We start from the raw sequence: 57,671 nt of genomic DNA on the forward strand, positions 1-57,671 counted from the left end.
ACCCCCTTGTATAACGCACACAATTATCTGTTTACCTATAACAATTCAACAATACTCTTCAACTAACCTGCCCCGTTAGTTTAAGTACATTTCTTCACAATCTTTATAGTGATTGATAATGATGTCCAATATTTCCGCAAGTTCTTAATATTATTCCAAGCGATTGTATTCCTTGAGATGCAATAAATGCTTTCAGACTATACAAAAAAAATTCAATTAAAACTTCATAAAAAAAAAGAGCCTAATTTTCTTAGAGTAGAAAATTAGGCTCTTTTTATGTCGAAATTTACTTAGCGTATATTTTCGTTAAAATGTGTGTGGCACCCCATGCCCATCAACCTAAGGTTTTGTTGTCCCACACAACGATTAAAATACACTTGGTTACCATAAAAAACATCACGTTCTCATTCTGAAAGCATTATAGAAGTTTAACCTAATGACTATATAGCAGGTACTGATTATTAAAGAAAAAATGCAATCGGATAAATCATTATAGTTCATCTTCTTCAACTTTTTTACTGTTATACTTAATATATCCATATATACATAAGCCGAAAAATACTCCGCCCATACTATTTACAGTAAGATCTCTCATGGTAATTGCTTCTCCAGAAGGTAAATATGTTAATAAAGTAAATAAAACAAAGAAAATAAATCCTGAAAATATCGAATTACGACCTAACATTTTATTATTTGATGTATAACGTATATATATTTTTTTGATCCGCATCATCATAACGATATAAAATGATGTTGTTAATAAAATAATTAAGGCTAGAATGCCAAGTGATGTAATTTCTTTGTTTAAAATCAAATCATATAACATAGCTCCAAAACAGATGAAAAGAGCTATCACCCCAGCGTTTGCCATTATTTCGAAGGCTGTGTTTTGTTCTCGTTCATCAACAGAAGTACCTCTACCAAATGGTATTACCAGGTTTCGTGGCATTGCTTAGTTGGAACTATGGCGTGAAAATTTTATCATCCGTAAATGGAATTTTATTTATTAACTTCGTCCCAATCACTACATTAGTCATTATGATGATCCAAGGATATAAAATAACAATCTTTGATGTTGCAGGAACACTGCTAGTTATTATAGCTCTCATACGAAATAACGTATGTCAACGTAAGGAAGAAAACGAGCATCAGAAGAATTTACTAAAGGAACAGATGAGTAAGGCTGTTTGATTTCAATATGATTGGAGGTTTATATATGTTTGGAAGTTTATTGTTCTTCTTTACTGCAGCAATTGGATGCGAGCTTGCAGCAATTAATCGAAATGGTCGCAAGAAGATATAACAACAAGCTGAAATGATACAACTGTTAAGAGAGTTACTTAAACAATAATTAAAATTAGAATAAAAAAGAATTATAAAAAAATTGGAGCTTCGAAATATAATCCTCTTCTTTTTGAAGTTTGATACCCCAATCTCCTGAATAATCATCTAATTATTTTATGGCATATTAAATTATAGAAATAAAAAACTTTCAAATTATTAATTTTAGTATGTGCTTGTATTTTACCAACGGTGATGAGGATTAATATTACGATTAACAACAACATTAAAGTTCATAAAAATAAACAGAATGAATAATTGACAAAAAATGATAATAGTAGTAATCTAACTTAAAACATACGCTACCGTATTTTACTGGAGAGATGATATGCAATTAACGAGGGAAGATTGGATAAAAGCAGGATTACAACAATTATCTGATGAAGGGATACATAAAGTTCGCATTGAAGCACTTGCTCGATTGCTAAAAATAAGCAAAGGAAGCTTCTATCACTATTTTCGTGACCATCAAGAGCTTTTAGATTCTATGCTCGACTTTTGGGAAGTACATGCAACAAAGCTGATTGTTCAAAGTATGGAGCAACAGGATGCCTCTTTAGAACAGCTATTACAGATTAGTTTTAGTCGAGATAAAAAAATTGAGAATGGTATTTATACTTGGGCTAAATATGACCCTGTTGTGGCAGCACGTTTAGTAGATATGGAAGAACAGAGAATTTCTTGTGTTGCAAAATTGTATCAAAAAATGGGCATAAACGAAACTGAATCAATTGATCTGGCGAGACTTGCCTATTTAACGTATGTAGGATGGATGACAAGGTTTGAAGCAAATCCTAATTTTGATATTGATAAAATGGTTGAGCTTTTAACTTCTTTCAGCGCGTGTCCAAACATTCGCTAAAAGAAGTTAAAGCCTCCGGCGGATGTCACGGAATCGGAAAGGAGTTATTTGTGCAAGCATAAAGCCGATTCCGGACGCAATTATGCCGAGGCATAATTGATTATTCGATAATAAATGTCCCTAATATGGTTATAAAACCTGAAGGGACAAAATTTTCACCACAACATACGGTAGTGTATGTTTTATTTGAAGTTAAGACATTGGGGGCGAATTAATGAAATCACTATTAATATTAGTAGCTGTAGGGCTTCTGTGGTTTATCAGTTTTTTGCATATTTATTGGGCTTTTGGAGGTCGATGGGGTTCTGCCGCTGTTCTCCCAGTAAAAGAGGGAGAACATAACCCTGCTTTTACTCCGAGAATATGGGGAACATTATTCGTAGCCATTCTTATTCTACTGGCTAGTGTCATTATTGTTGTTCAAGGAGGTTATTTGCAGGGGTTCCAAGCAAATAGTTTATCTAAAATCGGAAGTATTGTCTGTGCTTTAGTTTTTATTATTAGGGCAATTGGTGATTTTAAGTTTGTTGGATTTTTTAAAAAAATTAAACATTCTCAGTTTGCTAGATACGACACTTGGTTCTATAGTCCATTATGTTTATTCTTTGGCTTTGTCCATATCTTGTTGTTGTTTTAATAAGTATAATGAATTCCCTATAAAACATATTTTATACAGGAAGAAAACACCTCAAAATGGTGACTTTAAATTCTATATATGCTTTTTTTTATATGCACATCTAACCACAACTTTAAAACATTCATTTAATGATACTTCTATATTTGAAGTTATTTCAGGTTGATATATTTGCAAATTCCCCGATTATTTCTCTATGTTCATCTTTAACAGGTTTATCAGAGAAATAAGTAACAGAGACATAGTTTGCACGCTGATTTTCCCCTTAAAATATTACTAAATACAAAGCTAAATAAAGTCCACACTTATTCGCTATACTATGTCAATAAATAACCTCAATTTAGAATACAAAAAAGGAGCCACATGTATATCAGCTCCATTAATATTATATATTCTACATTTTTCATGATGCTAATTTAGCATTTCACCCCATCAGTTTTTATGCTGCTCAAACATTGTTTTATTAAACTGATTGGACTTCCCTCTTGGTATACTTAATGATTGCCATTCGGAAGTTTTTAAAAGCTTTCCAATATACACAATTTGCCCAACATGATAGGAATAATGCGAAACTTGGCGCTCAATCGCTGCCATCACAAAGTGATTTTCCCCACGTATCTTAACCTTTTTTAGTAAATCTTGCTCTGTTAAATCATCAAGTGTGTTAAATACAATTTGCCAGCCCTGTTCCCAAATCCGGATTAACTCTTTCCTAGGTAAGTACGAATCATCAAATTCTAAATCCCTATTTCTATTTGACTTTTCTCCATCTGTACTTAGAAAATCACTCCAACGGGAAACCATATTTCCTCCTACATGTTTTATAATAACTGCAATACTATTAGATTCCTCATGATTGGACCAATACAGTTGTTCATCATCCAGTTGATGGAAGGTTTGATCCCCCAGCTTTTTTATTTCCATAAACCTTTTCTTTACTATGTTTAAATAATTCACACCTATATCCATTTCATTACCCCCTTAAGCGAATTCTAACATATAGTAATAAATTCCAACTACAAAATTGGCGAAAATAAACTACTTATAGATTCTTTTAATTTTTTCTTAAAACTCTTATTTTTCATATCTGCCATTGTCAACTCTCTGCTAGCTTGAAAATCTATTTTGAAATCATGCAATAAGTGATGAATTGCAGCACTAGCTTCATATAGAAAGACCATAAGCTCATGATTAAGGCGGAAACTACGAATGTCAAAGTTGGCAGTTCCAATAGCTGCACTCATACCATCTACAGTAATAATTTTGCAATGTAAAAACGATTCTTCATCATAGACAAATACACGTACTCCAGCTTCAAGTAAAGTTTTAATATTGGCATTACTACCATGATAAGAAATTCCCATATCACCTTTTCCAGGAAGAATAATTCGTACATCTATGCCACTCATTGCTGCTCTCCTTACCACTGCCAAAGCTTCAGCGTCTGGTATAAAATAAGGGGTTGCAATCCATACATTTTCATGGGCTGATTCGATTAAATTAAGCATGGAATCACGAATGATATTTTCTTTATCATATGGCCCACCATATATCACCTGAGCCCAATCATCTCCTTTTTTTATCGGGGAAAAGTATTTTTGTATCCCATTTTCATTTGTAAAAGGAGTAGCAGCACCTTTTTCGTTTTTCATAAATATCCAATCATTTAGAAATGATTCTTGTAATTCACTAACTGATAATCCTTCAATACGAAGATGCGTATCGCGCCAAATTTTAAAGGTATTCGTATTAGATAAATATTCATCACCTACATTTAAACCTCCTGTGAATCCGATATGACTATCCACAACTATTACCTTCCTGTGATTTCGAAAATTAGCCTTATGCAAGAACCACAGGGATAATATCGGTTCAAATGCTATGACCTCGGCTCCGGCATCGGACAATGGTTTAAGGAAATTCGAATTCAAACACTTTGCACCTATTGCATCATACATAAAGCGTACTTCTACACCTGCCTTTGCCTTTTGGACTAATAAATCTCGTATTTCAGTTCCAATATCATCTTTTTTATAAATATAGAATTGCATATGGATATGACATTTAGCATTTTTTATAGCCTCCATAATAGCTGAAAAAGTTGCAGCACCATTAGTTAAGATATCAATCGTATTCCCTTTTAATGGTTTAATATTTGATAAATTTGCAATACGTTTTGATAAACGGGGACGTTCGGTAGAATGATATTTTTTTTGTATTGCATGTGTTACTTTAATTAACTTAGTTGTTTCTTTTATTTGTGAAACAGTAAATTTTCGTGTTATTGGATCTCTTCCTAAGCATAAATAATACCCTGTTCCAATGACTGGGAGACCCAAAATAATTATAATCCATACGACTTTCGATGAAGTATTACGTATATCAAAGAAAATTAATTTAAAAACTATTGCAAGTCCAAATATCTCAATAAGTATGCCTACTACATAAGTAATTTTCATATTCCACATAGAAAATATATATCCGATGCCTATTATGACTGCCGAAATGGCTACAAATTGGATAACCTTCTGCATAGTATCCCTCCACTTTTCTGCCCCTATTACAAAATAACTCTACACTTACAACTTATGTGAATTCCGTTAAAAATAGCTCCTATTTTTTCGAGAATCAGAAGCTTTCAAAATAATTTCTCTACTTACATTTTTAGTGAATTCCAATATAATCTAACCTAACAAAATTCACAAATACAGGTAATACTTGAATCAGAATTTAAGTGTATATTATAGAATTTGCGATATTTTTTTATTATTTCAACTGTTTATTTAATGTATATTTATTTGTTCTTAAAATTTAACAGTAAAATATCACCATTCATTATCAAGCTATCATTTCCATATTTTTTGTTTCAATTCTTGAAATTACTCCTACTCACTTCCTTAAATAATAATTTCATAATTTCATATCTCTCTAGTCTTTTTCTCCCTTCAAGTGAGAAGAATGACTTTTTTCATCTTTTTTACACATTTATTGTCGAATTGAACTTTTACCTACATTAGACAAAAATCCCCTTTTTATATTTTTGTATTTTTATTCAATATAACTAATTTAAAACCATAAAATTTGATATCTATTAATTATTCCAAAAGTTAAGCAAAGAACGGAAAAATGAATATAAATTTTATCTTTCTATAATTTGTCCTATAAAAAAATTAGTTACACAAAAATTCACTAATATAAGATAAATATTTTAATTACAAAATTAGCTACTTTAAATCATTTATTTCTACAAAAACATACGTTTCTATATACATTGATTATAGGAAAATACAAACTTTCTGTAACACAGAAATTTTAAAAGCTTTACTATGTTCAAAGAATTAATGTAGAATTACAGCTTGTGACCGAACGGACATTATTTAGACACAAAATAATATACGGTTTTTATGCACAGAAGGGAGGAGAAGGTATGTCGGAATATGGACAAGAGGAACTTTCTGCGCTTGTACAAAATGTAGCTGCAATCGTATTCATGTCAGCTTTTGTCATGGGAGCATATAAATATTTTACTATCGTGCCATGGCTAACAATTATTGGAGTAGCAGTAGGTCTAGGCATTATTATTATGAGTTGGGCAGGAAAGAAGAACGCATTTTTTGTTGGATCACTAATTTTGATGTCAATCGTGTTAGTCATCTACCACAATTTTTCATCAATCTTTTAGAAAAATAGATTTGGAGGTCTTATTATGGCAGCAAAAGATAACAAACAATCACATGTTGAGTCGAATTCAAGACGGGATTTCATAAAAAATTCCGGGTTAACACTTGGTGGCTTAGTACTTGGTGGAGCTTTCGGCGGTTTATTGAACGTCAACAGCAAATCAAAAGCGGATTCAGCCGACAATAAATCAAACAAACCACAACTTACTGCAAACCCAAACGTTGCATTAATGTTTTTTACACAAGAAGAATACAACTTAACACAAGCAGCTGCAGATCGTATTTACCCTGCTGACGACAATGGTCCAGGGGCTAAAGATTTAAACGCAGCTATATACATCGACCATCAATTAGCAGGATCATACGGCATTAACGCCAAGGATTATCGTTTCGGACCTTACTATGAAGGACGTGAAACTGCTGGTACACAAACAAAAATGCTTCGTAAAGATATCTTCTTAACAGGATTGAAAGCATTAGATACTTATAGTCAAAAACACTTCAAAGATAAATTCACTGCATTAGATACGGAAAAACAAGATAAAGTTTTAACAGCATTCAGCGAAGGAAAAGTGAAACTTTATGGCAATGTCCCATCTACTGAATTCTTCGGATTACTTCGTTCGTTAACAATCGAAGGTGTCTATGCAGACCCAATGTATGGCGGTAACAAAGACATGTTAGGTTGGAAAATGAGAAAATATCCAGGCTCTCGCATGAATTATAACCAAGAAATTATGAGTGAAAAATTCGTCACACTTGAACCACAAGGCTTAAATAGCCATATGAATCACTGATAACAGAAAGGATTGAATTACATGGCAAAAAAATTATCAAAAGTACCAGTAGTCGTAGTAGGTATGGGCTGGGCAGGCGGCATTATCTCTGCTGAACTAACAAAAGCAGGTATCAATGTTGTTGGACTTGAACGTGGTAAAGAGCGTTCTACTGCAGATTACTTTATGGGTCACGATGAACTTCGTTATCAACACCGCACTGAACTGATGCAAGATTTAGCAAAAGAGACAATTACACACCGTAATTCCCCTGATCAACGTGCACTTCCAATGCGTCGCTACGGTACATTCATCATCGGTGATGGTGTTGGTGGCGCCGGCAGTCACTGGAACGGACAAACTTACCGCTTCTTGCCTTATGACTTTGAAATAAAAACAATGACAGAGAAAAAATATGGCAAAGGCAAAATCAAATCTGATATGCCAATTCAAGACTGGGGTATCACATATGATGAACTAGAGCCTTACTACGATACATTCGAGAAAATGGCTGGTACCTCTGGAGAAACAGTAGAACTTTACGGTAAACGTAAAAATGATTACCCTACTGGCCCTATGAAAAAAACACCGACACTTGAAGTATTTGAAGCCGCTACTAAGAACTTAGGCTACAAGCCATACATGGTATCTTCAGGAAACTTATCTGAATCCTATACAAATCCAGATGGTATAGCTCGCGGTGCTTGTCAATATTGCGCTTATTGCGAAAACTTTGGTTGTGAATACGGCGCTAAGGCTGATCCTGTCGTAACTGTTCTCCCAGTAGCACAGAAAACAGGTAAACTTGATTTACGTACACATGCAAATGTATTAAAAGTTACAAAAAACAGCACTAAAGCAACTGGTGTAATTTACGTTGATACTATGACAGGCATCGAATATGAACAACCAGCAGATGTTGTCGTAGTAGCAAGTTATGTATTTAATAATGCAAAACTTTTATTAACATCTGGTTTGGGTGAAGCCTACAATCCTAAAACTGGTAAAGGTACAGTTGGTAAAAACTATTGCTACCAAGTAAGTTCAGGTTGGTCTACAGCTTTGTTTGATAATCAAGAATTCAATACTTATGCTGGTGCTGGTGCGCTTGGTATGGAAATTCCTGAGTATACTGGCGATCACTTTGACCATAAAAACCTTGACTTTATTCACGGTGCTGGTATTCGCATGTTCCAATATGGTAATCGACCGATTGCAAACAATGTTGTTCCTGAAGGTACACCAAACTGGGGTCCAGAATTCAAAAAAGCGTCAATCAAATATGCGAATAGTTGGTTGAAAGTTGCTTCTCAAGGCGCTTCAATGCCTCATATTAATAACTATTTAGATCTTGATCCAACATACAAAGATGAATATGGCATGCCTATACTTCGTATGACTTATGACTATACTGATCAAGATAAAGCCCTAGTAAAATATATGGCAAAAGTGACTAATAAAATTGCGAAAGAAATGGGTGCTGACCACATCATCACTGCTGGAGAGCAAGGACCGTTTAACGTAAACAAAGATACAAATACACATAACACTGGTGGGGTTATTATGGGTGCTGATCGTGAAACTTCAGTGCTTAATAGCTATCTACAAATGTGGGATGTTGACAATGTATTCGTTGTTGGAGCTTCAGCTTTCCCTCACAACAGTTGCTTCAACCCTACTGGAACTCTAGGAGCATTGTCATACCGTGCTGCGGAAGGTATCGAAAAATATCTAAAGGATGGCGGATCTTTAGTTAAAGTAAAATAATAAATATAAAAGCAGGAGTTGATTAAGATATCAATTCCTGCTTTTTTTATTCATTTTAAGTTCTTAATAACTAAATGGTTATGAATATATGTCAATATTTCTATTTTTAATTTTGGAATAAGAGAATTATACTAAAATCACCTTAAAAACTTCGGTATAGAACAATTATTCGCGAAAATTGTTCTAATCATGAACTACAAAGAAACAATTACACAATGAATAACAGGAAAAAATTATTACTTTAGCAAGTTAGATACATCACACATGGAAAAATACATTTATAAAATTATTTAGGCCAATACTATTTTATTCCTGTGTAATTGATTTACAAAAACAAAAAAATTAAAACTCAAAATTATATATAGCTTTAAAGTATGCTAAACAAACAAATTTGCACATAATTGATTATACTAACTGTATTACAAAATAAGGTGGTGCTTTTCATAGACATATTGCAATTGCGCTATTTTCAAGTAACTGCTAAGCATGAGCATTTGACTCGAGCAGCTGCCGAATTGAATATTTCACAGCCAGCCTTAAGCAAAATGATTGCAAAATTAGAAGAAAACATCGGTTATGAGTTATTTGATCGAATTGGTAGAAATATAAAATTAAATAAATTTGGGGACAGTTATTTAAGAACTGTTGAAAATATATTCCTTATGCTACAAGAAGGCGAATTAGAATTAGATCAGCTCGCTGGGAAACAAAGCAATATACTTTCTATTTCTGTCACAATACCAACTATTCTTCCTGAACTTTTAGGTGAATTTATTGAATTACAACCAGAAGCTCGTTTCCGCCAACGACAAGTAATGCCATCACAAATCAAAAGACAAATTGAAACTGGTGAAATCGATCTTTGCATATCAACACAACCTGTTTTTGGTAATGATATAGAATGGATGCCACTTATTGAAGAAGAAATTCAGCTTGCAGTTCCTCTATCTCATCCTCTTGCTAAATATAATGAGATTCAATTAAAAGAGTTAGTAAACGAACCCTTTATCGTCATGCCGAAAGGATATCAATTCCGTGAAATGACAGAACTATATTGTATGAAAGCTGGTTTCTACCCAAAGATTGCCTTTGAGGGTGAAGAAACAGGCGTTACTTATCAATTGGTTGAGCATGGCTTGGGCATTGCTTTTTATCCAAATTCCCTATCCGCAAAACGCATTCGACATTTAAACATAGCGAAACTAAAAATCGTAGAACCATCTTGTACAAGAACAGTTGGACTAGTATGGAACAAAAAAAGAATTCAGTCCCCTATGCTAGAACACTTCATTCAATTTACTGCACAATATTTAAAAAAGCATTATGAACAATAAAACCCCTTCCACACTTAGCAGGGGTTTTTTCTATGGTTTCAATGTATTGAAATTAAAATAAATAAAAATAACGACCGATTTATTATTTCTTATTAGCTCGATATAAATTCATGGTTTTGAATCCTTTTCCAAGAATCTCTACCATTTCTGACAAGCGTTTTTCCTGTGTTTCTTCACGTTTCGCACTAAAGATAAATCGAGCCCAATCTCGCTGATACCCTGGTGTTAGTGCATTATAATAATCAAGTATTTCTTTTTGATTACTCAAATACTGTTGGATGTCTGGAATACGATTCACATAATCACCGACACGTTGACTTAGGTTATTACTGTTTATACATTATTTGTATTATTAAATCACGTGTATCAACATATATTTGTAATCGACTTAATCTAATTCCTCATTGTATTAGCAATCCTTCTAAACGAAGTTTCACATCTGACCATTCTGAATCTATAATGCTATATACTACCGTATTACGGATTGTACCATTTGACCGGATCATATGATTGCGTAAAATTCCTTCCTTTTTTGCTCCCAATCTTTCAATTGCTGCCTGTGAGCGTTTATTCTCGTGATCCGTTTTTATTTGTACTCGATTGACACTTAATTGCTCAAACGCATACTTCAACAATAAATACTTACATTCTGTATTAATAGGAGTTCGCCATTTTGTTGGGGTGATCCATGTAAAGCCAATTTCTAATCGCTTTTGTTGATAATCAATGTCCAAAAATCTCGTAGATCCAATTATTTGATTTGTCTTTTTTTCTATAATAACGAATGGATTTTGGGTGCAATTGATTTTTTCATGTAAAGCTTGTTGTATATATTGTTTCATATCCTCAATCGATCTTATTTTCGCCGATGTATATGCCCAAACCTCTTGAAACTGCCCCGCCAAATAAAGCCCCTCTAGATGACTATCCTTTAAGGGTACTAACAATACATGTTCACCTATTAACTGAATATCTTCCATTATACTTCACTCCTTTGCTATTATTAAAACAGATTTTGATTTAATGAATAGCACCAAAAAGAAAGGTTTTAACCATACCAGATGAGGTGAAGCTATGACATTGACTATTTATTTTGACCAATCTACAACACCTTTATATATACAGATTTATGAACAAATAAAGGAATTAATCCAGTCGCAGCAGTTAATCGAAGGTTCAAAACTCCCTTCAAAACGCCAACTTGCAAATCAATTACAAGTAAGCATTCATACCGTACAAATTGCTTATGAACAGTTAACTTCTGAAGGTTTTATTTCAAGTCGTGAACGTTCTGGTTATTTCATAGCGCCCTTTCTTGAAGAGTGGCGAATGAAAATAATCCCCACACCAAAAGAAACTTTTAATAATGATGTTATTGAACCTATAGACATCGACTTTAATTCTGGCCAAATTGCACATGATCACTTTCCCTTTAAAACTTGGAAGAAAATAACAACAAATCTTATGCGCGCTGACCTGACTTATCATAGTCCTTGGCAAGGAGAAATGTCTCTTCGCGAGCAAATATGTCAATACGTTTATTTATCCCGAGGTGTATCCTGTACAGTAGATCAAATATACATATGTAATGGTATACAAGCCCAGCTCTCCTTACTTTGTCATTATTTTGGCCCAACAGCATCGGTTGGATTTGAAGAACCTGGATTTTCTCGTGCTTACACCATTTTCAATCAGTATAGAATGAAAATTGTTTCAATTCCTGTAGATACAGAAGGAATGTCCATTCCAAAAGAACCTCTTAGACTGTTATACACGACGCCTGCACATCAATTTCCGCTCGGTATTATTATGCCAATTCAAAGAAGATACGCACTTCTTCAATGGGCATTACAAACAGATGCGTATATTATTGAAGATGACTATGACAGTGAATTTCGTTACAGTGGAAAGCCAATCCCTTCACTTCACAGTTTAGATTACCAAGATCGTGTCATCTATTTTGGCACTTTCTCAAAGTCATTACTTCCTTCATTACGAATAAGTTATATGATTTTACCTAACAAACTGGTAAAGGAATTTAACGACTTTTATACTGAACAAAAATCCACTGTATCGCGCATAGACCAACTAGCTATTGCTGAATTTATGAAGCAAGGTCATTGGGATAAGCATCTGGGGAAAATGCGTACTCTATATCGAAAAAGGCGTGACATCCTCGTTACACAATTAAAGCTGAAACTCGGTGAAAATGTTCAAATTATAGGTGAGAATGCAGGCCTTCATTTAATTATTCACTTAAAGCTAAACATTTCTGAAGCCTCTGCTATTCAAAGAGGTATGGAATGTGGCGTGAAGATTTATTCTGTATCGAATTATTATCATACTTCACCAAAGGATAACCTCCTTTTAATAGGTTATGGTGGATTAAACGAAGAACAAATCACTGATGGCATTAATCGTTTATTAAATGCATGGATTGATTAATATGAATTTAAAAAGGCTACTAAAATCAGTAGCCTTTTTACACCTCAATACATAGACATAATATATGTAATTTTTTATTAGTGTTCAATAATTTTTATCGACTTTTTGTCTGTATCTATCTCTATAAGTCCTCCAATAGGAAAAGTAAACATAGGCTGAATATGACCAAAGCTTGCATTATACATCACAGGAATGTTCTTCAAAATAGGATGTTTATCAAAAATAAAATGCAAATGCTCTTCAGTCACTTGAGATTTATTCTGGAATTTACCAATCACTAGTCCCTTTAAGTTGACTAATTTCCCCTGCTGTAGCAAGGACGTAAAATCACGTGCAAATGTTAGTGGATCTGTCAATTCATCATCTTCAATAAACAAAATGACATCCTTTAAATCTGGCATAAATTCCGTTCCTTGTAGTAAATTGAGAGTACATAGATTACCACCATATAACGTACCATTAGTTAATCCACCATTATAAATTTTCAAACCCTCATTTGGAATTAAGTTGCGATTATCTTGGTCTCTAAACCACGCATCGTCACTCCAAATAACCGACTGCTCAATCTCATAGGCTTCGTCTTGCATGAAGCATTTTTTGAAATAAGTCGTTTGATAATCCTGTGCCTTCCGCATTCCAAAACTTGAAAAGTGAGGTCCAGAATATGTGACTAAACCTGTTTTAGCTGTTATTGCCCATGCTAGCGCTGTAATATCACTATAGCCACATAAGATTTTCGGATTGGTCTTTATAAGTTCATAGTTGATATAGGGCAAGATCTCATTTGCATTAAATCCACCAATAACTGTCAAGACTCCTTTTACATTTGGGTCTATGAAAGCTGCATGTAAATCCTCCACTCTCGCATGAATTGAAGAAGAGTAATGTAGATCGCAATCATATACATGCTCACCAAAAGTCACTTTTAAGCCCATTTTCTCTAACTGCTCAATTGCTTCTTGAATACCATCCTTAGATAAAATTTGCATACTGCGACTAGGTGCAATAATACGTATTTCATCACCTTTTTTTAACTTTGGCGCAATCATTCTAAAGCCAACTCCTTTTCATAAATTTACAAGTACAATATTCTGAAACGTTCGTAACTTAAAGTAAAAATCAATCTTATAAATAATAGTTGTAATGATAAAGATTATTCTGACTAATATCAAGTATTGATTTCTTTAACTACCCTTCTTTGTATTTTAAGAATTGTATTATTAAATTTAGATTTGAACAATGTTAATCCACCGTGTCATAGCAAAATTATTTTTATCCCTCCCTTTTACTAAGTACTCAATCCAATAAGGATTACCTACATCTTGTTTTTTCCTAATATGAAAACGTGCTTTCTTTTTAATATTGAAAAACAACGATTTTCATAAAATTAATACCTATTAGGTTTAAATTAGTTCTAAAATATTTATTTTATAAAGTGATGCTTGCCCTTACCAATTATTTTGAAGTGAATAGCATGATAATAATAGGAGGTGAAATAATGAATTATGAGATAAAAAGATGTAATAAGTGCAGTAAATATATCTGTACTTGTAACAATGACCCTGCTCGAGGTCCAAGAGGGAATAAAGGTACTATTGGCCCTGTTGGACCTCCTGGCCCTCAAGGACTTAAAGGTGACCGAGGTCCTAGGGGATTCATGGGTCTTCCTGGAGCTGATGGTGAACGTGGGCATAGAGGCGCCGAGGGCGAACAAGGACCTATGGGTTTAAGAGGTCTCCCTGGAGTGGCTGGGCCTGGCTCAATAATTCCTTTCGCATCAGGTGTTCCTGTTAAACTTACAACTGTTGGTGGACACATTGGAACAACTAGTTTAATCGGCTTTGGGAACTCTGCATCAAACGTTAAGTTAGATGGGACAAAAATAAATCTTACAGGTTCTGCTGGCGCACTTCTGAATTTTGCATTTTCTATTCCTCGTGATGGAAAAATCACTTCGATGGATGCTTTCTTCAGTACTTCAGAGGCTCTATCTCTAGTTAATTCCACCATCACAATTACAGCTCAATTATATCAATCAACAACACCAAATAATCTATTCACTCCTGTCCCAGGCGCTACTGTAACATTATTTCCTAAACTCTCTGGCAATCTTCCTCTAGGTTATGTCAGTCACGGAATCACTACAGGATTAAATATAATGGTAACAGCACAAACACGACTATTGATGGTATTTTCTGCTGCAGCCACTGGTCATTCACTCGATAATATGGTAGGTGGGTATGCTAGCGCAGGTCTTTCAATTAGTTAATTTCTTAAGGTTAACTATCTTAAAAACTACAATTCTTACCTAATAGTTGATGCAAAAAATATCCATAGAATACATCATTATTTGATAAATTAATTTCGGTATTAATTGAAATTATTTAAAGTTTGCTTAATTAATACCATATAATATTACTAGACTAACAATGGCAACTTTTCGTATAAAATAAAACAAAAAGTTGCCTTAATTCGTATTTTCTCTATTTAACTTTCTCTAATATTACACTATTAACTATGCAACAACTGCTTCTAAAGGTGTAATTTTGGTGCGGCTATATACTATTCAGAGATTGTTGAATTTATTATTTTATAAAAATACATCTTTTTTATATGTAAATAATCTATTTGATAAATCATAATTTTCATAGAGACGAAAATTAAATTATTAACCGTTATTATCTACAATAATTAAATTCAATGTATAATGTCCAAATTCCGTGTCGTGAACGAATCCATGCTTTTCATATAATTTTTTTGCATTTATATTCGTGAGAGCAGTTTCTAATGTTAAATAACTCGCATTTGTTTGTCTACCTAGTTCCATTGCTGACTGTAATAATTGCTGTGCAACGCCAGATTTCCGATTATTATTTGTCACGAACAAGTCATTTAATATCCACGCTTTTTTCATTGATATGGAGGAGTACGTTGGATAAAGTTGTGTAAATCCTACATACTCCTCCCCCTTTTTCGCTACAAATATGACTGAATCCTTATTAGTTAGTCTACTGTGGATGAATTTATAAGCCCCTTCTATATTTGTTTGTTGCTCATAAAATTGACGATACATGTCGAATAACCCCGCTACGCCAACTGTATCAGATAGATCTGCTTGATTAACTTTCACTTCATTACCCTCCTTTTAAAATTACAAGTCCCTCGAACAACAAAAACAACTCCTCGTATGAAGCAGAAGTTGTCTTTGGTATTTAAAGTGATTGTGCAATAGGTTCTTTGTTTATTTCAGGCATTAAATTATCTACAATAATACTATTTACTGCATTAATATAAGCTAAAGCACTTGCCTTAATGACATCTGTATCAGTTGCTTTTGCAATATATTTTTCGCCTTTATATTCTACCTGTAATTTTACTTTCCCTAATGCTTCTTTTCCTCTAGACACACTGCTAATTTTGTACTCTAATAATTTGATATCGATATCAATGATTTCTTTAATCGATGAGTAAAGTGCATCAATTGGACCCGATGCTACTGTAGTGCTGCTTTTGAAAATCTGATCTCCCTTTTTTATTTTGACGCTTGCTGATGGGAAAATTGTATTACTAATTACTTGCAAATCCAACAACTCATAAAAATTTTCACTATGATGGTGAATTTCTTCATTCATGTCATGACGCTCAAAATACTTTTCTACAATAATATATAAATCATGGTTATATACTTCTTTTTTCGCATCAGCCAATACTAAGAAATCTGCAAAAATTTCTTCAAATTGATCATCTGTTAGCTGATTAAAAGCTAATTTTCCGAGTGCATTTTTCACCGCATGACGTCCAGAACGGGCTGTAAGAACAAGCTCCATATCATCTAATCCAACTTCTGTAGGACTAATAATTTCATAGGCATCACGTGATTTTAGTAAACCATCTTGGTGAATACCAGATGAATGTGCAAAGGCGTTATCTCCAGTAATAGCTTTATTCACCTGTACATCAAGTCCCATTAAGCTACTCACAAGCTTAGATGTGTTCATAATTTCCTTTGAATTAATATTTGTGTTTGCTTTGTAGAAAGATGAACGTGTATTTAATGCCATAACAACCTCTTCTAATGCAGCATTACCTGCTCGCTCTCCAATACCGTTAACCGTACACTCCACTTTATCTGCACCATTTTTTATAGCAGCTAATGTATTTGCTGTAGCCATCCCTAAATCATTATGACAATGTACACTTAAAAGCACTTTTTCATTCAGATTTTTTAGGCGGTCATTTAATTTGAATATAAGTTCACCGAATTCCTCTGGCACTGCATAACCAACTGTGTCTGGGACATTAATCATCGTAGCGCCAGCCTTGACGACGGCTTCAATTGTCGACCATAAGTATTCAAACTCAGAACGTGATGCATCTTCTGTAGAATACTGCACTTCTGGTAAAAGTGTCTTAGCATATTTAACAGCTTCAACTCCGATATCTAGAATTTGATTTTTTGATTTACCAAATTTCTTTTCAACGTGAATGTCTGAAGTTCCAAGAACCATATGAATTAACGGCTTTTCAGCATACTTTACACTATTATAAACCGCATCGATATCTGCTTTAACAGCACGTGCTAGGGCAGTAATCATGATATTATCAGTATCCCCAACCTTCATCGCAATTTCTTTTACCGCATTAAAATCTCCGGCTGATGATGCTGGGAAACCAGCTTCAATAATATCAACTTGTAATTTCTTTAACTGATGAGCTACTTCTAGTTTTTCGTATAAATTCAGTTTCGCCCCCGGTACTTGTTCCCCATCACGTAAAGTCGTATCAAACACCCATATTTTTCTCGACATTTCACATACACTCCTTTTCTTTTTTAAATAATAAAAAGCCCCGCCTCTATAGAAACTATAGAGACGAGGCTGTGCTCGCGGTACCACTCTAATTGATCCATGCCTAACATGAACCCACTCACTTTGATGGCTATCACCACCTATTCTTTTAACGGCAGAATCCCGACATCCGCTACTATTATTTCACGGAGTAGCTCTTGGACGAGTTCAAAGGCAAATAACTACCGATTCTCACCAACCACCGGCTCTCTGAATAGCTTATTTTTCCTCTTACTATTTCCAATCATTGCTCACTCATTATTTGATTAGTTTTGATTCTAACCCCAGAATTCTTTTTAGTCAACATAATTATCAGAAAAATATAAATTTTCTTTCAGGAATATTTTAGGTGTTTGATACAACAATCTATTTTGATATAAAAAACATCTCTCCCCTATAATCGAAAGTATTAGACAACAACGAAAGGAGTATACAGATACATTCCGATTTTACTACTCTTCTTCTCAATCACAAGACAAGCGAATTACAGGAAGCAAAAAAAATACATGAATGAGAAAAGAACATGAGTTAATTATTCATGTCCAACCAATTGACTATCTACAAGCTTGTCCATAATGTCAGATAAGGGCTATCCTCAGTAAAGGGAAGAAAACATACCCATTAATAAAAACTTAAAAGGTAAATCAAGTGTTTTTTGGGGGAATATTTGGCTGTCTCCAGGAAATCTATATACGAAAGAATTCAAAACTTTTTGCAAAGTCACGTGGATGGAACATCGATGACATATGCTGAGAAACAGACGCAAACTCCGAAACCTCTGTGGACCATGTTTTGCAACGTTGGATCGCACAAGGAGGAAAAATCGAACATCTGGCAGTATAGGATTGTTTGAATCATAAAAAACTGACAGGAAGAAATCTGTAATTACCATCAATTACGATTCACGAATACAGTCTTTGTAGGCTGGAAAACAAGATACGTAGAGATAGAAGGTGCACTAACTTTAATTTCTGTTAATTAAAAAAGAATATTGAAATTAATGAATTGAAAATAACTTAAAAAAGAAGACTCGAAAATACAGGAAGCGAATTTGGCCCCAATACTAAATCATATACATTTAACAACTAAGAAGTTCTTCGTTTTATTTTATGAAATCTGTTGTTTGTCTCGTTTTTATTAACTTTTTCTCTAGGTTCTATCTTTATAACATCCATTTCTAAATTGGGAGTGTTGACATTTTACATATCAAAATTAGACGTTCCGTTTGATCGACACCTACACTTTTTTTCATTGCAGAGCTTTTCTTATAACAAAATGTCCAGTCCTACAAACATACACTAATAATATTTTCAAAAATGTAATGATAAAGAGTTCATTTCAATGTAAGAAAGACGAACTGGGGGAGCTTTAATCAGCAACTGAGTAGATGCCCAAATTGTTGAAACTTGCAGTGAGTTCTGGCATGTTTTCATTCTATAAACAAACAGCAGGCAGACATTGAATGCCTGTGAAGCTTGAAATATCAACTGTTATACATACACATGTTGAAATCAAATCTTCTACATCTTCACAATCAAGCTGACAACAAGGGGAGCATATATGATCTTTAGTATTAGCAACACATTTATTATGGTTTTTAAATTTTAATAATTCCAAAACTACACAGTCATCCTTTAATTCTACTATTTTGAAAATGAATGTTAAAAAACAAACAAATTTTTCTTTTTTTGAACAATCGTCAAAGCAAGTAGTCACGCCTTCAACCTTAAACGCTTCACAATTACAATATAAAATAAAAGGTATTGTATTGTTCTTATTTGGTTTAAATAACTCTCCAAGTGGTGACTGGCATGAAAATTCGCAGTTATCATTCTTTTTCTTCCTAACATTTCTTTGTTCATGTAGTATTTTTTCCAATGTCTTTTTTACACATTTACTATCATTGTGACACTTCTCCACAAAAATCGACTCCTTTTATGTTCAGTACATCCTTGCAATATCATATGGAACTGCATTCTAAATTAATAGGTTATTTACCTGTTGTCATTATAAAAATTTTTAGACGTTCTGAACAAGCTCAATCAACTAATTCAACTCAACAAACTAATCAAGTATATTAATTTCAGTAATCTTAGGGAAAATAAAAAAGGTGACTTTTTGTTCTACTTTGAACGAAAGGCCACCTTTCTCTCTTTTTTCTCAACATCGAAGTCTGTTCTTGACATATAAAGCTATACGAATACTTCTACACCCTTATCGTTTACAATTAAAAATAATGGCAAACAATCGTATTTACTGAAACTTAGCGAGGGACTTCTTAATTATTAAAAGTAGTCAAGTACATGCTTTGATGAAAAACATTAGTTATTTCTCTTTAAAAAATTCACTGCGTATTGTACAAATAACTCTGAACCAACTTTCAATGTATCTTCATCTACATTGAAGCGTCCATGATGGTGTGCCCATTGTGAATCTTTTTCAGCATTACCACAGCCAACTAAAGCAAAACAACCAGGTACTTTATCAAGATAGAAACTGAAATCTTCTCCGCCCATTGTAGGATCATCAAGATAATATGATTCTTCTCCGAATGATTGTTCAATGACTTGACGTGCTAACTCTGCACTATCTTTATCATTGATGACAGCTTGTGTACCATAGTTATACTCAACTTCGGCAGTACCACCATAAATTGCGGCAATTTGCTCTGCATATTGATGAATTTGTGCTTCTATATGTTGACGAGTCTCTACATCAAAGCAACGAACCGTCCCTTCAAGAACTGCATTTTCTGCAATAACATTAAAACGAGTGCCTACCTCCATTTTACCTATTGTTAGTACGGCTGGACGTAACGGGTTAACTGTTCTCGATACAACTGTTTGTACATTTAATGCAAATGATGATGCAATCATTACTGCATCAACCGTATCATGCGGCATTGCAGCATGACCACCGCGACCTTTAAATATCACTTTAAAGAGATCTGCTGATGCAAATGATGGGCCAGGTGCACATTGGATTTTATGTGAAGGAATTTGCGACCAAATGTGAATTCCAAACACATTATCAACACTCTCAACTGCTCCTTGACGAACCATCTCCTTAGCACCTGTTGCCACTTCTTCTGCTGGTTGGAAGATTAAGCGCACTTCTCCTTCTAGCTCATCTTTTATTTCATTTAGAGCTTTTGCAGCAATTAATAACATTGCTGTATGAGCATCATGTCCACATGCATGCATTTTGCCATCTTCTTGTGAGTGATATTCAAGCTCACGATTTAATTCATAAACAGATAAAGCATCCATATCTGCACGAAGAGCAACCGTTTTACCTTGCTTCCCACCTGTAATATCAGCAATTACACCAGTTGGTTCAGTTTTTCTATACGGAATGTTCAGTTGTTCTAAATAATCGCATACAAACTGAGTTGTTTTAAACTCCTGCCATGATAACTCTGGCTCTTTATGTAGTTTACGACGAATGGCGACTAACTCATCATTATAACTTGCAATAATTTCTTTTATATTTTTCCCCATTTGAAGGACCCCTTTATTATTTAATCCAGGTTACAAATAAGCCTGCTAATACAACAGAAACTATCGTAACTGTGATGAAACCACCAACAAGCATCGGTGGAAGCATATGACTTGTTAAAAATTCACGTTCTTTTTTATCTGATGTTACAGCGTTCACAACTTCATTTGTAATAATATAATCTGCTGGGAAGCCATATAAGGCTGTTAATGATACAGCAAACGCCATATTTGGACTTACTTTTAAAATTTTTCCTGCGATAAATGAAAAGATATACATGCCAATTACTGCAAGAACGATACTAACTATTAAAGGTGTAATTATTCGTAGCATCATTTCTGGTGTAGCATTTTTTAAACCATCAAAAATAAATAACATTAATGCCATGATGGCAAAACCGAAACCATTTGCCTTTTGTAAAGGCTGCTTTTCTAAGAAACCTAGTGAAGTAGCAATTACACCAAATAGTAAACATAGTACTAATGCATTTACTGTAATAATTGGAGCTAATGCAGTTGATGTAAAATACGCTAAACAGCCAACAATGGCTAATCGGAAAAATTTGAAATAATCCGTATTGTAGCGATCAGGTAGTTTCTTAAATATTCTTGGTTTTTCTAGTTTTTCCTCTTCTTCAACTGTTATTTCCTGAGCTTTTATCTCACCAGAACGATATAGCTTTAATAACCGATTCCCTTCTTTTTTTAAGAAAATTGACGTTAGTGGATAACCAGCAAAACCTTGAATAACATATATGACAATTGCGAAAACAGCTAGATCATCATACCCTGCATTCGCTGCTCCCTCAGACATAATAAGAGCTGAAACTAATCCACCAACTAGTGGAGGAATCGCAACAATCATCGTTTGCAGATCGAAAATCAAAGCGCCTATCGTAAATAAGATAACGATGATACCTAAAATTCCTGATAGTGCAATAACTATCGTTTTCCATTGATTTCTTAATTCTTTCAATGAAAGTAAAGTACCCATGTTAGTAATTAATAAGTACATCATCATTGTTGCTACGATTGCTGGAATACCTGCAATCTCTACAATATTCTTCGGAAAAAACGTCCAATACCCCAATAAAAACAGTACAGCGCAAACAAATACAGACGGAATCCATGCTTTCGTTTTAGTTGCCACAACATCGCCAATATATAAAATCCCTAATAATATAACAAGGGCAAGCATTTGAGCCATAATATAACCTCCAATTAATAAAATTTGTAATATTACAATAACATTAAATTTTCTGAATATGTATATAATTAATATATTTCGAGAAAATATTAACTTTAACTAGCTAATTTATAACGTAAATCACATATAGATATTTTGATATAGATAAACACCTTTATTAAAATAGTAAATTTATTCCTTACCAGCGATAAAATTACTCACATAAGAATAGCTTTTTCTCTCAGTAACATTAATGCAATAATGAGGAGAAGCCATCTCCTCCGCGAAGTACTATCTACATGACTTACAAGCTCAAACAACCCCTTCCCTCTCACTATTAATCTCATGTATAGCATTGTGAATTTTCAAAATTAAAAGTACAATTGGAATTATATTTATTGATACTATACATATTTTTAGGAGGAAAGTCTTTGAGTAAAATTCGAATTGGTATTGTAGGTTATGGTAATTTAGGACGTGGCGTTGTAGGGGCAATTGCCCAAAACCCTGATATGGAATTAGTGGCAGTATTTACTCGTCGTGACCCTTCTTCATTAAAAATCGAGAGCGCTAATGTCCCAGTATATGCGGTAAATGATGCAGAAGAATTTAAAGATGCCATTGATGTCATGATCTTATGTGGGGGATCTGCTACGGACTTACCGGAGCAAGTACCTCATTTCGCTCAATGGTTTAACACTATCGACAGCTTTGATACACACGCCAAAATTCCAGCTTTCTTTGATGCAGTAAATGCAGTTGCAGAACCTGCAAATAAAGTAAGCATCATTTCAGTTGGTTGGGATCCAGGTCTATTTTCATTAAACCGTCTTTTAGGAGAAGCAGTGTTACCTATTGGCAATACTTATACTTTTTGGGGTGATGGCTTAAGTCAAGGCCACTCTGATGCAGTTCGTCGTATTGAAGGCGTTAAAAATGCAGTGCAATATACATTACCAATTGAAGTGGCAGTAAATCGCGTACGTAATGGTGAAAATCCAGAATTAACTACTCGTGAAAAACATGCTCGCGAATGTTTCGTTGTTTTAGAAGATGGCGCAGATGCTGTGAATATCGAAGAACAAATTAAAACAATGCCAAACTATTTCTCTGATTATAATACAACTGTAAATTTCATCTCTGAAGATGAACTTGCTACAAATCATAGCGGTATGCCACATGGTGGGTTCGTTATTCGAAGTGGTGAATCTAACGCGGAGCATAAGCAAATTATGGAGTTCTCTTTAAACTTAGAAAGCAATCCATACTTCACATCAAGTGTCCTAGTTGCCTTTGCACGTGCTGCTTACAAACTTAACAAAGCTGGCGATAAAGGAGCTAAAACAGTTTTCGATGTACCTTTTGGCTTGTTGTCACCAAAATCAGCAGCAGAACTTCGTAAAGAATTATTATAAGAGATTAAAAATAAAAGGCTGGCTCTGTCTTCATGACAAGTTAGCCTTTATTACATTAGTTAAATTACCAAGATTCACTAAAAAGCTTCCGTCATATTGACTTTTATCCTCTCGACAACTATGATGGATAGTGATTCTTACAAAAGACTCAATAATCTCAAACAAGAAACCTTATGCTGCCTTCTATCAATTGAAGGGTCCGTAAGGTTTTTTGTTATTCTACCGAATTTTAACAACTGAATACTCAATCATTATTTTTGACTATGCAAATTATGTCATGTACAGTTGAAGGGTATCAAAATAATAAATGAGGTGACGAAATGGTCGTATACTTTACATCAGAAGCAACTGCAAAAAATGGTAGAGATGGTCATGTAAAATCGAATGATGGCATAATTGATTTAGATTTAAAAATGCCAAAGCGAAATGAAACTCCAACAGGCTCCAATCCAGAACAATTATTCGCTGCAGCCTATTCCGCATGTTATGATGGTGCCCTCAATTTAGTAGCTAAAAATGAAAATGAAACTATTGATTCAACTGTTACGGCTAAAGTTAGCTTAGTGAAAGATGAAGCCGATAATGGCTTTAAAATCGCTGTCACTTTAGAAGTTGAAGTGAAAGGTGTATCACAAGATGTAGCCGAACAGTTAACAGCTAAAGCACATCAAACTTGCCCTTATTCAAAAGCAACTCGTGGTAATGTTGATGTAAATATCGTTACAAAAGCAATTTAAAAATAATTATATATCCCTATGCTTTTACTTTGCATGGGGGTATTTTTTTATTTATTAAAAAAGAGTTAAATTCATTATTATAGAAACATTGATTTCTAAAAGTTACGAGAAGAAATGTTGTAAAAATAGAAGAAAAGGTTTAAACCTAACTCAAATTGAATTACTAAATAGAATAACCGATGATGAACAAACTTTTACTAATGAAAACCACTTCTCTAAAATTAAAGCCGACTCAGCATTAATCAATCAGTAGAATCTATATCTAATTACTTATTAGTACATATGTAGACATCGGTTTTATAGCATTTCTTTGTATTGCATCTTTAAGTATTAATATTTCAGTTTGCAGTAATAGGACCAACTTTTTTGGAATATACTCTACAGCCAGAAGCTCTTTGGCATAATCTTGGATAGTAAAATCCACTTCCCATTCTCCATCCTGTAATTCCGGAGAGTAAATTATATTCTCTTTTTGGATCTCCCACCCGGCTTGTTGAATGATTTTCTTAATATCCTCCGCCGTAAATAATGACCGGATGTTCGAAATACTTGTTTCTTTAAATGTTTCAAATTGAGCTTGAATCAATACAGCCAGAAAATGAGGATACTGTTCAATACTTGTTACCCTTGCATCCCATTCTGCAAAGCATAATGTTTTCCCCCATTTCCTAGCTTTCTTTAATACGACTGCTAGCTGCTCGGCTGACTGGAAATACCAAGAACAGTGCGATAACACAACCACATCAAATGATTTTTCTGAAAAATCGATTTCATCCGCAATCACATCTGTAGCTAAATCTATTTGTATTTGCGCACCTAACTTTGAGGCTTTTAAATGACAGGCTGCTTCTCCTAAAGTGATTGGACTACCATAATCTGCATCCGCGACATCAATACCATGGACAAAGCCTCCTTCACCTACTAGATGTGCTAATACTGCAGTAGTATCCCCTTGTCCACAACCTATTTCCAGTACACTCATCCCTTTTTTGATTGACCAAAACTGCGCTAACTTCAAACGATGCGCCGTTTGAATTTTTTGAATTGTACTATCGTCACCATATATGGCCATACAGTCTATAATTTCTTCTATTATTCTTTCTTCCATCTAGTTCCTCCATTACGCAAATTGATATTGTAATATCTTCCATACTAAATTAGACTATGTGAACAAGCAACTCAATTTATTAATGTGTATAAAAGGAGTGAATTTTATGTCCTCAATCCAATTAACAGATGTACAAAAGCACTTTCAAAAAAGATCCATTATTCAAAATGTCAGTCTGTCTATTGACTCAGGAAAAATTTTCGGTCTAATCGGTCCATCTGGTTGTGGTAAAACAACATTAATCAAACTAATAGTAGGTATGTTAAAAGCGGATGCAGGTCAAATAGAAGTTTTTCAGCAAACTGTACCAAATTACAATTTACTCAAAAGAATCGGCTATATGGCACAATCCGATGCATTATATAGCGATTTAACGGGAATGGAAAATATGCAATTTTTTGCGAAGTTATATTCATTAAATAAAAAAGAAAGAGACAAACGTATTGCTTATGCTGCGGATATTGTCCAACTTACAAATGCTCTTTCTCAAAAGGTTGAAAACTATTCTGGTGGTATGAAACGAAGACTCTCTTTAGCCATTGCACTACTTCAAAATCCAGATATTCTTATTTTAGATGAACCAACTGTAGGAATTGACCCTGCTCTAAAACTCACAATTTGGCAAGAGCTCGAACGTCTGAAAAAAGTAGAAAAGAAAACCATTCTTATCACTACACATGTAATGGATGAAGCTGAAAAGTGCGATGAACTCGCCTTAATGAAAGAAGGTAAAATAATCGCTAATGGGACGCCTACTAAATTAAGAAAAATTTATGACGCAGACACATTTGATGAGGTGTTTTTACGAGCTGGAGGTGCTAAAACATGAGGATTGTAGCTTTAGTAAATAGAATTATTCAGCAAATGCTAAGAGATAAACGGACACTTGCACTACTATTTCTTGCACCTCTCCTCATCTTAAGTCTGATGTACTTTATATTTCATACAGAAGATCATTCTCCGAAGCTTGGCATAGTTGGTGGAAATACTAAAATAATTAAAGCATTAGAAAATGCTAATATTGAAGTAGAAAAGTATAACCAGCTTTCTCAAGAAGAGGCACTTGCTAAAGACTTAGACGGTTGGTTAACACTTGAAAATAAGCAGCTTACTTTGACGTTACAAAACGATTCACCTAGTAAAGCAAAGACATTACAAATGCAGGTGAAACAAGCACTTACAACCCTCCAAATGAATAGTATGTCTAGTAAAATACCGACGCTTGGAGTAACTACAAATTATGTATATGGAGATGAAGATACACAGTTATTTGACATCATTAGTCCTATCTTAGTCGGCTTCTTTGTATTCTTTTTCGTCTTCCTCATTGCAGGAATTGCATTATTAAAGGAACGTACAACAGGCACATTAGAAAGGTTATTAGCTACACCTATTCGCCGTCATGAAGTTGTACTTGGTTATTTAATCGGTTACGGAATTTTTGCTGTCATTCAGACATCAATTGTCGTACTTTATGCTGTAAAAATACTTGATATTGTTCTAGTTGGATCTATTTGGTATGTGCTACTGATTAATTTATTGCTCGCATTAGTTGCCTTATCATTAGGCATTCTATTATCTAGCTTTGCATCTTCAGAATTCCAAATGGTTCAATTTATACCACTAGTCATTGTTCCGCAAATTTTCTTTACAGGATTATTCCCACTGGATGGCATGGCGGATTGGTTACTTTCAATCGGTAAAATTATGCCTCTTTACTACGCTGCGGATGCTCTTACGGGTGTTATGTATAAAGGGTTTGCATTTGCAGATATCGTTATCGACCTCGGTGTATTACTATTATTTTCAGTACTATTTATTTTCTTGAATATCATAGCGCTAAAAAAATACCGAGCTATATAATATCGTTTACAAAAAACAACACGCTCTAAAAAACGAGCGTGTTGTTTTTATTTTATTCTACAGAGACATTCTTTAAATCATCAGCTTCTGTAGGATGTGCTTTAAAGTTTTTCACTGATTTAGATGCTGCTAATAGTGGTGTGGAATGTACTAATGGCAATACCGGTGCTTCTTTATGCAAAATAAGTTGAATTTCTTTATATAACTCTTTCCGTTTTTCTACATCCTGTTCAGAACGACCAGCTTGCAGGAGTTTTTGAACTTTGTCAATTGAAAATTGAGAGTTATTTAACGACCCGTCACGATCAAAGAACAAAGATAATAAATTGTCAGGATCTCCATTATCACTTGTTCCACCAAGTAAAAATAAATCTGCTTCACCTGCTTTTGTTTTCTCTAAATATGTCGCCCATTCAAACGACACAATTTTCGTTTTAATCCCCACATCCTCTAAATTCTTCTGAATCGCTTCAGCAACCTTTTGGCCATCTGGCATATATGGACGTGGTACAGGCATTGCCCATAACTCTAATTCTTTACCATCATAACTAGACTCTTTCAATAATGCTTTCGCTTTTTCAGGATCATAATCATATAAAGGCGTATCTTCGTTATAGCCTAAAGCTGTGGGTTGCACTGGATTTTTTGCTACCAATGCTTTCCCTTCAAAGAATGTGTCCGCAATCACTTGACGATTGACTGAATGGCTAATAGCCTGACGTAACTTTATATCAGTAAATGGTGCTTTATTTGTTGTCATCCCTAAATATCCGACATTAAATGAAGGGCGTTCAATTAAAGTAATTTGGTCATTTTGTTCAACTGTGGAAATTGATGCAGGTGCTACACCATCTGCAATATCAATTTCTCCACTCATTAATGCATTTAACCTTGCTGCATTATCTGGCATTGCTTTGAAAATGACACTATCCAGCTTTGGTAAACCATCTTGCCAGTAATCATTGTTTTTTGTCAAAACGACTGAATCATTTCTTTTCCATTCTGAAAATTTAAATGGACCTGTCCCTACAGGATTTTCTCCAAATTTCCCCCCGTCTTTTTCAAATGCAGTTGGACTTGCAATTGAAAAAGCCACCATTGCTAAATTATTTAAAAGTGGAATCATTGGTTTCTTTAATTGAATGATGAATGTATAATCTCCATCAGCTTTCACACTTTCAATAATATGATTTTCGTCGCCTTTAAAGCCACCGAACATGTCTGCATAATAAGGAAATTGATCTGCACTACCATTCATCCAACGTTCGAAGTTTTTAACAACAGCCTCCGCATTAAAGTCTGTACCATCATGAAATTTAACATTTTCCTCTAGCATAAAAGTATACGTCTTACCATCATCAGAAATCTTCGTATCCTTAGCTAGTCCAGCTTGTGTAGAAGTATCTTGTTCTCCAAATACTAATAATGTCTCAAAAATATTGCGTGCTACTTTGAACGATTCACCGTCGGTTACTGTACTAGGGTCCAATGACACTGAATCCGCTCCGCGACCATAAACAACAGTCTGCTTGTCATTGTTATTTTCTTTTCCGTCTGATGACTTTTCACCTTTTGAGTCGTCAGTTGAACATGCTACCAATATGAAAAGCATAGCCATTACGACAACAATGATTCCTAATCTCTTATTCTTCACAATAATCCCCCCACATCCTATTTTCTTCCTTCTATCAATTATAAGTATATTTTCATAATTTTCAAATAATAATGTAAATAAAAAATGCCTGCAACCGATTTGTGATCAGTTGTCAGGCAGTTGTTAGCTAAGTTTTAGAAAAAGAAATCTAAAATGTAGAATATCAATGCAGCCATTGCTGCTGATGATGGCATTGTAATAATCCAAGTCATAATAATTTTACGAGCTACTCCCCATTTAACACCTTTCACACGTTGTGCAGCTCCTACCCCCATAATAGCGGAAGAAATAACATGTGTAGTACTAACTGGTAAGTGAATTAACGTTGCACTAAAGATAACTGAAGCAGAAGCTAAGTCGGCTGCTGCACCGTTAACTGGGCGCAATTTCATAATTTTACCACCAACTGTTTTGATGATTTTATAACCACCGATTGAAGTACCAAGTCCCATTGCTAATGCTGCAGAAACTCGAACCCAACCTTGAATGTCATCGCCAGTTTGTAATCCTCCAGCGATTAAAGCCATTGTCATAATACCCATTGCTTTTTGCGCATCATTCGTACCATGTGTAAACGATTGAAGTGCAGCAGTACAAATTTGTAAATATCGAATTCCTTTATTTGTACGATACAAATTTGCATTTTTGAAAATGACTTTGAATAAAGACATCATCAAGAAACCAGCTGCTATAGCAATAAAAGGTGATAATAATAAAGCTTGTAATATTTTCACGAAACCTGTGTAGTTCAAGATACCAAAACCGGCTGCTGCAATAGCAGCACCAGCGATAGCACCAATAATCGCATGAGATGAACTAGACGGAATTCCATAATACCAAGTAATTAAGTTCCAAATAATTGCTGCAAGTAATGCAGCTAATATAATCACAGAACCATTTGATAATGCGAAAGGATCTACGATGTCTTTCGTAATTGCCTTTGCAACACCTGTAAATGTGATTGCCCCTATAAAGTTCATAATCGCAGCCATAATTACTGCTACTTTAGGTGGCAAAGCTCGTGTCGATACTGATGTAGCAATGGCATTTGCTGTATCATGGAAACCATTGATAAAGTCAAATGTCAGTGCAAAAATAACAACTAAAACTGTTAATAAGAGTATTGTATCCATTCGTGACTCCTGCTCCTATGCATTACGCATAATAATAGTTTCCATAGTATTCGCTACATTTTGGCAATCATCTGCAATATCCTCTAATTGTTCATAGATATCCTTGAACTTAATAAGTTGGATCGGATCTTTTTCATGCAAGAATAGTTGCTTAATGGATGTACGAAGCACTTCATCACATTTGCTTTCATAATCTTTTATTAAAATGGCATGATCACGCATACCAATTAGGTTTTTCGTTTTTAATAAGTCCATAGCTTTTACAATTTCATCAGCACTTTTCACAATATAACTGATAAATGTATTCATTGACTCATCGATATCGATTAACGCGAACATGTCAAAGTGTGCAATACATTCTTCCATACCATCAAGAACGTCATCCATACTGTTTGCAAGCGCTAAAATATCCTCTCTTTCAATTGGGGTCATAAATGATTTATTCAGCATCACGATTAATTCATGAATGAGAGAATCCCCATCCGTTTCATATTTTTTCATTCGTTTGCTAATTTCTTCTAAGTCTTCCAAACTCTGAATACGGAAATCGTTGGCATAATGCATTGCCTCTTGCACATTAATGGCAATTTTTGCTAAAACTTCAAAGAATGGATCTGGCTTTTTTCGATTAAACATAAATTCCTCCTGAAAAAGTTAGTGTCAAAACATATATTTGTCCTGAACGCTAAATTAGCTTAACAATAATTTAATAGAATATCTGCTATTTTTACATATTCTATGACAACTTTTACAATTCTGTAACATTAGCGTTCACAAATTCGAAAAAAAATTGTTCCAATGTGGAATATTACATGATTTTTTTATCGAATTTTGTCGAAAAATATATATTTCGGTGCAAAAAAACCCTTGAATATCAGGGTCAATCCATTGATAAATATAACATTTCTTTGTCAATATCAACTTTCTTTGTAAACGATTTATTTTTCGACAAAATACCTACCATTTTAATACAAAATGTAGGTTTTACAATTTACAAAGCTAACGATATTGGCTAAAGAAAAGTCTTTTTTCCGTTAATGAGACAACAAATATGAGTCCAACTTCAAAAACTACAGACTCGTTAAACATTTGTGGGAATCCTTGTATACCATCAAAGATAAATCCAACAATAACAGATGCAATTATTCATACACCACAGACAACTTCTCTCATCCATCAAAATCCACAGAAATACAAAAAAAGAAAATGGTAATAAAACTAATGAAAGTAGGGAAAATTGAAAATGAATTATAACAAATTCATTTCACAGTAGTATGTCCAACATCAAAAAAAGCAATCATGTAAATATCAAATATTGATTTTTTAGACCATTCCCTATTTTTGTATTAATTAACAATTACACCTTCACTACTCTTATTACTTTCCGATATCGAGTACTAGCTGTAACCTCATATCATACTGCTCCTTATTAATCATATCAATTTTTGATCCTTTCTTGACACAGCTGTTAAATATCCTACATTTTTAAAAGCTCCTTTTTCAAACGCATTTTCAAAGAAATAAAAAAGATGTGCATAATTTCATACACATCTTAAATCTTTCCTGTTTCACTTACTTGCGACAAATGTGATGATTGATTAAATTCGCCAAGTAACCATCTATCTTCTTGTATCGTAATATAACTGACGCCTGCATTAGCTAATCGTACTTCCTGTGGAAAAGAATCGCCATTCTCGAGTAGTGTAAAGAGCGCATGAATTACCGCTCCGTGAGCTACTAGAATGACTCGGTCATTTGGATACTGCTCGAAAATTTCAACAAGTCCATTTCGTAACCTTGTAAGCACTGAGTCCAATGATTCTTGATTTGGATATTGTTTATCTGGAAACGCTTTTATACGTTCTTCCATATCCATACCTTCTGCTTCACCGAAAGAACGTTCTTTAAACTCCTCAATTTCAAATAAGGGTATGTGTAATTGTTCGTTTATTATTTCTGCTGTATGTTTTGCTCTTGTTAATGGACTTGTATAAATTGCAGCCCAGTTAGTATTTTTGAAAAATACACCACATTCTTTTGCTTGTTGGATTCCTCTGTCATTAAGAGGTACATCTGTTACACCTTGCAACCTCCCTAGTGCATTCCAATCCGTTTCTCCATGTCTTACTACACAAATTTCTGTCATGTGAGTACCTCCTAAAGCATCTTTACATTAGAGTATCATATTAAATTCCAGCTGTATGCATTAACACTACTCTCCAGCCATCAGGGTCTTCGATTGTCTTACCTTCCTTTTCCCAATAAGGGTTTTCTGGAGGAACTGCATTATAGCCTAATTCTCTTAATCTCTCGATAATCGTATCAATTTGTTGTTGATTTGGTATATAAAATACAATTAAATTATCTTTAGTTGGTGCTGGACAAGGACTGCCATTTTTGTGCTGGGTAAATTCCAAATGATATGTTGCCGTTGGGAGCCCAATCAATAAACCTTCATAATCTTGCCCTGTAAATGATCCAATTTTCGTCAATCCTATACCTTTACAATAAAAATGCTCAACTTGTCGTAACTGATCTGTAGGTCTAGCAACCCTAACTTGTGTAACTAACATATTTTCTGACCAATCATTATTCATATTTACCACCCCTTTGAAAGGATATTACCATTTAATTAAACTTATTAATTCCTTCATAAGATTGAGCAACATCTCACCCTTTTGATGTATACTATTTTATTTTTTCAGCAATACACTGCATAATAAAATTAGATTGAAAGGGGATATACATATGAATTGGTTTGGAAAACTGAATGAATATTTTCCAGTTGAGGAAATGAAATCACGTCAACATATAGAACTTTTACTGAAAGATAAAATAGATATTTATAAAAAGGTAGAGGACGAAAAATACGTATTAATATATGTAGATCACACTGATTTTATATTTGTCGATTATTTATATGTTTCCTTAACTGCACGTGGTGAAGGATTGGGTGGTAAAATTTTAGAACATTTAAAAGGTAATGGCAAACCAATTTTATTGGAGGTAGAGTCACTTGCTCAAGCTGAAGATGACACAGAAAAACGATTACGCTTCTATAAACGTCACCATTTCAATCTAGCTACACAGATTTGTTATTGCAGGCATCATGTAAAGACAGGCGAACCTCTGAAAATGGATATCCATTACTGGGCACCAACGGGTGTTGCTGAAGAAGAAATACTTGGACAAATGAAATGGGTATATGAAAATATTCATGCGTACAAAGATGAATTTCTTTATGGAGCAAAGTATGAACCGACGGATAATGTATTATTTATGACTAAAAAATAATAAGTGGAAAAATAACTATTAAAAAAAGGACTTCTCACAATTCTGTGAAGTCCTTTTCCTAATATTTAACTGGCTTTTTTAAAACCAGCTTGCTCCGCTTCTTTTTCAGTACAGAACATTTCTTCTTCTTTAACTGCATCATAATTGTTAGAGCCCGGCATATGATACAGCTTATTCCCTTTACTATTTATATTACCTTTAATAGAACAACTTCTATTGTTCGTTTTATTTGAGCTATCGGATTTATTTGAGTTTTTTGATTGCCCTTCAGTAGGCACCCCACTTCTCACAACCGATTTATCAAAACCTCTATTTGTTACATAACCGTCATATTGCCAAATTCCTTTTCTCGATGCTTTTGCTTCATTTTGAATTTTCTCAAAAGCTTTCACATTTGTCGTATTCGGTTCATATATATAACCAACACGTACAAGACCTTCACGGATTAGTTGCTCTTGAACACTTTTCCCATCCGCATATGTATAGGCAAGAAGGCGACCATATTTATCTTCATGTTCACCAACATCAAATTGAATTGAAACTTGCTTTGCGTTGTTCAATATTTCACGATTACGAGCCTGCGCTTCTCGTCCAAAAGGTTGTTCACCTAATTGTTTATGGTACATTTCAGGTGCATCTACTAATAAATAGCGTACTTTCTTTGTTTCGCCATCGTATTTTACTTTAATCGTATCACCGTCCATGATACTTACTACTTCGACATCTATTCGCTTTTCTGATTCTTCTTTTTTTGTCACTGTAGCTTCTGTACATGCTTGTAGTATAAATACTAGACAGCCGATAAGAAGGAGTCCCCATTTTTTCATTGTCATCACCATCGTAATCTTAACATAAACTATTAGTTATCGGCTTACTTTCAGGATTTAAAGCAAAAAAATACCCAGTCTTCGTCAGAAGGCTGGGCAATGACTAGATTTGTATTAATCTGTTGTAGTACCGTATGGTTCAATATCTTTGATCGATTTTCCTTGCTCTTCTAAATCACGAATGCGGTGTGCAAGACGTGATGCAGCAGAGGCAGCAATGCTTCCTACTAAATCATCTAGGAATGTATGAACACCTTCACCCGCTTTTGTATCAAGTTGCTGTATTATTCCGATTTTCTGTTTATCTAAATGTCCAAAAGTTGTTACAGCAATACTACCGTAAGTAAATACTGCTCCTAAAGCAATTGTCTCATCAACTCCAAATAATCCTTCATCGGATTCAACTAATTGTTGTAGTGGCGCTGACAGTAACTTTTTCTCTGCTAATTCATCTAGCTCAATCCCTACTAAAATTGCATGTTGAATTTCACGTTTATAAAGTACTTTATCAACCGATTCAATACAATGATCTAGAGATAGTCCTTCATTATATGCAAATTGCATTTCATACACAATTTCCGCGATATCCTTTAATGTTACACCGCGACGTTCTAAAGCATCGCGTGCCGCTTTAGCGACTACTTCAGATGAAACTTGAAGTTTTTTGTTATACATGACTCATCCTCATTTCCAAATTAATAGTCCTTTATTATTACTATTATACCTTTACTTTCTTATATGTTACAATTTCCGTACAGAAAACTGAAGGAGTGACGGCTTTGAATCGTGGCACAATCACAGATATAGATTTTTTCAGTGAATCCTTACAAGAGGACATTCATCTATTAATTTACTTACCTGCAAGCTATTCACCACTTTATAAATACTCAGTGTTAATCGCATCTGATGGCAAAGATTATTTCCAACTCGGTCGAATCTCACGAGTAGTAGATGACTATTTGGAGCAAGGCGATATCGAAAATTTAATAATTGTAGGTGTACCTTATAAAAATGTTGAGGATCGACGACAAAAATATTTGCCAAATGGAGAGAAGCATCAAGCTTACTTACGCTTTTTAGCACATGAACTTGTTCCTTATATAGACGAGCATTACTCTACATATCAAATGGGGATGGGTCGAGCGTTGATTGGAGATTCGCAGGCTGCGACAGTATCTTTACTAGCAGCCATCCAATATCCGAATATATTTGGTAAAGTATTAATGCAGTCACCTCTAGTAAATGATAATGTTTTAGAAAAAGTGCAACAGGTACAAGATGTTCATGCTTTTTCAATCTATCACGTTATTGGTACAAAAGAACATGAAGTAGTAACTATGGATAAGAGTATAAAAGATTTCCTTACTCCTAATCGTGCATTACATGAGTTGATAGTCAACAAAGGCTTTTCTACTTTCTACGATGAATTCGAAGGAAATCACTCGTGGAAGTTTTGGCAACCTGACTTAAAACGTGTCATAAAACAAAACTTTAGTATTTAACATGTATTTCACAATGAATATTAACTTTTTTCTGTTATACTGAAAATTAAGAAAAGCTATATAAAACTACTTAGGGGGTACGGAATTATGAAATACGGTATTGTTGCATTTCCATCTAAGAAATTACAAGATTTTGCGAATTCATATAGAAAAAGATATGACACGCATTTCTCTAAAATCACACCTCATATTACTTTAAAAAGTGCTTTTGAAGTAGATGACTCAAAAGTGAACGAAGTTACTAATATGCTCCAAGAAATTAGTAAACAATTTAAACCGCTTTCAATTCACGTATCAAAAGTAAGTTCATTTGCGCCAGTGAACAATGCTATCTATCTAAAAGTAGAAGCAACAGAACAGCTTCAAAAATTACATGATACATTGCATGCTACTTCATTCGGACAAGAACCAGAATATAAATTTGTTCCGCATATTACTATTGCACAAGATATGTCCTCAGGTGAGCATGATGATATTTATGGTCAGCTACGCATGACAGATGTTCATTCCGAAGAAGTTATTGATCGTATTCATTTACTTTATCAATTAGAAGACGGTTCTTGGACGGTACACGAAACGTTCCGACTGTCTGGAGCTGAGTAATTATTGGTTTTTGCTAAAATTGCTGAGACAGAGAAAGAGTTACGAGATGCTTTCTTTGTTCGGGAGGAAGTCTTTGTTAAAGAGCAAGGTGTTCCTCTTCCTTTAGAAAAAGATGAATACGACAAAGAAGCAACACATTTCGTAGCATACAATGGCGAAGAACCGATTGCAGCAGGCAGAGTAAGAATTGTTGACGGTAATATCGCTAAAGTTGACCGTGTTTGTGTATTACCTGATTTTCGAAGAAAGCAAATCGGTGTTTTAATGATGACACACTTAGAGAAATACGCTAAGAGTCATCAATTAGCAAAAGTGAAATTAAATGCCCAAACTCACGCTATTCCTTTCTACGAAAAACAAAATTATATTATTACATCACCTGAATTTTTGGATTCTGGTATTCCATATCGCGCAATGGAAAAGGAATTCTAATAATAAGTTGCTAAAATGCTGACCAATCGGCGTTTTAGCAGCTTTTTTATTTTATCAATAAATATTTTTAGCTTTTTTTCATTTATTCTACAGCAAAAAAAGCCAACCACGGTTGATTGTAAACTCAACCATGGATTGGCTCCTTTTTATTATTCGAAGTACCGTATGATAATCGTCTATAGTATTTTTCAAACATATTTACTATAATATTTACCTCTATCAGTAACCTTTAGTTCAAATTTTGATAACTCTGCTGGGTTAGGATGGATGAATTGTTGATGAACTTGAAGGGAGTTCCCACGATTTTTGTTTTTTTCATGGTTCAATTGCATTTCAGTAAGTTCAGCACGCATATCAAGCTCTCGTTCAAAATGAGATTGCTTTTTTACTTTTGCAACTGCATTAACATGAGCATAATTATATGCTTTCATGTTAATACGTTCTGCATATTGCATTGCTTGAAATGGCTGAACTGGTAGAATGTAGCCCATCACAATTTCCTCCTATACTATCACTTTTCCTGCAAAGACATATTTTCGATTAAAGTTAGTATATTACTGAGAATATTATTTTATGCTATAACATTTTTTGGATTTTATTTAAATCTAAAGATTTACCATCTTTTAAGATAGATGCGACGATTTTTTCTTCTAGCTCTTTTGTTACTGGTTTATTTGCTAGTTGAGATACTTTACGAATAATTTGTCGAATCTGGCGTTCGTCTTGAAAATCTGCATATTGAATAGCATTTGCTAATGCAAGTACATCTTCCATTGGTACGCCCGTTTTTCCTTCTATTTTTCGAAAGAATGAGCTTTGCATTTAAGTCCCCCCTTTTTAACCCATAAAGCTTGCGCCAACAATAATCAACAAGATGAATAGAACAACGATTAGAATAAATGTTGAACCATTGCCGCTATTGCCGCCATAGTAGCATTCGTTTCCGCCGCCGTAGCCACCGCCGTAGCCGTAACCATAACCTGAGAATCCAGACATAAGAAATCCCTCCTCTCTCTCACCGTATTGTATGCAACGGTTTACAGAAAGAAGAGGGCGTTTGAACTAGTCGATATTTCCTTTTGATCGAAAAATTAAAGCTCCTATAAATCCAAATATGATGGCCGCACTAATACCCGAACTTGTCACTTCAAACATACCCGTTAAAACTCCTATCCAACCATGCCTTTCAACTTCTGCTAAAGCACCGTGTGTTAGAGAGTTACCAAAAGACGTAATAGGGATTGTTGCGCCTGCACCAGCAAAATCAATAAGTGGCTCATATAAGCCAAAGCCATCTAAGATTGCACCTGTGACAACAAGTATGGACAATGTATGTGCAGGTGTTAATTTACCGACATCCATCAGCAGTTGACCAATTACACAAATCAATCCGCCAACAATAAATGCGATTATAAAAGAAGTAAACATTTTATTCCCTCATTTCATCGTTACTTCGATTGCATGTGCAACGGTTGGAATCGATTGATTTTGTTGCACAGATAACGGAGACAAGAGAGCGCCTGTTGCTACTAACAGTACTCGCTTCATCCGTCCGCTTTTTAGTTCTGCTAGTATTTCGCTAAAAAAAACAGACGCGGAGCACCCTGCTCCACTTGCACCAGCTAAAAACAATGGATTATCTCCGTAATACTCAGCTCCGCCATCGCGAACTGTTTCTAACTGTTTTGTCGTAAATCCAGCTTGCCTTAACATTTCTTTTAAAATAGGCAAGCCCACTTTTCCAAGATCACCTGTCATAATAACATCGTAATCTTGTACAGTTTGACCTCTACCTTTTAAATGTTGTTTAATCGTTGAAAAAGCTGCTGGTGCCATTGCTGCCCCCATATGAAATGGATCTGATTGTTGAAAATCCGCTACTTTTCCGAAAGTCGCAGCCTCAATGCATGGTTCTCCTTCTTGATGTTTACCAATAAGAACATAACCTGCAGCAGTTACAGTCCATTGTGCAGTTGCTGGTTTTTGACCTCCATAATCGACAGGATATCTGAATTGCCTTTCAATCGCATTATGCTGACTTGCAGCCCCAGCGATTGCATAATGGCTACCACCTAGCTCCGTTAGTAAGCTAGCGATAATAACGGCTGAGGTTGATGTAGCACACGCTGAGTACATACCGATAAAAGGGCTTCCAATAGTAGCAGCAGCAAAATTCGTCGGCGTCATTTGATTGACTAAATCTCCACCTATAAAGAAATCTACTGCATCCTTAGTCAACTTCTTTTTTTGTAATGCGATTTGTGCAGCTTCTTCAATCAAATGTTGATGTCCTTGCTCATTTGTTTTTTGATCTGCCCTTTCATCATCTAGTACTAAATCGAAATTCCGAGCAAAAACACTTCTCTTCTCCAATGGCCCAACTACTACTCCGGCTGCTAAAATGGACGGCTTAGATGGAAAATAAATTACACCTTTATCCATCACCATTGAGTCACCCCAATCGTTACTAAAATTAATTTAACAAGTGCTACAAAAAAGGCAGATACAACTCCGAACACAATAACCGAACCTGCTAATTTGAAAATATTTCCACCTACTCCGAGCACTAAACCTTCTGTCTTATGTTCAATAGCTGCTGAAATAACTGCATTACCAAAGCCGGTAACTGGTACTGCTGACCCTGCTCCTCCAAATTGACCTAGCTTTTTATAAAGTCCAAATCCAGTCAGTAATAATGAAATGAATATCATTGTTGCTACCGTTGGATTACCTGCTGTACGCTCTGTAAAATCAAAATTCATAATATAGAAAAAAGAAATGGCTTGTCCGATTACACAAATAATACCTCCAACTAAAAAAGCTTTTAGTAAATTTAATCCAATTGGCGTTTTAGGTGACAGTTTTGTTTGTAATTGCTCGTAATCTTTTTGATTCATCAGGTTTCTTCCTTTGCAAGATCTTGTAATTTCTTAATTTTCTTTTTTAGTTCTTTTTCAGTTAACTCTTTTTTCATAAGCTTTTGTGTTTCCCAAGATATTTTAAAGTCAGTACTAACAAGTACTTCTTTATCAGGAAATTCTTTTTCAAATTTCTTCTGTAAACCTTCTTCGATTTTGGTTCGTTTTAATTTTGAAAAAGGTTTTATCTGCACACCCACTAAAATAACATCATCCACGAAGACCGCAGTACCTTTTTCAATCGATTTTTCATCATTCAGAAGCTTTTCAATAGTCGATTGCGATCCATTATCCCCTGCTGCATGGTACGTGGCAAATTTCTCCTTCTGTTCTCCACTACAAGCGACCATTAACTGAATACAACATATTAATAACAAAAACCTTAAAACGTTTCTCTTCATATACTTCACCTTTTTTTAAAAACAGTATGCGTTTATTTCGAAAAATTATGCATAACTGAGGCAGTTGCCCTAGTTCATTTTCTAAAAAGACATATTGTATAAGGAGATTGAAAAGGGGGTGAAATTAAAAATGGGATGCGGAAGAAATGATAATGCAGTAGGTCACAAAGTTTCAAAAGGATGTGTTTGCGACGTAGTACGCGCAATTAAAGACATTCAAGACCAAAACGTTGATGACGGTTGTGGCCCTTGCCCAACTAACTGTTTCCTAGAACCTCTTGGCGGATTAGTAAGCCCTGCACGAACACAAGCTAATACACGTGTATTTATGCTATTAAACAAAGACGGTACTCCTTTTAAAGCGTTTTTCAGAACTAATGCTTCTGGCGATCATCACTGTTTCTCGGTCTTTTTCCGAGTAGAGGATATTTTCGACGGTTGCTGTGCTACTTTACGTGTATTAATTCCTTTAAAACACGGTAATCATGTAGCTGATTTGTTAACAGATTGCGGCAATGAAGTAGATTTATCAATGATTTGTAAAGTTGTAAATTGGGAAGCATCTACTAGCTGTGTTACTGTTGACTTAAATTGCTTCTGTGCAGTTCAATGTATAAAAGACGTCTTTTTAGAAGATGTATGCGACTAATATCAAGTCAAAGGACTTTGCAGTAGTGTCTTTGTTTTAAAATGGATGATAGCAGTGTCAGGCAATGAGCTCCAAAGTTAGGTAATCTAACTTTCGGGGCTTTTTGTGATATGTATCTTTATCTTATGCAGTTATGATTTATTTTTGCAAAAAAAAGCTATCCCTTTAAAGGGACAGCTGTTAAAATACTTTTCCTCGCCACTTAATTTCGACGAGTTCATTAATTTTCGTTGGATATACGACACCTGTGTAACTTTTCAAAATTACTTCATCTTGCATCACACGATCGACGACACCTTCTATAATACGGCCATCTGATAAACTAAATTGCAATGGTTGATAAGCTTTCTGTTGAAACGGTGCAGATAAAAATATTAAACGCTCTGTTTTACGACGAATTTCAGCATCTTCTATAACTGGTTCTATGGATTCTACTTGTTCCGTTGACTCTTCTACAACATCATCTACATCTACATCTACATCTACATCTACATCTTCAATAGCATCTTCCACAACAGAAGTACTATCACTATTAATATCAATAAAAAAAGCCGGGGGAGCTTTGATAAAAAGGAGTGGGCGATTCCCCAAGGTAACACATCCTTTTTTTCATATTGTATGCTCCTCCGGAAAATAAGTTCACATTAATTTACTAATGAACATTGTTGCAATCCCAAGATAAATTAAAATACTTGTTATATCATTTAATGTTGTAATAAAAGGACCAGATGCAACTGCAGGGTCAATTTTCAGTCGGTGCATTAATAACGGTATAAAAGATCCTGCAATTGTTGCAACAACAATTGAACAACAAATAGCGGTCCCTACCAATACTCCTAAAAGCCACATGTGTTTCCAAAAGAACACAATACCAAATGCAATAGCACCACAAACAACACCTGTAATTATGCCTGTGATTGCTTCTCGTAATAATAACTTCATCTTACTCTCTTCTTCAACATCACCAGTAGCAATCCCTCGAACAGCAACGGCTAATGCTTGCGTTCCACTATTTCCTGACGTACCACCTATTAAAGGAATAAAAGCAGCAAGAATTGCCACTTTTTCTAATGTTCCAGTAAATAAATCTACCAAATTAGCGGTTAACATGCCTAAAAATAATAATACAACAAGCCATGGCAAGCGTTTCTTCGCTGCAGCAAACGGGCTTTTGTCGAATGTCACCATATCTGAAACCCCGGCTAATTTAGAGTAGTCATCTGACGCCTCTTCATCAATGACATCAATAATATCATCAACTGTAATGATACCCAGCATTTCGTTTTTTGAATTAATAACAGGTACAGCTAAAAAGTTATAGTCCTTCATAATTTGCGCGACTGCCTCTTGATCGTCAGTTACATTAATACTTACAACACGATCATTCATTATTTGTCGTATTAATGTGTCTTCTTCTGCAATGATTAAGTCACGCAAAGAAATGACACCCGTTAAATGATTTGTATCATCGACAACAAATATATAATAAATCGTTTCTGCATCTGGCGCTGCGTTGCGTAAAATTGTCATCGCTGAACGAACGGTTGAGTTTTCAGGAATAGCGACATATTCTGTCGTCATTATAGAACCAGCTGTATATTCTGCATAGTACAGAAGTTCTTTAATATCCTGTGCCGAATCTTTATCCATAATTTTAAGGAAATGAGTGATTTGATCTTTATCTAATTCATTTAAAACGTCAACCGCATCATCGGTATACATGGCTGCTATCATTTGCGCTGCATACGTCGTATCCATTTCCTCTAAAATGCCTTTATATTCGTCATCATCGAGTTCAATAGCTTCAAAAATGTCAGCCATCTCTTTAGGGGAGAGATACTGATAGATAATCTGTCGTATGTCTGGTCCCACCTTCTCATAAAACTGTGCCTGATCATACGGATGAAGTGCTAGAAACTCCTCGCGAAAATTATCTGTCTCTGAATTCTCCAGTAATTGACGTAGATGCTGCTCATCGAATTGTACTTCATCTTTTTCCTTTGTTTCTTCTATCATGCATGTCCCCTCCTCTCGACTCATTAAGTCAGTTAAAATAACACCTTACTATAATAGAGTGTAGACCTTCAAAAGAGCAATTATTTTTTTAAAAAACTTTTTAATTTCAGTCTTTTGAACACCCCTAATACTAACATTCGGTAGTGCATTTTTACAAATAGCATATTTAAATTTCCCAGGAAATCAAAAATAAGGTGCTTCTTTTAATAAAAGCACCTTACATTAATTATTCTATTAGTAGTGATTGCATATCTTTTGGTAAACCTATTTGCCAGCTGTAAAATTGTTTCGTCACTGGATGATGTAACTGAAGCTCAACACAATGTAATGCTTGGCGATCGATTAAATTTCTATGGCCTCCATACAACGTATCTCCAACAAGTGGATGTCCAATAAATGCCATATGTACACGAATTTGATGCGTACGTCCTGTGTGTAACTTTAAACGAATATGAGTAATTGCTTCTCCATCTAACCTTGTTCGTTTTAATACGACAACATCTGTGTGAGCAAACTGTCCATCACTTCGTACTTCACGTTCAATAATACTACCATCTTTACGCCCAATTGGAGCAATAATTTCTTGCTGTTCTAACTCCAAATGGCCATGTACGATTGCTTCATAAGTCCGATGTATAGCATGTTTCTTTTGAGCTTCACTCATAAGATGGTGAACGTGGCGATGCTTAGCAATACACATAATTCCAGATGTATCTCTATCTAGACGCGTTACAATATGTACCGTTGAAGCTAAATCTTGCTGTTGTAAATGGGCAGCTACAAAATTAGCAACACTACCTTTGGGATGATCGTGGGAAGGAATCGTATTTTGATAAGGTTGTTTAGCAATAACTAGCAGTTCATGATCCTCGAAAATGACCTCGAGCTTCCCATCTTCAGGAACTAATCCCTTACTAATTTCTTCAGGAGGGAAGATGATTGTGACTAAATCATTCTTCTTTAGACTATGACGGACATTTTGCTCAATATCATTTACTAAAAGTTGTCCACCTTGAAATTTTATTGCTGTTAAAGCTCTCTTAGAAATCCCCCACATGGCAAGTGCATCTCTAAAAAGTTGGTCGTGCTCTACTTTAAAGGTTAAGCGATATCGTAAATCTTTCATATTATTTCAAATCACTATCGATAAAAGAATCATGTACACGTTGCCAAAATGGGAATGCTCTAAAGCGAGCAAATCTCACCTTTTCCTTCGCAACTTTGTACTGAATTGATTTTACATTTTTATGCAATAACTGTACATGATCGACTGTAACCATAAAGTCTTTAGCCTTCACTGGTTTTAGCACGCAACTATGATGTGCCGGTAACACTAATGAAGATCCGACTGTACGAAAAACGCGATTATTAATAGATGCCATTTCAGTCACTTGAATAGCTTCTATTGATGGATGTAAAATGGCACCACCAAGTGCCTTATTGTAAGCTGTACTTCCTGAAGGTGTAGAAACACAAAGTCCATCTCCACGGAAGCGTTCAAATGGTTTCCCATTTAATTCAACGTCCATTACTAATGTTACTTCTGGGGATTTAACTGTAGATTCATTCAAAGCTAAATAAGTGTAATTTTCATCTGAATTTTGATAATTAATCACAACTTCTAATAGGGGATAATCGATTACATTATAGTCATTCTTTGCTATAGAGATAACCAATTTCTCGATTTCAATTGGCTTCCAGTCAGCATAAAAACCTAGATGCCCCGTATGGATACCTACAAATGCAACATCTGATAATATATGGCTATATCGATGAAATGCATGTAACAGTGTACCATCTCCACCAATCGACAACACGATATCTGGCTTTTCTTCATCTATTTCTAATCCAAAATCAGTTAAGTACGAGATAGCTCTTTCCATTAATTCATTTGATTGTGGATCATTACGTGATTGAACGGCAAATTTCATAGGTTTTCATGAGCTCCCTTCGAATTATCCTCTCTAACTTTTGGATTTGAAGCCTCTTTGTATTCGGTAAAATACTTTTGAGCTTCCTGTATCTCCTCGCGAATTAAAGACATTTCCTCATCTAATCGGAACGCTGCCTCTGCTGCGCTTTGTAGGCGATTTTTTATTTCCTCAGGAAAAATCCCTTTATACTTATAGTTCAATGAATGCTCAATAGATGCCCAGAAGTTCATTGCAAGTGTTCTAATTTGAATTTCAGCTAAAATCTTTTTCTCACCTTGAATTGTTCCGACAGGATATTCAATTATCATATGATAAGAACGATATCCGCTAACTTTTACATTGGTGATATAATCTCTTTCTTCTACAACTGTTAAATCATTGCGCTGTCTTAATAATTCAATAACAGTAGGAATTTCATCCACGAATTGACACATGATACGTACCCCTGCAATATCTTGTAACTCATGCGCTAGCATATCTGACGGTTCAAAGACTAGACCTTTTTCTAACGTCTTGTCATAAATACTTGCAAGTGGTTTCACCCTACCTGTTACAAATTCTATTGGTGACGTTTCATTTGATTTTTCGAACTGTGCGCGCATTCCTTTTAGCTTAATTTTCAATTCATCCACTGCTTGCTTATAGGGCTGTAAAAAGCGGTCCCATTGTCCCATGATAAGTCCCCCTAATCTTCTCGGGATTCGTTCAATATTTCTGCAAAGGCTTCTTCAACAGCTGTTGAAAAGTCTTCTCCATAATTATGATTTCCTTCAATATTAAATATAAGTGCGTTTAATTCATCCTGGAAGTTCACTAATTCAGTTTGTCCATTCCCCCAAGTTAATATTGGCTCAAAATCAGACTGTAATGTTTTGACTAAAAGTGGCCAAATAGCTTGTGGGAATTTTATGTAATGGTAGTCTTCCCCTGCATCCATTAAATAGATAAAAGCCATGGCGTCTGAATCAGTAATAACCTGACCTGCAGCTCGCCATTCCAAATCAGGTGTTTCTCCGCATATTTGTAAATGAATTTGTTTTTCTAATTGTGATCCATTTTCTACTGTATATGTTTTACGCAAAGCCTATCTTCCTTTCCGTGAATCTTCTATCATTTTATCATAGTAAGCCTCATTACTACCCACTTTTTCGGAGAATTGTTGTGCTTTTCCCCATTTCGACAATCATTGCAATGCAGTCTATACTTCACCTATAATTAATTTATAAGAATTTATAAAAAGAGAGGGTGATTGGTATGGCACAACAACTAGAAATTGAGTTTAAAAACCTACTTTCGAAAGAGGAATATGAAGCCCTTTGTAATACTTTTGCTATTCCAAATGAAGATTTTCACGAACAAGCAAATCATTATTTTGATACACCAGATTTTCGATTAAAGAAAGCACGTTCAGGTTTACGAATACGCGAAGTTCAAAACCGCTTTGAATGCACACTAAAAGAACCAGCATCTGGTATTGGGTTATTGGAAACAACGGATTTATTAACTGAGGAGCACGTGAATGAAGTGCTAAATGGGGCTACTCTAAAAGCAGATGAAGTAGATACCCGATTAAAAAAACTTCAGATTAACCCCACAGATTTACAACTATTAGGTACACTTTTTACAAAGCGTGCCGAAATAAAATATAATGGCGGACTTCTCGTTTTCGACCATTCTCGCTATTTAGACACTGATGATTATGAACTAGAATTTGAAGTGACAAATGAGAAGTTAGGTAGAACATTATTCGAGGAATTTTTAGCAAAACATACTATTCCTGTTAGAATAGCTGATAAAAAAATTGCTCGCTTCATGGCCGCCGTCAATAAGAAAAGAGGTTAATAGATGGATATCTCAGCTTTAAAAACGCTCTTAGAAATTCAAGGTCTTCAATCCATGGGATCGACTAGCTTATCAGCCACTGATTCATCATCTTCTTCATCTAATATGTTTACTCAATTAATGAATGAAATGATGACTTCATCAACATCTCAAAACGCCCCTTCACAATTACTAGGCTTAACAAATTCAGTATCGGGCTCAAGCAATTCTTATGCTGCATTATTAGGTAGTGGATTAATGGGTTCTTCAACAACGAGCTCGGATAATGCACTTTCGAGCTTGTACTATAACGGTACTTCTCCTATATATAGACCAACTTCGGTGTCTAATAATACATATAGTACAACACCTTTAAATCCAGTATTAACAGGTTACACCGCGGGACCTACTAATGTCACTTCAAATACGCAATATGATGCCATTATAAAAAAAGCATCTGAAACTTATGGTATTCCTGAAAAAATGATTAAATCTGTGATTAAACAAGAATCTAATTTTAATAACTCTGTCGTTAGCCATGCAGGGGCTGCTGGCCTTATGCAATTAATGCCTGGTACAGCCAAATTCCTTGGTGTCTCAAATGTCTTTGACCCAGAACAAAACATTATGGGCGGTACGAAATATTTGAAACAAATGTATGATAAATTCGGTGGTGATATGAATCTAATGTTAGCTGCATATAATGCTGGGCCTGGTAATGTTTCTAAATATAATGGTATTCCACCATTTAAAGAGACGACGAATTATGTTACTAAAATCATGAATAGCTATCAAGCTTAATAAGACAGCAGCCGTTGTTGTCTTATAATTTCATATCAAGTCACTCTTAGAATCGACATATAACTTAGAATTATGTCGATTTTTTTTTGATTAAATTTCCTTGAAGGCACGATTTTTCATAGTAGCCATACACTTTTTCTGACTTTTTTATTAAACTATATGAAAAAAGTAATGTAATTTAATCGATTTGTTTGAGAAAAAACGTTTAGGTTGATAGAATAGAATTACAGCTAAAGCAAAGGAGCATCATCAATGACGCAAAAACCTATTATTCCTTATGAGGAAATTGGCGAAGAAACACTATCAAAAATGATTAAGATTTTCTACTCCAAAGTCGCTAAAAATCCGAAGCTAAAGCCGATATTTCCTGATGATTTAACTGAAACTGCCCGCAAGCAAATTCAATTTCAAACTCAATATTTAGGTGGTCCAAATCTTTTTACTGAAGAGCATGGGCATCCAATGATGAGAGCCCGCCATATGCCCTTCAAAATTACACCTGAACGTGCACAAGCATGGTTAGAATGTATGGCTGAAGCTATGGATGAAGTTGGATTGGATGGAAAGATTCGAGAAATATACTATAAACGACTCGTCCTTACAGCGCACCACATGATTAATTCACCTGATAACGACGAGGAGGTATTAGAGTGAATAATATTCAGATAATGCCGGCACCGCCTTCGCATACTACTCTGAGTAGACCGATTGAGCTTTATGTATTCATTGATCCGCTTGCTCCAGACAGTTGGGATTTACAAGCAATTATCCGTAAGCTTCAAGTAAATTATAATCAGTACTTTACTTTACGATTTGTTCTTAGTACAGAATTAGCTTCACTTAACGTCGCTTGCCAACGTGTAAATAGCTGTAATAGTGAATATGAAGAAATTGATGTCTCTCATCCTGTTCTTCCTTCAATCGCAGTAAAGGCTGCTGAATTACAAGGGAAAAAAGCTGGCTATCGCTACCTGATGAAATTGCAAGAATATGTCTTGTTGAATACAAAAAACGTCCGTTCACGCTCGACTTTAGTCGAAATTGCCAAAGAAGCCAAACTAGATATTCAAGAGTTCCAAACAGACTTCCAGTCGTTGGAAGCGTCTCGTGCATTTCAAAGTGACTTATGCATTACGCGCGAAATGGATGTAGAAGAAGTACCAAGCTTCGTTTTCTTTAATGAAAATATTGAAGATGAAGGTTTAAAAGTTAGTGGAAATTATTCATATGAAGTTTATGAACAAATATTAGAAGAATTATTAGACGGTGAACTTATTTGTCAACAACCTCCATCAGTAGAAGAATTATTTAAACGGTATCATACATTAACAACTAAAGAAGTAGCATCAATTTATAATATTACTGAACAAACTGCTGACCGAGAGTTAAAAAAGAAAATGCTACAACAAAAAGTCGACCGCATCAATTATGAAGAATCATCGCTGTGGCGTTTAAAATAAATTATATATAGGCTAGTAACGATCTATTTTATCGTTGCTAGTCTTTTTTAATTTCTATTAGAAATCTTGCTAATTGTATGTAAGAACTAGTTAACATGTTGATGATAGTTACCGGTTAATAGAAAATAACAAAATAAAAGAGGCGCCTCTACGAGAGACGCCTTCTTTTCACAAAGGGGATGGGAGAAATGTTCACGTTCAAACAAAGGGGTGTATGTTTGTTTGTGATTTATTTCACATCTAACACTTTAGCATGGAAAAAATGATATAGCAATGCTTCAGAATTGAATTCACAAAGTTGTCATAAGGAAAGCGTTTGCAAGTGGTAATAAGTCTTTTAAACTTCAAATTGACATGGTTTTGTCGAGTCTTGTTAATATTTTTTATAGTTTTCCACCCGAAAATTACTTATCTTTTCATATCACTATATAGAATGATTCCAAATTAAAAAACCGAGGGGAATTATTTCCACCTCGGCCTTTTAAACATTAATTATTAAACGTCTAGAAGTTTTTCTAGTTCCTCTAAGTTTTTCTCGAATACTTTGCAAGCTTCTTCGATAGGCTCAGCAGATTCCATATTAACACCCGCCGCTTTTAATACTTCAATTGGGAAGTCTGAACATCCCGCTTTTAAGAAATTGTTAATATAACGATCTACTGCAGGTTGTCCTTCTTCAAGGATTTGAGCACTTAAAGCAGTAGCAGCACTCTTACCTGTTGCATATTGGTAGACATAATAGTTGTAGTAGAAGTGAGGGATACGTGCCCATTCTAGACCAATCTCTTCGTCCACAACAATGTCGTCACCATAATATTGTTTATTTAGATTATAGTAGACTTCCGTCATTTTTTCTGCTGTTAGCGCTTCCCCATTTTGATCAAGTTGATGAATAATATGTTCAAATTCAGCAAACATTGTTTGGCGGAAAATTGTACCACGGAATCCTTCTAACCAGTGATTTAATATATAAATACGTTGTTGTGGATCTTCAATCGTATTTAATAAATGATGGTTTAATAACTCTTCGTTACATGTTGATGCAACTTCTGCTACGAAAATAGAATAGTTACCGTATACGAACGGTTGGTTGTTACGAGTGAAATAACTATGGACACTATGTCCAAATTCATGAACAAGAGTAAATAGATTATCTAAATTATTTTGCCAGTTCATCAGAATATAAGGATTCGTACCATATGCACCTGAAGAATATGCGCCACTTCTCTTCCCTTTGTTTTCAAGTACATCTACCCAGCGATCCTCTAAACCTTGTTTCACAATACTTACATACTCATCACCAAGTACTTCAAAGCTTTTTAACATATGATTTTTTGCTTCTTCATATGGCATATCCACTTTTGATTCTTGTACAAGTGGTGTATATATATCCCACATATGAAGTTCATCGACACCCAATACCTTTTTGCGCAGCGCAATATAACGATGCATTAAAGGTAAATACTTATGAATTGTCGAGATAAGTTGATCATACACTTTTTCCGGGATATGATTTGCAGCCATTGCTGACTGACGAGCTGATTCATATTTGCGAATACGCGCATTGACATTATCACCTTTAACATTACCAGCAAGGGTCGTTGCAAATGTGTTACGGAATTCTCCGTACGTTTTATACATTGCTCGGAATGCCGCTTCACGTACTTTGCGATCGCCACTTTCTAAGAAATGTGTATAATTCCCATGTGTTAGTTGAACTTGATGACCATTTTCATCTTCAATCGTAGGGAACTGTAAATCAGCGTTATTTAATGTACTAAATGTTTCAGATGATGCACCTGTTACTTCTGACAACTGTGCAAGGATTGCCTCTTGCTCCGCTGGCAAAATATGTGGACGTCCAATGTTAATTTCAACCAATTCTTGTCTGTATAATTGAAGTTCCTCATTTTCAGCTAAAAATTGTTCAATTATTTTTTCATCTAACGCTAGAATTTCAGGTGTTAAAAATGACAGACCAGTTGAAACTTTCGCATAAAGTGATTTGCAACGACTGTCCATTGCTTGATAGAAACTGTTCGCTGTGTCTTGATCCAATCGCATATGTGAATATGTGTAAAGACGCATTAATTTTGAATACAATTTATCTCGGTATTGTAAAACCGCTAAAAGTGCCTGTGCACCGTTTTCAATTGTACCTTGATAAGATGCAGCATTTTCACTCAAAGCACTAATATCCTTAAACTCTGCTTCCCAAGCTTCGTCTGTCTCAAAAATATCTTCAAGACGCCAAGTTAGTTCAACAGGTACCTCTTGTCTTGTTAATACTTTTTGTTCTGATTTCGTTGTCATATTTTATGACCTCCTATTGTAAATACGTTGAGAAACAAATACCTTTATTATTTTCTCAATTTTCATAACACTTTGCAAGGAATTCACTATGCAATAATTGTAAGATAATAGCTTCTTTTGTTGAAGAATGAATGGAACGGACACCCAATTTTTTCAATAACAAAATATAGTGAAGAATCGCATCTTTCCCTCGCTCATCTTGAAAATAATCCGGATTATTTAAGATAAATATCGCAATAACCTCATCATCCACTTGTAATATACTAATTTGACAATCTTGTAGAAAGAATAATAATGTTGCTTGCCATTCTGCAATGTAGACATCAATATATTGAGCGTTTCGAACAGGCAAGCCAATGAATAAAGGTAATTGGTCAAGTCTCATACGCGCACCGTAACAGCCTTTTAAGAGCAGATCCTGAACCCCTTTCCTACTTAAGTAGAAACGTTGACGTAAAAAACGCTGGCGGATATGCAAATGGAATCTCCAATAATGAGTGAATTCCTCCTTTGTAGGCTCTTTTAAATGCAAAAATGGAAAATATTGATGTGCAATCGGTAACTGTTGGACCTTGGCGATAAAGCGATACCCATGTATGAACAATAGATGAGAAAAATAAATAAACTTCGCTGTAGTAGGATTGTAAGTAAGAAGGGTTGATCCGTGTTGGGGATGACGTGTGATAAATTGCTGACGAAATGGAGAGATTTGAACAAGTTGAATACGTGTAGGTTTTTGCTGCTTAAAATTAGGGGTTTTAAGAAGCCATATAGGAACTATACTTGCATTTAAATATCCTTTAGTACGTGCTTGTACAACTTCAATAGGTATATTGCTACACTGAAATTCAATCGCATATTGCTCATTTTTAGTTGTTACTAGTAAATCCGGCCGCTGCGACAAGTTCTTTATAAAAGGCTCCAGTTGAACAGTTAATCCTTTGTTTTCAAAAAAACAATAAAGTTGTTGTTTACCTATTAAATGTTCTTTTGACTCACCATCCGAAAATAACTGTGGACAATTTGAATCCTTTTTGTGTGCAAAATGAGGAACAACAATTTCACCTATTCGAAGCTGTAACTCTTCTTTACATTGCGGACAAAAAAACTGATGGGTTCTCCTTAACTGTTTTAGCTTTTCTCTAGTATGTGATGCAGACAATATAAATAGTTCATTATTTGCTGTCATTGCAGATAAAATACAAACACCTCCTATTTTTATCCATTCTATTAATATATGGTATAAATTGCAAGAAAAAAATCCCCCGGGATTCGGAGGATTTTCACTGTCATTTAACAAAATACTTTATAACTGTATCAAAGCAGTCTTTTTCCATTAATGCTTTACCGTATTCTTGAAGAATGTGGATTGTTACCTCAGCATCCGTGGAAAATTCAGTAATAACACTGAAAATGTCCTCAGCTTCATCATGTAAAACCTCTTCATTAAAACGGATGTGTAAATAGTAGTTACCTTCCCATTGATACAACGCATTATGGAATAGTGACGTCTCTTGTATTTTTTGCGCAAGAGGAATAATATCATCAAATTCCTGTAATTTAAAGATAAAATCGGAGTCTTCATCGATTGTACTGTTTACAAGATCTTCAAAATCGTCAAATTCATGCGCTTTTGGCTCATCGCCACCAAATGCGGATGACATCATTCTTTGTTTATCTTCTATATCGAAGGGCGGTTCGATATGCTGACCGTCCTTATAAATTTTAGCATGTGTGATAGTCAGTTCAAGGCCATTCTCTTGAACTATCACTTGGATCCATAATGGTCCTTCAACTTCAAAATATTCTTCGTCATTTATTTCATCCATCATAGACCAGAAGAGTTCTTCGCTTTTTTCCCGGTTATACCATACTTCATCTTTCGTGAATCCACGTTCTTCAATGTCATGATAAGAAATGAAGAGTTTAAGTGTATTCTCATTTATGCGTTCGATGTCCATATTACACAACTCCCTTCGGTCAATACTAACAGATGCATCGAGTCCACTTATGAACAAGTCTTTAAAATTTCTTGATAATACAGTGTCTAATACTATTGTATGATGAGTTTGTTGAAAATGGAAAGGAAATAACTCGGAAAATTACAACAGTATATGAATTGTAGTAGACAAGGTATAGTAAATCAAGTCATAACGCTTCTATGTATAGATGTACTATCCTCTTTTATATAGTAAATAATGAAAAAAATTTTTATGCATAAAAAAAAGCCAGTTGTGTAACACTTAACAACAACTGGCTCTGAAGACATAATAGATAGATCGTTACGCATGAATCCTAACTAATCAATATACTTATTATACACATGTATACTGCTGACCAATTTGAGCGAGCATGCTACATGAAAATTGCTCTTATTATTAGTTAACCATCTTCTGTGCTTCTTGTAATTGATAAGCACGAACTTTACGAGGTAAGAAACGACGAATTTCATCTTCGTTATACCCAACTTGTAAACGTTTTTCGTCTAAAATAATCGGACGTCGTAAAAGCCCTGGATGTTCTTGGATTAACTCATAAAGACGTTGTAACGGTAAAGTTTCTACATCTACTTTTAATTTTTGGAAAATTTTAGAACGAGTTGAGATGATTTCGTCTGTACCATCCTCAGTCATGCGTAAAATTTCTTTTATTTCACTTATGCTTAAAGGCTCCGCGAAAATATTTCTTTCTGTATATGGAATATCATGTTCTTCTAACCATGCTTTTGCTTTTCTACAAGATGTACAACTGGGTGAAGTAAATAATGTCACCATCATATAAAACACATCCTTTCAAAATGTGTAGCGAATATAATAACATTCCTAAATTAGAATGACTTTAAAAAAAGAACTGTAAGCATATTATACAACATTTTGTCCAATTTGAATATATGCTATTAAGAAAAATTTCCATTGTAAGTTATGACCGTTTTTTCTATCAATTCATGTTTTTCCATAAAGGTTAGACCACTTTATTACGCGTATATATGTAGTATCCCCAAAAATGCCGTGCGATAAACTTATTAATTCAAATAAATATTCTCATTTAGAATCTCTATATTGAAAAAATATATATTATATTTATACTAATTATACGTTCAATCTGTAAAAAAAGTTTCAATTTTAGATAAATTTCATTATGTAAATTTGACAAAATACAAAACTGCCCCTTTAATCAACTAATTTCATTGACTAAAGAGGCAGCCTTTAATTAAACATAATGATTAGTTATTTGCATGTTGTGATTGTAATACTTCAAATTCTGCTTTAGAGCAATAGACGAAATGTCCGGGACGTACTTCTCGCATTGTTACATCCTCGCCCTCTTTATAATTATGCGATTTTGGATCGTATGTTATACGCACACGATTACGCTCGTAATCAGGGTCTGGAAGTGGAATAGCTGATAGTAGTGATTGTGTATAGGGATGCATAGGATATTTGTAAAGATCCTCTGCGGGTGCAAGTTCTACTAATTTACCAAAATACATTACACCGATTCGATCAGAAATATATTTAACCATTGATAGATCATGAGCGATAAATAAGTAGGTTAAGCCTTTTTCTTCTTGTAACTCCTTTAATAGGTTAACCACTTGCGCTTGAATTGACACATCTAATGCAGAAATTGGTTCATCTGCAATGATGAATTCTGGTTCTACTGCTAGAGCACGAGCAATTCCTAATCGCTGACGTTGACCACCCGAGAATTCATGTGGATAGCGGTTAGCATGTTCTTTGTTTAAGCCTACTGTTTCTAATAATTGATAAACTCGTTCTTGACGTTCTTTTGCGTTTTTTACAAGACCGTGAATATCTAAACCTTCTGCGATGATGTCCATTACTTTCATACGTGGATTTAATGATGCATACGGATCTTGGAAAATCATTTGCATTTTGCGGTTAAATGACTTTAGTTCCGTTTTAGATTTACGACCATGGACATTTACACCATCATAAAGAACTTCTCCGTCAGTGGCATCATATAGGCGGATAATCGTACGACCTGTCGTAGATTTCCCACAACCTGACTCCCCTACTAATCCTAAAGTTTCTCCTTTATAAATATCAAATGTAATATCATCGATGGCTTTAACTTCATTTGATTTTCCAGGATTGAAGTATTGTTTTAAATTTTTGATTTCTAAAAGTTTCTTTTGTATTTTCATTTTAAAATACCTCCATTAGCACTTTCGTAATAGCGGCTATTAGTGAATCGTTTCATTCTTTCAATAATTGTAGCAGGTGGTGTCACTTCTGGAGCATCTGGGTGTAATAACCAAGTAGCCGCATAATGAGTATCACTTACTTTAAAGAATGGTGGCGTTTCTTCCAAATCGATTTGCATAGCATATTCACTACGAAGCGCAAAGGCATCCCCTTTTGGTGGATTCAATAAATCTGGTGGCGTGCCTGGAATTGCATACAGTTTCTCTTCCTGCACATCTAATGAAGGCATAGAACTTAGAAGCCCCCAAGTATATGGATGCTGTGGATTGTAGAATATTTCATCTACTGTACCAATTTCAACAATTTTACCACTGTACATAACAGCTACACGATCAGCCACATTTGCTACAACACCAAGGTCATGCGTGATGAAAATAATAGATGTATCGATTTTCTTTTGTAGATCTTTCATCAGTTCAAGAATTTGAGCTTGAATTGTAACGTCTAGTGCAGTTGTCGGTTCATCAGCAATTAAAACTTTTGGGTTACATGCTAATGCAATTGCAATTACGATTCGTTGACGTTGACCACCTGAAAATTGATGTGGATATTGTTTCATACGTTGCTCTGGTTGCGGCATACCTACTAGTTTTAATAGATCAATGGCAATTTTTCGAGCTTCTGATTTTGCTACATTTTGATGTTTTAAAATCGGCTCCATTATTTGTTTACCAATTGTCATCGTTGGATTCAAAGATGTCATCGGATCTTGGAAAATCATCGAGATATCTTTCCCGCGAATTTTCTGCATTTCTTTATCAGTTAACTTCGTTAAATCTTTTCCATTAAATAAAATCTGACCATTTTTGAATTCCGAACTAGATTCAGGGAGTAGACGCATAATAGCTTTAGTCGTAACCGATTTACCTGAACCTGATTCCCCAACGATTGCTAGTGTTTCTCCTTTTTTCAAATCGAAGTTCACACCACGAATCGCTTTCACTTCACCAGCAAATGTGTGGAAAGAAAGCTCAAGATTTTTTACTTCAAGTATTTTCTCCATAACTGCTTTCCCCCTATTAATCTTTCATTTTTGGATCAAGTGCATCACGTAGACCATCACCAATTAAGTTAAAAGCAATCATTAATAGACTTATAATTGCTGCTGGAATAGCTAAAATATGAGGTTGGAACTGTATTAGCTTGTAACCATCATTAATTAAAGTACCCAAAGATGCGTCTGGTGATTGTAACCCTAATCCGATAAAACTTAAAAATGCTTCAAAGAATATCGCACTAGGAATTGTAAACATTGTGTTAATAATGATAACCGCCATAACATTTGGCAATAAATGTTTTTTAATTATACGCCCATTACTTGCTCCTAAAGTTCTAGCCGCAAGTACGAACTCTTGGTTTTTAAATTTCAATACTTGTCCTCGAACAATACGAGACATACCAATCCATCCAGTAATTGAAATGGCAATAATAATGGCCACAATACCCGGATCCATTACAAGAATCATTAAAATAACAACAATCAGTGTCGGTATTCCATATAAAATTTCAACAATACGTTGCATCGCATCGTCAACACGACCACCATAAAATGCCGAAATACCACCGTAAGCTACACCAATAACCATATCAATTACAGCTGCAACAAGTGCAATTAGTAATGAAATTTGAGTACCTTTCCAGACACGTGAGAACATATCACGCCCAAGTCCGTCTGTACCAAACCAATAGTAAGTATCAACGTTTTTCATTTCATACAAATTGACTTCTTGACCACCCATATTACCCGTACCATCAAAGATTCCCAACTTTTCTAAACCAGGTACTTTTGGAGGTAAATTTGCATGAGTTATTTCTTGCGTTTCAAAGTCATGCGGGCTAATCATCGGTCCGATAAATGACATCAGAATGATGAATAATAGTACAAATATACTCACTACAGCTGCTTTATTTTTTCGTATACGTAACCAAGCATCCTGCCAGAAACTTAAAGATGGTTTAGAAATTTTCTCAGAGTGACTGCCATCCATGTGCACGTGTTTAAAAGCTTCAGGTGGTAATTTACGATATTCATTTGTCATTATTTATTACCTCCTGTTAAACGGATACGTGGATCTACAATGCCATATAAAATATCAACAATGAAAATAACTAAAATCAATAGTACAGAAAAGAACATTGTTGTTCCCATTATTAAGGAATAATCACTAGAATTAATCGCTTTAACGAATTGT

The 57,671-nt window shown here is 34.8% G+C and carries 61 protein-coding genes, 2 pseudogenes and 1 other annotated feature (1 of these 64 running past the window's edge); of the genes and pseudogenes, 23 read left to right on the plus strand and 40 right to left on the minus strand.

Annotated elements, in window-relative coordinates; all coding sequences use genetic code 11:
• Positions 1-490: 490 nt before the first annotated feature.
• Positions 491-949, minus strand: coding sequence for a hypothetical protein (locus BK137_RS15330; RefSeq protein WP_038179519.1), 459 nt, complete (start codon positions 947-949; stop codon positions 491-493).
• On the opposite strand from BK137_RS15330, the pseudogene BK137_RS15335 reads away from it, so the two are divergent.
• From BK137_RS15335 to BK137_RS15345, 4 genes and pseudogenes are all read left to right on the plus strand, one after another.
• Positions 916-1,191, plus strand: a pseudogene (locus BK137_RS15335) (EamA family transporter); the annotation flags it as partial. The gene BK137_RS15330 and the pseudogene BK137_RS15335 overlap by 34 nt on opposite strands.
• A gap of 25 nt (positions 1,192-1,216) precedes the next feature.
• A pseudogene (locus BK137_RS21955) lies at positions 1,217-1,300 on the plus strand (YrzO family protein); the annotation flags it as partial.
• Positions 1,301-1,669: 369 nt separating this feature from the next.
• Positions 1,670-2,203 carry a TetR/AcrR family transcriptional regulator gene (locus BK137_RS15340; protein ID WP_038179525.1) on the plus strand — a complete coding sequence of 178 codons (534 nt, stop codon included), beginning with the start codon at positions 1,670-1,672 and terminating at the stop codon, positions 2,201-2,203.
• A gap of 214 nt (positions 2,204-2,417) precedes the next feature.
• Positions 2,418-2,840: a DUF3995 domain-containing protein gene (locus BK137_RS15345; RefSeq protein ID WP_038179527.1), complete on the plus strand. Its 423-nt coding sequence runs from the start codon at positions 2,418-2,420 to the stop codon at positions 2,838-2,840.
• A 429-nt stretch (positions 2,841-3,269) separates the two neighbouring features.
• On the opposite strand, the gene BK137_RS15350 is transcribed toward BK137_RS15345, so the two are convergent.
• Both BK137_RS15350 and cls read right to left on the minus strand, forming a co-directional pair.
• Positions 3,270-3,806 (minus strand): DUF1572 family protein, encoded by a 537-nt coding sequence (locus BK137_RS15350; RefSeq protein WP_038179529.1) that lies wholly within the window; start codon positions 3,804-3,806, stop codon positions 3,270-3,272.
• A gap of 47 nt (positions 3,807-3,853) precedes the next feature.
• Positions 3,854-5,371 carry a cardiolipin synthase gene (gene cls, locus BK137_RS15355; protein ID WP_038179531.1) on the minus strand — a complete coding sequence of 506 codons (1,518 nt, stop codon included), beginning with the start codon at positions 5,369-5,371 and terminating at the stop codon, positions 3,854-3,856.
• Between the two features lie 893 nt (positions 5,372-6,264).
• Between cls and BK137_RS15360 the strand changes: the two genes are divergently transcribed.
• The 4 genes from BK137_RS15360 (at position 6,265) to BK137_RS15375 (ending at position 10,394) form a co-directional block, all read left to right on the plus strand.
• Positions 6,265-6,519, plus strand: coding sequence for a hypothetical protein (locus tag BK137_RS15360; protein ID WP_038179533.1), 255 nt, complete (start codon positions 6,265-6,267; stop codon positions 6,517-6,519).
• Positions 6,520-6,543: 24 nt separating this feature from the next.
• On the plus strand, positions 6,544-7,314 hold the full coding sequence (locus tag BK137_RS15365) for a gluconate 2-dehydrogenase subunit 3 family protein (RefSeq protein WP_038179535.1): 771 nt from the start codon (positions 6,544-6,546) through the stop codon (positions 7,312-7,314).
• Between the two features lie 21 nt (positions 7,315-7,335).
• Positions 7,336-9,060, plus strand: a complete 1,725-nt coding sequence (locus BK137_RS15370) for a GMC family oxidoreductase (protein ID WP_038179537.1) — start codon at positions 7,336-7,338, stop codon at positions 9,058-9,060.
• A 452-nt stretch (positions 9,061-9,512) separates the two neighbouring features.
• Complete coding sequence (locus BK137_RS15375) at positions 9,513-10,394, plus strand: LysR family transcriptional regulator (protein ID WP_218642294.1); 882 nt, start codon at positions 9,513-9,515, stop codon at positions 10,392-10,394.
• 82 nt (positions 10,395-10,476) lie between these two features.
• On the opposite strand, the gene BK137_RS15380 is transcribed toward BK137_RS15375, so the two are convergent.
• Both BK137_RS15380 and BK137_RS15385 read right to left on the minus strand, forming a co-directional pair.
• Positions 10,477-10,692 (minus strand): YdeI/OmpD-associated family protein, encoded by a 216-nt coding sequence (locus tag BK137_RS15380; protein ID WP_051448555.1) that lies wholly within the window; start codon positions 10,690-10,692, stop codon positions 10,477-10,479.
• Positions 10,693-10,795: 103 nt separating this feature from the next.
• Entirely contained in the window at positions 10,796-11,374 is a 579-nt protein-coding gene (locus BK137_RS15385; protein WP_038179539.1) for a GNAT family N-acetyltransferase, read from the minus strand.
• Between the two features lie 94 nt (positions 11,375-11,468).
• Between BK137_RS15385 and pdxR the strand changes: the two genes are divergently transcribed.
• Complete coding sequence (pdxR, locus tag BK137_RS15390; RefSeq protein WP_038179541.1) at positions 11,469-12,839, plus strand: MocR-like pyridoxine biosynthesis transcription factor PdxR; 1,371 nt, start codon at positions 11,469-11,471, stop codon at positions 12,837-12,839.
• 77 nt (positions 12,840-12,916) lie between these two features.
• On the opposite strand, the gene BK137_RS15395 is transcribed toward pdxR, so the two are convergent.
• On the minus strand, positions 12,917-13,888 hold the full coding sequence (locus tag BK137_RS15395) for a S66 family peptidase (protein WP_038179543.1): 972 nt from the start codon (positions 13,886-13,888) through the stop codon (positions 12,917-12,919).
• A 449-nt stretch (positions 13,889-14,337) separates the two neighbouring features.
• On the opposite strand from BK137_RS15395, the gene BK137_RS22685 reads away from it, so the two are divergent.
• Positions 14,338-15,108, plus strand: coding sequence for an exosporium glycoprotein BclB-related protein (locus BK137_RS22685; protein WP_051448556.1), 771 nt, complete (start codon positions 14,338-14,340; stop codon positions 15,106-15,108).
• A 399-nt stretch (positions 15,109-15,507) separates the two neighbouring features.
• Here BK137_RS22685 and BK137_RS15405 read toward each other — a convergent pair whose 3' ends face one another.
• The 5 genes from BK137_RS15405 to BK137_RS15430 form a co-directional block, all read right to left on the minus strand.
• Positions 15,508-15,969: a GNAT family N-acetyltransferase gene (locus BK137_RS15405; RefSeq protein WP_038179544.1), complete on the minus strand. Its 462-nt coding sequence runs from the start codon at positions 15,967-15,969 to the stop codon at positions 15,508-15,510.
• A gap of 82 nt (positions 15,970-16,051) precedes the next feature.
• Positions 16,052-17,647, minus strand: a complete 1,596-nt coding sequence (locus BK137_RS15410) for a 2-isopropylmalate synthase (protein WP_038179546.1) — start codon at positions 17,645-17,647, stop codon at positions 16,052-16,054.
• A 56-nt stretch (positions 17,648-17,703) separates the two neighbouring features.
• Positions 17,704-17,943 (minus strand) — a binding site (T-box leader).
• A gap of 1,177 nt (positions 17,944-19,120) precedes the next feature.
• A complete protein-coding gene (locus tag BK137_RS15420) occupies positions 19,121-19,606 on the minus strand; it encodes a CotY/CotZ family spore coat protein (RefSeq protein WP_051448557.1) in 486 nt (161 codons plus the stop codon).
• A gap of 401 nt (positions 19,607-20,007) precedes the next feature.
• Complete coding sequence (locus BK137_RS15425; RefSeq protein WP_038179550.1) at positions 20,008-21,186, minus strand: amidohydrolase; 1,179 nt, start codon at positions 21,184-21,186, stop codon at positions 20,008-20,010.
• Between the two features lie 16 nt (positions 21,187-21,202).
• Positions 21,203-22,390, minus strand: a complete 1,188-nt coding sequence (locus BK137_RS15430) for a hypothetical protein (RefSeq protein WP_038179551.1) — start codon at positions 22,388-22,390, stop codon at positions 21,203-21,205.
• Between the two features lie 410 nt (positions 22,391-22,800).
• On the opposite strand from BK137_RS15430, the gene BK137_RS15435 reads away from it, so the two are divergent.
• The gene (locus tag BK137_RS15435; RefSeq protein WP_038179553.1) at positions 22,801-23,784 is read left to right on the plus strand and encodes a diaminopimelate dehydrogenase; all 984 of its coding nucleotides are present in this window, start codon (positions 22,801-22,803) and stop codon (positions 23,782-23,784) included.
• Between the two features lie 320 nt (positions 23,785-24,104).
• On the plus strand, positions 24,105-24,521 hold the full coding sequence (locus BK137_RS15440) for an organic hydroperoxide resistance protein (RefSeq protein WP_038179555.1): 417 nt from the start codon (positions 24,105-24,107) through the stop codon (positions 24,519-24,521).
• Positions 24,522-24,783: 262 nt separating this feature from the next.
• Here the strand turns inward: BK137_RS15440 and BK137_RS15445 are convergent, their stop codons facing one another.
• Positions 24,784-25,629, minus strand: coding sequence for a class I SAM-dependent methyltransferase (locus tag BK137_RS15445; RefSeq protein WP_038179557.1), 846 nt, complete (start codon positions 25,627-25,629; stop codon positions 24,784-24,786).
• Positions 25,630-25,735: 106 nt separating this feature from the next.
• Here BK137_RS15445 and BK137_RS15450 point away from each other — a divergent pair, with 106 nt between their 5' ends.
• Both BK137_RS15450 and BK137_RS15455 read left to right on the plus strand, forming a co-directional pair.
• Complete coding sequence (locus BK137_RS15450; RefSeq protein WP_038179558.1) at positions 25,736-26,458, plus strand: ABC transporter ATP-binding protein; 723 nt, start codon at positions 25,736-25,738, stop codon at positions 26,456-26,458.
• The gene (locus tag BK137_RS15455) at positions 26,455-27,492 is read left to right on the plus strand and encodes an ABC transporter permease (protein ID WP_038179560.1); all 1,038 of its coding nucleotides are present in this window, start codon (positions 26,455-26,457) and stop codon (positions 27,490-27,492) included. Before BK137_RS15450 ends, BK137_RS15455 begins: the two co-directional genes overlap by 4 nt.
• Before the next feature lie 52 nt (positions 27,493-27,544).
• On the opposite strand, the gene BK137_RS15460 is transcribed toward BK137_RS15455, so the two are convergent.
• From BK137_RS15460 to BK137_RS15485, 5 genes are all read right to left on the minus strand, one after another.
• Positions 27,545-29,146: an ABC transporter substrate-binding protein gene (locus BK137_RS15460; RefSeq protein ID WP_412104672.1), complete on the minus strand. Its 1,602-nt coding sequence runs from the start codon at positions 29,144-29,146 to the stop codon at positions 27,545-27,547.
• Positions 29,147-29,280: 134 nt separating this feature from the next.
• Positions 29,281-30,279 (minus strand): inorganic phosphate transporter, encoded by a 999-nt coding sequence (locus tag BK137_RS15465; RefSeq protein WP_038179566.1) that lies wholly within the window; start codon positions 30,277-30,279, stop codon positions 29,281-29,283.
• Positions 30,280-30,294: 15 nt separating this feature from the next.
• A complete protein-coding gene (locus BK137_RS15470) occupies positions 30,295-30,915 on the minus strand; it encodes a DUF47 domain-containing protein (RefSeq protein WP_038179568.1) in 621 nt (206 codons plus the stop codon).
• Positions 30,916-31,831: 916 nt separating this feature from the next.
• On the minus strand, positions 31,832-32,425 hold the full coding sequence (locus tag BK137_RS15480; RefSeq protein WP_038179571.1) for a histidine phosphatase family protein: 594 nt from the start codon (positions 32,423-32,425) through the stop codon (positions 31,832-31,834).
• A gap of 40 nt (positions 32,426-32,465) precedes the next feature.
• Positions 32,466-32,876 (minus strand): VOC family protein, encoded by a 411-nt coding sequence (locus BK137_RS15485; protein ID WP_038179573.1) that lies wholly within the window; start codon positions 32,874-32,876, stop codon positions 32,466-32,468.
• 151 nt (positions 32,877-33,027) lie between these two features.
• Between BK137_RS15485 and BK137_RS15490 the strand changes: the two genes are divergently transcribed.
• On the plus strand, positions 33,028-33,573 hold the full coding sequence (locus BK137_RS15490) for a GNAT family N-acetyltransferase (RefSeq protein ID WP_038179577.1): 546 nt from the start codon (positions 33,028-33,030) through the stop codon (positions 33,571-33,573).
• Positions 33,574-33,638: 65 nt separating this feature from the next.
• Here the strand turns inward: BK137_RS15490 and BK137_RS15495 are convergent, their stop codons facing one another.
• Positions 33,639-34,406 carry a thermonuclease family protein gene (locus tag BK137_RS15495; protein ID WP_235175671.1) on the minus strand — a complete coding sequence of 256 codons (768 nt, stop codon included), beginning with the start codon at positions 34,404-34,406 and terminating at the stop codon, positions 33,639-33,641.
• A 108-nt stretch (positions 34,407-34,514) separates the two neighbouring features.
• Complete coding sequence (locus BK137_RS15500; protein WP_038179580.1) at positions 34,515-35,075, minus strand: phosphatidylglycerophosphatase A family protein; 561 nt, start codon at positions 35,073-35,075, stop codon at positions 34,515-34,517.
• A gap of 104 nt (positions 35,076-35,179) precedes the next feature.
• Between BK137_RS15500 and BK137_RS15505 the strand changes: the two genes are divergently transcribed.
• The 3 genes from BK137_RS15505 to BK137_RS15515 all read left to right on the plus strand — a co-directional run bounded on the left by BK137_RS15505 (position 35,180) and on the right by BK137_RS15515 (position 36,937).
• Positions 35,180-35,902 (plus strand): alpha/beta hydrolase, encoded by a 723-nt coding sequence (locus tag BK137_RS15505; RefSeq protein WP_038179582.1) that lies wholly within the window; start codon positions 35,180-35,182, stop codon positions 35,900-35,902.
• 87 nt (positions 35,903-35,989) lie between these two features.
• Positions 35,990-36,505, plus strand: coding sequence for a YjcG family protein (locus tag BK137_RS15510; protein ID WP_038179584.1), 516 nt, complete (start codon positions 35,990-35,992; stop codon positions 36,503-36,505).
• 3 nt (positions 36,506-36,508) lie between these two features.
• Positions 36,509-36,937 carry a GNAT family N-acetyltransferase gene (locus BK137_RS15515; protein ID WP_038179585.1) on the plus strand — a complete coding sequence of 143 codons (429 nt, stop codon included), beginning with the start codon at positions 36,509-36,511 and terminating at the stop codon, positions 36,935-36,937.
• Between the two features lie 188 nt (positions 36,938-37,125).
• On the opposite strand, the gene BK137_RS15520 is transcribed toward BK137_RS15515, so the two are convergent.
• The 7 genes from BK137_RS15520 to BK137_RS15550 form a co-directional block, all read right to left on the minus strand.
• Positions 37,126-37,428 carry a hypothetical protein gene (locus BK137_RS15520; RefSeq protein ID WP_038179587.1) on the minus strand — a complete coding sequence of 101 codons (303 nt, stop codon included), beginning with the start codon at positions 37,426-37,428 and terminating at the stop codon, positions 37,126-37,128.
• Positions 37,429-37,513: 85 nt separating this feature from the next.
• On the minus strand, positions 37,514-37,759 hold the full coding sequence (locus tag BK137_RS15525; RefSeq protein WP_038179588.1) for a stage VI sporulation protein F: 246 nt from the start codon (positions 37,757-37,759) through the stop codon (positions 37,514-37,516).
• A 15-nt stretch (positions 37,760-37,774) separates the two neighbouring features.
• Positions 37,775-37,933, minus strand: a complete 159-nt coding sequence (locus tag BK137_RS15530) for a YjcZ family sporulation protein (RefSeq protein WP_076034082.1) — start codon at positions 37,931-37,933, stop codon at positions 37,775-37,777.
• A 66-nt stretch (positions 37,934-37,999) separates the two neighbouring features.
• Positions 38,000-38,365, minus strand: a complete 366-nt coding sequence (spoVAE, locus tag BK137_RS15535) for a stage V sporulation protein AE (RefSeq protein WP_038179589.1) — start codon at positions 38,363-38,365, stop codon at positions 38,000-38,002.
• Between the two features lie 9 nt (positions 38,366-38,374).
• Positions 38,375-39,385 carry a beta-ketoacyl-[acyl-carrier-protein] synthase family protein gene (locus BK137_RS15540; RefSeq protein WP_051448558.1) on the minus strand — a complete coding sequence of 337 codons (1,011 nt, stop codon included), beginning with the start codon at positions 39,383-39,385 and terminating at the stop codon, positions 38,375-38,377.
• On the minus strand, positions 39,379-39,834 hold the full coding sequence (gene spoVAC, locus BK137_RS15545; RefSeq protein WP_038179591.1) for a stage V sporulation protein AC: 456 nt from the start codon (positions 39,832-39,834) through the stop codon (positions 39,379-39,381). The genes BK137_RS15540 and spoVAC overlap by 7 nt, the downstream gene beginning before the upstream one ends.
• Entirely contained in the window at positions 39,834-40,256 is a 423-nt protein-coding gene (locus tag BK137_RS15550; protein WP_038179592.1) for a YhcN/YlaJ family sporulation lipoprotein, read from the minus strand. The genes spoVAC and BK137_RS15550 overlap by 1 nt, the downstream gene beginning before the upstream one ends.
• Positions 40,257-40,386: 130 nt before the next feature.
• On the opposite strand from BK137_RS15550, the gene BK137_RS15555 reads away from it, so the two are divergent.
• Positions 40,387-40,905: a CotY/CotZ family spore coat protein gene (locus tag BK137_RS15555; RefSeq protein WP_038179593.1), complete on the plus strand. Its 519-nt coding sequence runs from the start codon at positions 40,387-40,389 to the stop codon at positions 40,903-40,905.
• Positions 40,906-41,085: 180 nt separating this feature from the next.
• Here BK137_RS15555 and BK137_RS15560 read toward each other — a convergent pair whose 3' ends face one another.
• From BK137_RS15560 to BK137_RS15585, 6 genes are all read right to left on the minus strand, one after another.
• Positions 41,086-41,496, minus strand: coding sequence for a hypothetical protein (locus tag BK137_RS15560; protein ID WP_038179596.1), 411 nt, complete (start codon positions 41,494-41,496; stop codon positions 41,086-41,088).
• A gap of 48 nt (positions 41,497-41,544) precedes the next feature.
• Positions 41,545-42,921, minus strand: coding sequence for a magnesium transporter (gene mgtE, locus BK137_RS15565; RefSeq protein WP_038179599.1), 1,377 nt, complete (start codon positions 42,919-42,921; stop codon positions 41,545-41,547).
• A gap of 226 nt (positions 42,922-43,147) precedes the next feature.
• Complete coding sequence (locus tag BK137_RS15570) at positions 43,148-44,047, minus strand: RluA family pseudouridine synthase (protein WP_038179601.1); 900 nt, start codon at positions 44,045-44,047, stop codon at positions 43,148-43,150.
• Between the two features lies 1 nt (position 44,048).
• Positions 44,049-44,852, minus strand: coding sequence for an NAD kinase (locus BK137_RS15575; RefSeq protein WP_038179603.1), 804 nt, complete (start codon positions 44,850-44,852; stop codon positions 44,049-44,051).
• Positions 44,849-45,529, minus strand: a complete 681-nt coding sequence (gene yjbM, locus BK137_RS15580; protein WP_038179606.1) for a GTP diphosphokinase — start codon at positions 45,527-45,529, stop codon at positions 44,849-44,851. Before yjbM ends, BK137_RS15575 begins: the two co-directional genes overlap by 4 nt.
• An 11-nt stretch (positions 45,530-45,540) precedes the next feature.
• Positions 45,541-45,936, minus strand: a complete 396-nt coding sequence (locus BK137_RS15585; protein ID WP_038179609.1) for a UPF0738 family protein — start codon at positions 45,934-45,936, stop codon at positions 45,541-45,543.
• A 173-nt stretch (positions 45,937-46,109) separates the two neighbouring features.
• Here BK137_RS15585 and BK137_RS15590 point away from each other — a divergent pair, with 173 nt between their 5' ends.
• The 4 genes from BK137_RS15590 (at position 46,110) to BK137_RS15605 (ending at position 48,937) form a co-directional block, all read left to right on the plus strand.
• The gene (locus BK137_RS15590; protein WP_038179611.1) at positions 46,110-46,697 is read left to right on the plus strand and encodes a CYTH domain-containing protein; all 588 of its coding nucleotides are present in this window, start codon (positions 46,110-46,112) and stop codon (positions 46,695-46,697) included.
• Between the two features lie 3 nt (positions 46,698-46,700).
• Entirely contained in the window at positions 46,701-47,477 is a 777-nt protein-coding gene (locus tag BK137_RS15595) for a lytic transglycosylase domain-containing protein (protein WP_038179613.1), read from the plus strand.
• Positions 47,478-47,729: 252 nt separating this feature from the next.
• Positions 47,730-48,131: a globin domain-containing protein gene (locus BK137_RS15600; RefSeq protein WP_038179615.1), complete on the plus strand. Its 402-nt coding sequence runs from the start codon at positions 47,730-47,732 to the stop codon at positions 48,129-48,131.
• Positions 48,128-48,937 carry a ClpXP adapter SpxH family protein gene (locus BK137_RS15605; protein WP_038179617.1) on the plus strand — a complete coding sequence of 270 codons (810 nt, stop codon included), beginning with the start codon at positions 48,128-48,130 and terminating at the stop codon, positions 48,935-48,937. The genes BK137_RS15600 and BK137_RS15605 overlap by 4 nt, the downstream gene beginning before the upstream one ends.
• Before the next feature lie 495 nt (positions 48,938-49,432).
• Here BK137_RS15605 and pepF read toward each other — a convergent pair whose 3' ends face one another.
• The 8 genes from pepF to opp3b form a co-directional block, all read right to left on the minus strand.
• Complete coding sequence (gene pepF / locus BK137_RS15610; protein WP_038179619.1) at positions 49,433-51,250, minus strand: oligoendopeptidase F; 1,818 nt, start codon at positions 51,248-51,250, stop codon at positions 49,433-49,435.
• A 55-nt stretch (positions 51,251-51,305) separates the two neighbouring features.
• Positions 51,306-52,439, minus strand: a complete 1,134-nt coding sequence (locus BK137_RS15615) for a competence protein CoiA (protein WP_051448559.1) — start codon at positions 52,437-52,439, stop codon at positions 51,306-51,308.
• A 100-nt stretch (positions 52,440-52,539) separates the two neighbouring features.
• On the minus strand, positions 52,540-53,211 hold the full coding sequence (gene mecA, locus BK137_RS15620) for an adaptor protein MecA (RefSeq protein WP_038179621.1): 672 nt from the start codon (positions 53,209-53,211) through the stop codon (positions 52,540-52,542).
• A 417-nt stretch (positions 53,212-53,628) separates the two neighbouring features.
• Positions 53,629-54,024 carry a transcriptional regulator SpxA gene (spxA, locus tag BK137_RS15625; RefSeq protein WP_179078282.1) on the minus strand — a complete coding sequence of 132 codons (396 nt, stop codon included), beginning with the start codon at positions 54,022-54,024 and terminating at the stop codon, positions 53,629-53,631.
• A gap of 449 nt (positions 54,025-54,473) precedes the next feature.
• The gene (locus BK137_RS15630; RefSeq protein WP_218642295.1) at positions 54,474-55,418 is read right to left on the minus strand and encodes an ABC transporter ATP-binding protein; all 945 of its coding nucleotides are present in this window, start codon (positions 55,416-55,418) and stop codon (positions 54,474-54,476) included.
• Complete coding sequence (locus BK137_RS15635; protein WP_038179625.1) at positions 55,415-56,482, minus strand: ABC transporter ATP-binding protein; 1,068 nt, start codon at positions 56,480-56,482, stop codon at positions 55,415-55,417. The genes BK137_RS15630 and BK137_RS15635 overlap by 4 nt, the downstream gene beginning before the upstream one ends.
• Before the next feature lie 16 nt (positions 56,483-56,498).
• Entirely contained in the window at positions 56,499-57,518 is a 1,020-nt protein-coding gene (opp3C, locus tag BK137_RS15640; RefSeq protein ID WP_038179627.1) for an oligopeptide ABC transporter permease, read from the minus strand.
• Positions 57,518-57,671 carry the 3' portion of an oligopeptide ABC transporter permease gene (gene opp3b / locus BK137_RS15645; protein WP_038179629.1) on the minus strand. Its footprint extends 779 nt past the window's final position, so 154 of the gene's 933 nt are visible here — the last part of the coding sequence; its start codon lies off the right edge, out of view; it ends in the stop codon at positions 57,518-57,520. The genes opp3C and opp3b overlap by 1 nt, the downstream gene beginning before the upstream one ends.

It is taken from the genome of Viridibacillus arenosi, assembly GCF_001955655.1.
In the GTDB taxonomy this organism is placed as follows: domain Bacteria; phylum Bacillota; class Bacilli; order Bacillales_A; family Planococcaceae; genus Viridibacillus; species Viridibacillus arenosi.

What these genes read in the sequence shown, in the direction of transcription:
- BK137_RS15470 (WP_038179568.1), bottom strand. Translation starts at nt 30,915, where the DNA reads ATGTTTAATCGAAAAAAGCCAGATCCATTCTTTGAAGTTTTAGCAAAA.
- BK137_RS15430 (WP_038179551.1), bottom strand. Translation starts at nt 22,390, where the DNA reads ATGGCTCAAATGCTTGCCCTTGTTATATTATTAGGGATTTTATATATT.
- BK137_RS15570 (WP_038179601.1), bottom strand. Translation starts at nt 44,047, where the DNA reads ATGAAAGATTTACGATATCGCTTAACCTTTAAAGTAGAGCACGACCAA.
- BK137_RS15490 (WP_038179577.1), top strand. Translation starts at nt 33,028, where the DNA reads ATGAATTGGTTTGGAAAACTGAATGAATATTTTCCAGTTGAGGAAATG.
- BK137_RS15450 (WP_038179558.1), top strand. Translation starts at nt 25,736, where the DNA reads ATGTCCTCAATCCAATTAACAGATGTACAAAAGCACTTTCAAAAAAGA.
- BK137_RS15480 (WP_038179571.1), bottom strand. Translation starts at nt 32,425, where the DNA reads ATGACAGAAATTTGTGTAGTAAGACATGGAGAAACGGATTGGAATGCA.
- BK137_RS15395 (WP_038179543.1), bottom strand. Translation starts at nt 13,888, where the DNA reads ATGATTGCGCCAAAGTTAAAAAAAGGTGATGAAATACGTATTATTGCA.
- pepF (WP_038179619.1), bottom strand. Translation starts at nt 51,250, where the DNA reads ATGACAACGAAATCAGAACAAAAAGTATTAACAAGACAAGAGGTACCT.
- spoVAC (WP_038179591.1), bottom strand. Translation starts at nt 39,834, where the DNA reads ATGAATCAAAAAGATTACGAGCAATTACAAACAAAACTGTCACCTAAA.
- BK137_RS15550 (WP_038179592.1), bottom strand. Translation starts at nt 40,256, where the DNA reads ATGAAGAGAAACGTTTTAAGGTTTTTGTTATTAATATGTTGTATTCAG.
- BK137_RS15350 (WP_038179529.1), bottom strand. Translation starts at nt 3,806, where the DNA reads ATGGATATAGGTGTGAATTATTTAAACATAGTAAAGAAAAGGTTTATG.
- mgtE (WP_038179599.1), bottom strand. Translation starts at nt 42,921, where the DNA reads ATGATAGAAGAAACAAAGGAAAAAGATGAAGTACAATTCGATGAGCAG.
- BK137_RS15590 (WP_038179611.1), top strand. Translation starts at nt 46,110, where the DNA reads ATGGCACAACAACTAGAAATTGAGTTTAAAAACCTACTTTCGAAAGAG.
- pdxR (WP_038179541.1), top strand. Translation starts at nt 11,469, where the DNA reads ATGACATTGACTATTTATTTTGACCAATCTACAACACCTTTATATATA.
- spxA (WP_179078282.1), bottom strand. Translation starts at nt 54,024, where the DNA reads ATGGTGACATTATTTACTTCACCCAGTTGTACATCTTGTAGAAAAGCA.
- BK137_RS15440 (WP_038179555.1), top strand. Translation starts at nt 24,105, where the DNA reads ATGGTCGTATACTTTACATCAGAAGCAACTGCAAAAAATGGTAGAGAT.
- BK137_RS22685 (WP_051448556.1), top strand. Translation starts at nt 14,338, where the DNA reads ATGAATTATGAGATAAAAAGATGTAATAAGTGCAGTAAATATATCTGT.
- BK137_RS15485 (WP_038179573.1), bottom strand. Translation starts at nt 32,876, where the DNA reads ATGAATAATGATTGGTCAGAAAATATGTTAGTTACACAAGTTAGGGTT.
- BK137_RS15495 (WP_235175671.1), bottom strand. Translation starts at nt 34,406, where the DNA reads ATGACAATGAAAAAATGGGGACTCCTTCTTATCGGCTGTCTAGTATTT.
- BK137_RS15365 (WP_038179535.1), top strand. Translation starts at nt 6,544, where the DNA reads ATGGCAGCAAAAGATAACAAACAATCACATGTTGAGTCGAATTCAAGA.
- BK137_RS15615 (WP_051448559.1), bottom strand. Translation starts at nt 52,439, where the DNA reads ATGACAGCAAATAATGAACTATTTATATTGTCTGCATCACATACTAGA.
- BK137_RS15600 (WP_038179615.1), top strand. Translation starts at nt 47,730, where the DNA reads ATGACGCAAAAACCTATTATTCCTTATGAGGAAATTGGCGAAGAAACA.
- BK137_RS15530 (WP_076034082.1), bottom strand. Translation starts at nt 37,933, where the DNA reads ATGTCTGGATTCTCAGGTTATGGTTACGGCTACGGCGGTGGCTACGGC.
- BK137_RS15330 (WP_038179519.1), bottom strand. Translation starts at nt 949, where the DNA reads ATGCCACGAAACCTGGTAATACCATTTGGTAGAGGTACTTCTGTTGAT.
- BK137_RS15410 (WP_038179546.1), bottom strand. Translation starts at nt 17,647, where the DNA reads ATGTCGAGAAAAATATGGGTGTTTGATACGACTTTACGTGATGGGGAA.
- BK137_RS15520 (WP_038179587.1), bottom strand. Translation starts at nt 37,428, where the DNA reads ATGGGCTACATTCTACCAGTTCAGCCATTTCAAGCAATGCAATATGCA.
- BK137_RS15540 (WP_051448558.1), bottom strand. Translation starts at nt 39,385, where the DNA reads ATGGTGATGGATAAAGGTGTAATTTATTTTCCATCTAAGCCGTCCATT.
- BK137_RS15345 (WP_038179527.1), top strand. Translation starts at nt 2,418, where the DNA reads ATGAAATCACTATTAATATTAGTAGCTGTAGGGCTTCTGTGGTTTATC.
- BK137_RS15455 (WP_038179560.1), top strand. Translation starts at nt 26,455, where the DNA reads ATGAGGATTGTAGCTTTAGTAAATAGAATTATTCAGCAAATGCTAAGA.
- mecA (WP_038179621.1), bottom strand. Translation starts at nt 53,211, where the DNA reads ATGGACATCGAACGCATAAATGAGAATACACTTAAACTCTTCATTTCT.
- BK137_RS15595 (WP_038179613.1), top strand. Translation starts at nt 46,701, where the DNA reads ATGGATATCTCAGCTTTAAAAACGCTCTTAGAAATTCAAGGTCTTCAA.
- yjbM (WP_038179606.1), bottom strand. Translation starts at nt 45,529, where the DNA reads ATGGGACAATGGGACCGCTTTTTACAGCCCTATAAGCAAGCAGTGGAT.
- BK137_RS15425 (WP_038179550.1), bottom strand. Translation starts at nt 21,186, where the DNA reads ATGGGGAAAAATATAAAAGAAATTATTGCAAGTTATAATGATGAGTTA.
- BK137_RS15635 (WP_038179625.1), bottom strand. Translation starts at nt 56,482, where the DNA reads ATGGAGAAAATACTTGAAGTAAAAAATCTTGAGCTTTCTTTCCACACA.
- spoVAE (WP_038179589.1), bottom strand. Translation starts at nt 38,365, where the DNA reads ATGTTTACTTCTTTTATAATCGCATTTATTGTTGGCGGATTGATTTGT.
- BK137_RS15500 (WP_038179580.1), bottom strand. Translation starts at nt 35,075, where the DNA reads ATGTATAACAAAAAACTTCAAGTTTCATCTGAAGTAGTCGCTAAAGCG.
- BK137_RS15385 (WP_038179539.1), bottom strand. Translation starts at nt 11,374, where the DNA reads ATGGAAGATATTCAGTTAATAGGTGAACATGTATTGTTAGTACCCTTA.
- BK137_RS15465 (WP_038179566.1), bottom strand. Translation starts at nt 30,279, where the DNA reads ATGGATACAATACTCTTATTAACAGTTTTAGTTGTTATTTTTGCACTG.
- BK137_RS15555 (WP_038179593.1), top strand. Translation starts at nt 40,387, where the DNA reads ATGGGATGCGGAAGAAATGATAATGCAGTAGGTCACAAAGTTTCAAAA.
- BK137_RS15525 (WP_038179588.1), bottom strand. Translation starts at nt 37,759, where the DNA reads ATGCAAAGCTCATTCTTTCGAAAAATAGAAGGAAAAACGGGCGTACCA.
- BK137_RS15445 (WP_038179557.1), bottom strand. Translation starts at nt 25,629, where the DNA reads ATGGAAGAAAGAATAATAGAAGAAATTATAGACTGTATGGCCATATAT.
- BK137_RS15360 (WP_038179533.1), top strand. Translation starts at nt 6,265, where the DNA reads ATGTCGGAATATGGACAAGAGGAACTTTCTGCGCTTGTACAAAATGTA.
- cls (WP_038179531.1), bottom strand. Translation starts at nt 5,371, where the DNA reads ATGCAGAAGGTTATCCAATTTGTAGCCATTTCGGCAGTCATAATAGGC.
- opp3C (WP_038179627.1), bottom strand. Translation starts at nt 57,518, where the DNA reads ATGACAAATGAATATCGTAAATTACCACCTGAAGCTTTTAAACACGTG.
- BK137_RS15575 (WP_038179603.1), bottom strand. Translation starts at nt 44,852, where the DNA reads ATGAAATTTGCCGTTCAATCACGTAATGATCCACAATCAAATGAATTA.
- BK137_RS15630 (WP_218642295.1), bottom strand. Translation starts at nt 55,418, where the DNA reads ATGAAAATACAAAAGAAACTTTTAGAAATCAAAAATTTAAAACAATAC.
- BK137_RS15510 (WP_038179584.1), top strand. Translation starts at nt 35,990, where the DNA reads ATGAAATACGGTATTGTTGCATTTCCATCTAAGAAATTACAAGATTTT.
- BK137_RS15370 (WP_038179537.1), top strand. Translation starts at nt 7,336, where the DNA reads ATGGCAAAAAAATTATCAAAAGTACCAGTAGTCGTAGTAGGTATGGGC.
- BK137_RS15340 (WP_038179525.1), top strand. Translation starts at nt 1,670, where the DNA reads ATGCAATTAACGAGGGAAGATTGGATAAAAGCAGGATTACAACAATTA.